This window comes from Streptomyces sp. NPDC006516 (assembly GCF_040611875.1).
Lineage (GTDB): Bacteria > Actinomycetota > Actinomycetes > Streptomycetales > Streptomycetaceae > Streptomyces.
Genome location: NZ_JBEXPD010000016.1, coordinates 115,344 through 159,564, shown reverse-complemented (window position 1 = coordinate 159,564; position 44,221 = coordinate 115,344). Strand labels below are relative to the sequence as shown.

Annotated in this window: 36 protein-coding genes, 1 pseudogene and 1 riboswitch (1 of these 38 running past the window's edge); of the genes and pseudogenes, 6 read left to right on the top strand and 31 right to left on the bottom strand. The window is 70.7% G+C overall.

The window, feature by feature from the left end:
• Window positions 1-93: pseudogene (locus ABZY45_RS31300) on the bottom strand (class F sortase); the annotation flags it as partial.
• 241 nt (window positions 94-334) lie between these two features.
• Here ABZY45_RS31300 and ABZY45_RS31295 point away from each other — a divergent pair.
• A complete protein-coding gene (locus tag ABZY45_RS31295; RefSeq protein ID WP_356745439.1) occupies window positions 335-1,594 on the top strand; it encodes a sulfite oxidase in 1,260 nt (419 codons plus the stop codon).
• 4 nt (window positions 1,595-1,598) lie between these two features.
• On the opposite strand, the gene ABZY45_RS31290 is transcribed toward ABZY45_RS31295, so the two are convergent.
• The gene (locus ABZY45_RS31290) at window positions 1,599-2,495 is read right to left on the bottom strand and encodes an NAD(P)-dependent oxidoreductase (RefSeq protein ID WP_356745437.1); all 897 of its coding nucleotides are present in this window, start codon (window positions 2,493-2,495) and stop codon (window positions 1,599-1,601) included.
• Window positions 2,496-2,542: 47 nt separating this feature from the next.
• Entirely contained in the window at window positions 2,543-3,265 is a 723-nt protein-coding gene (locus ABZY45_RS31285) for an adenosylcobinamide amidohydrolase (RefSeq protein WP_356745451.1), read from the bottom strand.
• A gap of 242 nt (window positions 3,266-3,507) precedes the next feature.
• Between ABZY45_RS31285 and ABZY45_RS31280 the strand changes: the two genes are divergently transcribed.
• On the top strand, window positions 3,508-4,500 hold the full coding sequence (locus tag ABZY45_RS31280; RefSeq protein ID WP_356745435.1) for a PRC and DUF2382 domain-containing protein: 993 nt from the start codon (window positions 3,508-3,510) through the stop codon (window positions 4,498-4,500).
• 170 nt (window positions 4,501-4,670) lie between these two features.
• On the opposite strand, the gene ABZY45_RS31275 is transcribed toward ABZY45_RS31280, so the two are convergent.
• The 23 genes from ABZY45_RS31275 to ABZY45_RS31165 form a co-directional block, all read right to left on the bottom strand.
• On the bottom strand, window positions 4,671-5,582 hold the full coding sequence (locus tag ABZY45_RS31275; protein ID WP_356745433.1) for an ABC transporter ATP-binding protein: 912 nt from the start codon (window positions 5,580-5,582) through the stop codon (window positions 4,671-4,673).
• Window positions 5,579-6,616, bottom strand: a complete 1,038-nt coding sequence (locus tag ABZY45_RS31270) for an iron chelate uptake ABC transporter family permease subunit (RefSeq protein ID WP_356745449.1) — start codon at window positions 6,614-6,616, stop codon at window positions 5,579-5,581. Before ABZY45_RS31270 ends, ABZY45_RS31275 begins: the two co-directional genes overlap by 4 nt.
• Window positions 6,617-6,660: 44 nt before the next feature.
• A complete protein-coding gene (locus ABZY45_RS31265; protein WP_356745431.1) occupies window positions 6,661-7,731 on the bottom strand; it encodes an ABC transporter substrate-binding protein in 1,071 nt (356 codons plus the stop codon).
• 30 nt (window positions 7,732-7,761) lie between these two features.
• Window positions 7,762-7,949: riboswitch (cobalamin riboswitch) on the bottom strand.
• 259 nt (window positions 7,950-8,208) lie between these two features.
• On the bottom strand, window positions 8,209-8,394 hold the full coding sequence (locus ABZY45_RS31260; RefSeq protein WP_356745429.1) for a hypothetical protein: 186 nt from the start codon (window positions 8,392-8,394) through the stop codon (window positions 8,209-8,211).
• Complete coding sequence (locus ABZY45_RS31255) at window positions 8,391-10,238, bottom strand: acyl-CoA dehydrogenase (RefSeq protein WP_356745427.1); 1,848 nt, start codon at window positions 10,236-10,238, stop codon at window positions 8,391-8,393. The genes ABZY45_RS31260 and ABZY45_RS31255 overlap by 4 nt, the downstream gene beginning before the upstream one ends.
• A gap of 38 nt (window positions 10,239-10,276) precedes the next feature.
• A complete protein-coding gene (locus ABZY45_RS31250; protein ID WP_356745425.1) occupies window positions 10,277-11,233 on the bottom strand; it encodes a carbohydrate kinase in 957 nt (318 codons plus the stop codon).
• Window positions 11,234-11,387: 154 nt separating this feature from the next.
• Window positions 11,388-11,651 (bottom strand): type B 50S ribosomal protein L31, encoded by a 264-nt coding sequence (locus tag ABZY45_RS31245; protein WP_145812833.1) that lies wholly within the window; start codon window positions 11,649-11,651, stop codon window positions 11,388-11,390.
• Between the two features lie 103 nt (window positions 11,652-11,754).
• Window positions 11,755-13,062 carry an MFS transporter gene (locus ABZY45_RS31240; RefSeq protein ID WP_356745447.1) on the bottom strand — a complete coding sequence of 436 codons (1,308 nt, stop codon included), beginning with the start codon at window positions 13,060-13,062 and terminating at the stop codon, window positions 11,755-11,757.
• 56 nt (window positions 13,063-13,118) lie between these two features.
• A complete protein-coding gene (locus ABZY45_RS31235) occupies window positions 13,119-13,754 on the bottom strand; it encodes a helix-turn-helix domain-containing protein (RefSeq protein WP_356745423.1) in 636 nt (211 codons plus the stop codon).
• Window positions 13,755-13,836: 82 nt separating this feature from the next.
• Window positions 13,837-14,718 carry an ABC transporter substrate-binding protein gene (locus tag ABZY45_RS31230; RefSeq protein WP_356745421.1) on the bottom strand — a complete coding sequence of 294 codons (882 nt, stop codon included), beginning with the start codon at window positions 14,716-14,718 and terminating at the stop codon, window positions 13,837-13,839.
• 5 nt (window positions 14,719-14,723) lie between these two features.
• Entirely contained in the window at window positions 14,724-15,416 is a 693-nt protein-coding gene (locus tag ABZY45_RS31225) for a GNAT family N-acetyltransferase (protein ID WP_356745419.1), read from the bottom strand.
• Window positions 15,417-15,465: 49 nt separating this feature from the next.
• Window positions 15,466-16,377 (bottom strand): YihY/virulence factor BrkB family protein, encoded by a 912-nt coding sequence (locus ABZY45_RS31220; RefSeq protein ID WP_356745417.1) that lies wholly within the window; start codon window positions 16,375-16,377, stop codon window positions 15,466-15,468.
• 120 nt (window positions 16,378-16,497) lie between these two features.
• Window positions 16,498-16,815, bottom strand: a complete 318-nt coding sequence (locus ABZY45_RS31215) for a cupin (RefSeq protein WP_356745415.1) — start codon at window positions 16,813-16,815, stop codon at window positions 16,498-16,500.
• Between the two features lie 32 nt (window positions 16,816-16,847).
• On the bottom strand, window positions 16,848-18,482 hold the full coding sequence (locus tag ABZY45_RS31210) for a glycoside hydrolase family 13 protein (RefSeq protein WP_356745413.1): 1,635 nt from the start codon (window positions 18,480-18,482) through the stop codon (window positions 16,848-16,850).
• Between the two features lie 109 nt (window positions 18,483-18,591).
• On the bottom strand, window positions 18,592-19,542 hold the full coding sequence (locus tag ABZY45_RS31205; RefSeq protein WP_356745411.1) for a carbohydrate ABC transporter permease: 951 nt from the start codon (window positions 19,540-19,542) through the stop codon (window positions 18,592-18,594).
• A gap of 15 nt (window positions 19,543-19,557) precedes the next feature.
• Window positions 19,558-20,520 carry a sugar ABC transporter permease gene (locus tag ABZY45_RS31200; RefSeq protein WP_356745409.1) on the bottom strand — a complete coding sequence of 321 codons (963 nt, stop codon included), beginning with the start codon at window positions 20,518-20,520 and terminating at the stop codon, window positions 19,558-19,560.
• A gap of 86 nt (window positions 20,521-20,606) precedes the next feature.
• A complete protein-coding gene (locus ABZY45_RS31195; RefSeq protein WP_356745407.1) occupies window positions 20,607-22,019 on the bottom strand; it encodes an extracellular solute-binding protein in 1,413 nt (470 codons plus the stop codon).
• Between the two features lie 426 nt (window positions 22,020-22,445).
• Window positions 22,446-26,732, bottom strand: coding sequence for a discoidin domain-containing protein (locus tag ABZY45_RS31190; protein WP_356745405.1), 4,287 nt, complete (start codon window positions 26,730-26,732; stop codon window positions 22,446-22,448).
• A 367-nt stretch (window positions 26,733-27,099) separates the two neighbouring features.
• Complete coding sequence (locus ABZY45_RS31185; RefSeq protein ID WP_356745403.1) at window positions 27,100-28,290, bottom strand: S8 family serine peptidase; 1,191 nt, start codon at window positions 28,288-28,290, stop codon at window positions 27,100-27,102.
• 273 nt (window positions 28,291-28,563) lie between these two features.
• On the bottom strand, window positions 28,564-30,657 hold the full coding sequence (locus tag ABZY45_RS31180) for a beta-galactosidase (RefSeq protein WP_356745401.1): 2,094 nt from the start codon (window positions 30,655-30,657) through the stop codon (window positions 28,564-28,566).
• A gap of 96 nt (window positions 30,658-30,753) precedes the next feature.
• Window positions 30,754-32,094, bottom strand: coding sequence for an extracellular solute-binding protein (locus ABZY45_RS31175; protein ID WP_356745399.1), 1,341 nt, complete (start codon window positions 32,092-32,094; stop codon window positions 30,754-30,756).
• Between the two features lie 158 nt (window positions 32,095-32,252).
• Window positions 32,253-33,194 (bottom strand): carbohydrate ABC transporter permease, encoded by a 942-nt coding sequence (locus ABZY45_RS31170; protein WP_356745397.1) that lies wholly within the window; start codon window positions 33,192-33,194, stop codon window positions 32,253-32,255.
• 3 nt (window positions 33,195-33,197) lie between these two features.
• Window positions 33,198-34,118: a sugar ABC transporter permease gene (locus ABZY45_RS31165; protein ID WP_356745395.1), complete on the bottom strand. Its 921-nt coding sequence runs from the start codon at window positions 34,116-34,118 to the stop codon at window positions 33,198-33,200.
• 481 nt (window positions 34,119-34,599) lie between these two features.
• Between ABZY45_RS31165 and ABZY45_RS31160 the strand changes: the two genes are divergently transcribed.
• Complete coding sequence (locus ABZY45_RS31160; protein ID WP_356745393.1) at window positions 34,600-35,616, top strand: LacI family DNA-binding transcriptional regulator; 1,017 nt, start codon at window positions 34,600-34,602, stop codon at window positions 35,614-35,616.
• A gap of 208 nt (window positions 35,617-35,824) precedes the next feature.
• Window positions 35,825-36,457: a YdeI/OmpD-associated family protein gene (locus ABZY45_RS31155; RefSeq protein ID WP_356745391.1), complete on the top strand. Its 633-nt coding sequence runs from the start codon at window positions 35,825-35,827 to the stop codon at window positions 36,455-36,457.
• A gap of 89 nt (window positions 36,458-36,546) precedes the next feature.
• On the opposite strand, the gene ABZY45_RS31150 is transcribed toward ABZY45_RS31155, so the two are convergent.
• Entirely contained in the window at window positions 36,547-37,059 is a 513-nt protein-coding gene (locus tag ABZY45_RS31150; protein ID WP_356745389.1) for a PadR family transcriptional regulator, read from the bottom strand.
• Window positions 37,060-37,115: 56 nt separating this feature from the next.
• Between ABZY45_RS31150 and ABZY45_RS31145 the strand changes: the two genes are divergently transcribed.
• Window positions 37,116-37,808, top strand: a complete 693-nt coding sequence (locus ABZY45_RS31145; protein ID WP_356745387.1) for an isochorismatase family cysteine hydrolase — start codon at window positions 37,116-37,118, stop codon at window positions 37,806-37,808.
• A 115-nt stretch (window positions 37,809-37,923) separates the two neighbouring features.
• Here the strand turns inward: ABZY45_RS31145 and ABZY45_RS31140 are convergent, their stop codons facing one another.
• Entirely contained in the window at window positions 37,924-38,349 is a 426-nt protein-coding gene (locus tag ABZY45_RS31140; RefSeq protein WP_356745385.1) for an acyl-CoA thioesterase, read from the bottom strand.
• Window positions 38,350-38,617: 268 nt separating this feature from the next.
• Here ABZY45_RS31140 and ABZY45_RS31135 point away from each other — a divergent pair, with 268 nt between their 5' ends.
• Window positions 38,618-41,626: a carbohydrate binding domain-containing protein gene (locus tag ABZY45_RS31135; RefSeq protein ID WP_356745383.1), complete on the top strand. Its 3,009-nt coding sequence runs from the start codon at window positions 38,618-38,620 to the stop codon at window positions 41,624-41,626.
• Between the two features lie 227 nt (window positions 41,627-41,853).
• Here ABZY45_RS31135 and ABZY45_RS31130 read toward each other — a convergent pair whose 3' ends face one another.
• From ABZY45_RS31130 to ABZY45_RS31120, 3 genes are all read right to left on the bottom strand, one after another.
• Window positions 41,854-42,918 carry an aldose epimerase family protein gene (locus tag ABZY45_RS31130; RefSeq protein ID WP_356745381.1) on the bottom strand — a complete coding sequence of 355 codons (1,065 nt, stop codon included), beginning with the start codon at window positions 42,916-42,918 and terminating at the stop codon, window positions 41,854-41,856.
• Window positions 42,918-43,955, bottom strand: coding sequence for a LacI family DNA-binding transcriptional regulator (locus ABZY45_RS31125; RefSeq protein WP_356745379.1), 1,038 nt, complete (start codon window positions 43,953-43,955; stop codon window positions 42,918-42,920). The genes ABZY45_RS31130 and ABZY45_RS31125 overlap by 1 nt, the downstream gene beginning before the upstream one ends.
• A 65-nt stretch (window positions 43,956-44,020) precedes the next feature.
• Window positions 44,021-44,221 carry the end of an ABC transporter permease gene (locus tag ABZY45_RS31120; RefSeq protein WP_356745377.1) on the bottom strand. The gene runs 849 nt beyond the window's last position, so 201 of the gene's 1,050 nt are visible here — the last part of the coding sequence; its start codon lies beyond the right edge, outside the window; it ends in the stop codon at window positions 44,021-44,023.

Genomic DNA, 44,221 nt, shown 5'->3' with positions numbered 1-44,221 from the left:
CGTGGCGACGACGCCGTCCTCACGGGTGATGTCCACCGTGTTGCCCGCCTTGAGGGTGCTGAGCAGCAGGTACACGGCGGGACCGGTCTTGGTGCGGGACAGCGGGGCCGGTGCCACGCCCAGTGTTGCGGCGGCGTTGCAGCTTCGTGGCCACGTGCGTCCGCCGCTTCCGTACGGGCGCGGACGCCCTCTACGGTCACTGACCAGCGGCCGCCGACCGCCGGGGGCCCGCGTCAGGGGAATCCGCCCGGCCGCCGTCGCGGGCCCGCGCGGGGCGGACAACGGCCGCCCCGGTCGCGGGGCGCTTCCCCCGGCCCCCTCCCCTGGAGCGCTCATGACGTCCGTACCGCCGTCCGAAGCCGCGTACGACCGGATGCGGCTGGGGCAATGGTCCCGCGGCCGGGCGAGATCCGCCGGGATCGACCGGCGTGACCTGCTGAAGCTCGTCGCTGCGGCCTCGGTCTCCGCCCCGCTGATCCCTGCCACCGCCTCCCCCGCGCATGCGGCACAGTCCCTGGCGGGGGTGGTGAAACCGTTGCCCCCTGAGCTGTTCACCATCCGCGGCACCAACGCGGAGACGAACTTCGCGGCCCTGCGGGACACCGGGCTGCTCACTCCGGCCGACCGCTTCTTCGTCCGCAACCACACCTCGACCCCGGTCATCGATCCGGCCGCCTGGAAGCTGACCGTCTGGGGCAGCGGACTGACGGGCGCCCCGGTCGACTTCACCTACGAGACGCTCCGCGCCCTGCCGTCCGTCACCCGTACGGCCTTCGTCGAGTGCGCGGGCAACGGCCGGAGCTTCTTCAGCACGCAGCAGAACCAGACGGTCAGCGGAACGGCGTGGACCCTCGGTGCGATCGGGACCGCACGCTGGCGTGGGGTCCGGCTGGCCGATGTGCTGCGCCGGGCGGGCATCGGCAAGCACGCGGTCGACGTGCTGCCGCGCGGCCTGGACGCCGAGGTGATCAGCGACGGCACGAATCTGGGCCGGGTCCGCAGGCCTCTTCCGGTGGCGAAGGCGCTCGACGACGTGCTCCTCGCCTACGAGATGAACGGCGAGCCCCTGCCTCCCGACCACGGCGCTCCGGTCCGGCTGATCGTGCCGTCCTGGGTGGGCATCGCCAACATCAAGTGGGTGGGTGACATCGAGGTGAGCGCGGAGCCTCTGCTGAGCCCGTGGAACACCGGCCTGTACCGGCTGTTCGGCCCCGGCTACCCACCAGAGGGCAGTGAGCCGCTCAGCCGTCAGACGCTCAAGAGCGCGTTCGAGCTGACCCCGGGTGCCGCCTTCGCCGCCCACCGCAGGCATCTGCTCACCGGCCGGTCCTGGTCGGGTGGCGCGCCGGTCCGCCAGGTCGAGATCAGCACCGACGGCGGCAGCACCTGGCGCACCGCCCGGCTGCGGGACGAGCCCAGGGCCGGGAGCTGGGTCCGCTGGACGGCGGACTGGGTCCCGGCGGAGACGGGTCCTGCCGTGCTGCTCGCACGGGCGACGGACCGGTCGGGCCGCACGCAGCCGACGACGACCGCCCACAACACCCAGGGCTATCTCTTCGACGCGGTGGTGCGGCACCCGGTGACCGTGGTCTGAGCGGCTACTCGGGGCGGCCGGCGTAGTACGTGGCGATCATGTCCTGGTCTCCGTGGCCGGCCGCCTCCGCCCGGGCGAACCGCTCGGCGGAAGCGGCGACCAGGTCGAGCCGCACACCGGCCGACTCGGCGGCGTCGAGGATGAGCCTCGCGTCCTTGAGGGCGGTGGAGAGCGCGAAACTGGGGCTCAGGTCACCCGAGAGCACGGCCGCGGACTTGCCGTGGAGATACGGCGTGTCCAGCGGCCCGCCCTTCATCGAGTCCAGGAACAACTGCGGGTCGAGCCCGAGCCCTTCGGCGAGATTGAGACACTCGGCCACACCGTTGACCATGTTGATCACCCACGTGTTGGCGACGAGCTTGAGCCTGGTGGCGGCTCCGGGGTCCTCCCCCACCCACACGGTGCGCCGGCCGATCGCGTCGAGGACGGGGAGCGCCGCGGGGCGTCCGCTCGACGGGCCGGAGACGAACACGGTGAGCGTCCCCTGCTCCGCCGGCTGCTTCGTGCCGGAGACCGGGGCGTCGAGGTAGACCAGCCCCATCCCCGCGGCCCGGTGGACCAGGTCGGTCGTGGCGTCCAGTCCTACGGTGCTGCTCTGCAGCCAGATCTGCCCCGGGCGCAGACCAGGGGTCGCGGCGGTGAGCGTCTCGGCCACGGAGCGGCCGTCGTTCAGCGCGGTGAGGACCACGTCGGCTCCCCGCACCGCTTCCTCGGCCGTGTCCGTCACGGTGGCACCGTGGGCCGCCAGAGGCTCTGCCTTGGCCCGCGTACGGTTCCAGACGCGGACCGGGAGCTGCGCCCTGAGCAGGCTGCGGGCCATGCCGGATCCCATGATCCCGGTGCCGAGGACCGCGACGGTCGGCGTGCCGGGCGCGGAGTCCGCGGAGGATGCGGTGGTCATGGGAGGTTCCCTTCGTCGATGCGGGGCGGTCTCAGGACCGGTGGGTCTCAAGACTGCCGCAGCGCACCCTCCAGGACGGCGGCGTGCACGGCTCTGGCGAGTCGCGCGCCCCATCGCGAGCGCGGGCCCGCGAACGGTTCACCGGGCCCGTCCCCCGGGTCGGGCGCGGCGACGCACACCGCGTCCGTCGGGGTCCCCGAGCAGTCCAGTCCGGCCTCCACCAGGGCCTGCACCTTGGCCTCGGTCGCTGTCGCCACCGCGTTGACCAGCGCGGCGTCGGAGAGGGCCACCGGGAGGACCACCACGATGTTGACGGTGCCGGGCGGCAGAGGGCCTTCGGTACCTTCGGCGGGAACGGCGGCCCAGCCCCGTACCCCGAGGCCGCTCGTGACGGTCGCGGTCGCACCACCGTCGTCCGCGACGGTGTACGCGGTGACGTCGGCGGCCGTCATCAAACCGGCTCCCGGACCTTCGAGCGCCTGTGCCGCAGCGATCTCCGCGAGGTGGCGCTCCGGGTCGAGCCGGGGGTATCCGCCCGGTACCTGGGCGTTGAGGATCCAGGCGCGCGGGCCGATCCCACCGCCAAGGACGGCGCTGCTGCACACCCGCCAGCCCGGCCCCAGCCGCCAGACCAGGTGGTGCAGCCCGAGACCGTCCTCCTGCCGGGCCAGAAGTTCGCCGCGCTGCGCGGGCAGGCGGATGCCTGGGGATGCGATGGCGTACTCCCGGGTGACGAGCCTGCCGACGGTCGGCAAGGGCGCGTCGATCATACGGGCGGCCCGAAGCCGCGCCTCCGGCCCACCCGGCAGCGCGCTCACCCGAATGGCGTAACGCGCACGGAGGGCCGACAGCCGCGTGGAGCGGGGCCACCGCCCTTCCCCGGTCCCCTGGGGCGCTCGCCGCCCCGGCCGGGAAGTTGCACCGACCATCCGGGTGAGGCGCGATGGAATCCGGACGCGCCACCCCAGGTGGATCCAACCACAGGACGCGCCCGGGCGAGGAGGAATCGGCCATGGGAGCCGCTGACGGTTTCACGGATTCCGGAGAACTCGACGGTCTGACCGTCTACGACAGTGACGGCGAGAAGGTCGGCACGGTGGGCCGGGTGTACGTCGACGACGACACCGGCAAGCCCGACTGGATCACGGTCAAGACCGGCATGTTCGGCATGAAGGAGAGCTTCGTACCGCTTGCCGGAGCCCGCCGCGTGGGCTCCGACCTGCACGTGTCGCATCCGAAGGACCGCGTCAAGGAAGCCCCTCGGGTGGACGCCGACGCACATCTCTCCGTGTCCGAGGAGGAGGAGCTCTACCGGCACTACGGGATGACCAGGAAGACCACCGGTCGCGCCGGAGCGGGCGGCGACGCGCGCACGACGTCCGGGACCGGAACCGGAGCCATGGGAGCAGCCGGGGCCGCCGGCGCTGCCGGCGCCGCGGGTAAGGCTCGCACCACCTCGCCGGGCCAGGCGAAGGGCTCGGGCACGACCGCCGGCATGGGCAAACACCGCGACATGGACACCTCTGCCACGTCCCGCCCGCTCGCCGGGGCCGGAGCCGAGCGGTCCGCCGCGGGAGCCGGAGGCCGCGAGGAGATGATCCGGTCCGAGGAGCAGCTCCAGGTCGGTACGGAGGAGTACGAGAGCGGACGCGCGCGCCTGCACAAGTACGTCGTGACCGAGAACGTCACGCGGACGGTGCCCGTGTCCCACGAGGAGGTACGCGTGGTGCGCGAACCTCTGCAGCCGGGCGAACGGGCCACGGGTGTGAAGGGCACGAGCGAACTCGGCGAACAGGACGTCGAGGTCACCCTGCACGCCGAACGAGCCACCGTCCGCAAGGAGGCGGTCCCGGTGGAGCGGGTCCGTCTCGAAACCAGCAAGGTCACCGAGCAGAAGGAAGTCTCCGCCGAGATCCGCAAGGAGAAGATCGACTACGCGGACGGCAAGGACATGGGCAGCGGCAAGGACATGGGCGGCGAGTTCGGCCAGGGACGCCGCCGCTGACCCCTCACCCAGCGGCGACAGGCCGCGCGACAGCAGCGAGGGGCGGTCCCGGTGGGTCACGGGCCCGCCCTCTCGTGCGCCCTTCCTGGGCGTTTTCCTGGGCGTTCCCCCCTCCTCTGCGGCCCTCCCGGGTGTGCCGGCCCTCGGTACGGTTCCTCCCGAGTGCCGGCTCAGAACCGGCCGGGGCCGGCCTCCCCCGGGAGGAACCGTACCGAGGGCCTGCCCTCCGGTCCCTCCGGTGTCACCACCGCGCGTACCCGGTAGACATCGGCGATGAGTTCCTCGGTGATCACTTCCGAGGGCGTCCCGCCGGCCACCACACGGCCGTCCTTCATCACCGTGACCCGGTCGCAGAACATCGCGGCCAGGTTGAGGTCGTGCAACGCGATCACCGCGGTGACGGGCAGGGCGGCCACCAGGGAGAGCAGCTCCAGCTGGTGCTGGATGTCCAGGTGGTTCGTCGGCTCGTCCAGCAGGAGTTCACGCGGCTGCTGGGCCAGGGCCCGGGCGATCTGCACGCGCTGCCGCTCGCCGCCGGACAGGGTGTGCCAGGACTGCCCGGCCCGGTCGGCGAGGCCGGTCCGCTCCAGCGCCTCGCGTACGGCGTCCTCGTCCTCGGGGCCCGCAGCGGCCCAGGCGCGGCGGTGCGGGACGCGGCCGAGACGTACGACGTCCGCCACGTTCAACTCGACCTGGGTCACGGCGTGCTGGTCGACGACCGCCACCCGGCGGGCGACATCCCTGCGGCCGGTCTCCGCGAGTGTGCGGCCGTCGAGGGTGACGACGCCGTGGCCGGGGGCGAGGACGCCCGCCATCACCCTGAGCAGCGTGGTCTTGCCGGATCCGTTCGGGCCGAGGAGCCCGACCGTGGACCCGGGCGGCGGGGCGAGGCTCACCCCGTCCAGGACGATCCGTCCGCCGGTTTGCCTCCCGACCCGGGACGCCCGCAGGCCCTCGTCGGATACGGCCGTGACGGGTGGCTGCGGGGCCGGGTGCTCCCGCCGGTTCACGTCTTCCTGCCCCCTCGGGCGCTCATGCCGGGCCAGGCGCCCCGTCGCTCCCTTGCGCTCCCACCGGTTCATGCGCTCCTCCGGGTACGGTGGAGGACCAGCACGAAGGCGGGCACCCCGATGAGCGAGGTGACCACACCGACCGGCACCTCCTGCGGGTCGAGGACGGTCCTGGCCAGGGTGTCGACCCAGACCAGGAACACGGCTCCGGCAAGGGCGGTCAGGGGCAGCAGCCGCCGGTGCCCCGAACCGGCCAGTGCCCGGGCGGCGTGCGGCAGGACGAGACCGACGAACCCGATGGCGCCGGCCGAGCTGACCAGGGCGGCCGTCAGCAGCGCGGTCGTGCAGAGCAGCACGATCCGGGTGCGGGCCACGTGCACCCCGAGGGCCGCCGCCGCTTCCTGACCGAAGGCGAAGGCGTCGAGGGTTCGGGCGTGGCCCAGGCAGATCGACAGCGTCACGGCCAGGACGGCCGAGCACATCCACACGTCCCCCCAGCCCACCCCGCTCAGGGAGCCGAGCAGCCAGAACAGCACGCCCCGGGTCTGCTCGGCGTCGGCCGCGGTCATCACGACGAAGGAGGTGAGTGCGGAGAAGAGCTGCATGGCCGCGACTCCGGAGAGGACGACGCGGTCGGTGGAACCGCCGAGGGTGTGACTGAGCAGCAGGACGAGGGCGAAGGAGCACAGCGCCCCGGCGAAGGCCCCCGCCGAGATCGACACCGCTCCCCCACCGATGCCGAGCACGACGACCACGACCGCGCCGGTGGACGCCCCGGAGGAGACACCGAGGACGAACGGATCGGCGAGCGGGTTGCGCAGCAGCGACTGCATGACCGTGCCGCAGACCGCGAGCCCGGCCCCGCACACCGCGGCGAGCAGCGTGCGGGGCATACGCAGATTCCAGATGATGCCGTCGCGGATCGGCGTCAGCCGCGCGTCGGTGAGACCGAGGTGCGAGCCGACCGCCGACCAGACGTCGGGGACGGAGATGCGGGCGGGGCCGATCGTCACGGCGACCGCCACGGAGAGGAGCAGGAGGGCCACGCCCGCGGCCCACACGAAGCCCTGCCGCAGGGCGCGGGCACCGGCCGCCCTGCCCGCCAAGGGCGCCTGACCGACGCGTACCTCCGGGGCCTGTGCGGTGCCGGTCACCCCGCGAGCCCGAAGGAGCGCAGCCCGGCCGCGACACGCTCCACGCCCTCCACGGTCCGGATGGCGGGATTCATGGCCTGCCCGCTGAGCAGGACGTACCGCTTCTTCCGGACGGCGTCCATGTTCCTCGTCGCGGGGTTGGACTCCAGGAAGGCGATCTTCTTGGCGGCGCTCTCCGCCGTCTGCGACTTCCGGGTCAGGTCACCGATGACCAGGACGTCGGGATTGCGGTCGGCGACGGTCTCCCAGTTGATCTGGGGCCACTCCTCGTGGGTGTCGTCGAAGGCGTTCTCCGCGCCCAGCTCGCGCGTGATGATGCCTGGCGCACCGCAGCAGCCCGCCAGGTAGGGGGCCTCGGAGTTGGCGAACCAGTAGAGGAGCGAGGTGCCGGAGGCGTCGATGCCGTCCGTCGCCTCGGTGATCCGGGCCTCGAGGCCGGCGACGAGGGCGTCACCTCGCTCCGGTACACCGAACACCCGTGCCAGTTCTCGCACTTCGGTGTAGACGCTGTCCATGGTGAGGGGCTTCGTACGGGAGCCGTCGCCGCTGCCGCTGTTGTCCTTGGCCGCGCAGTCGGCGGGCGAGACGTAGGTCGGTACTCCGAGGTCCTCGAACTGCTCGCGAGGTGCCACGCCTCCCTTGCCCAGGGTCGATTCGAACGAGGCGCTCACGAAGTCGGGCTCCTGGGCGAGGACCTTCTCCGACGAGGGGCGGTTCTCCGCGATGCGGGGGATCTTCGCCTCGGCCTTCTCGAGCCCCTTCATCACGGGGTCGGTCCAGGTCGAGGTGCCGGCGATCCGGTCGGCGAGCCCGAGGGAGAGCAGGATCTCGGTCGATCCCTGGTCGAGGGAGACCGCGTGGCGCGGAGCGGCCTCGACGGTGACGGTACGTCCGCAGTTCTTCAGCGTCACCGGATAGCCGGCGCCGCTCCCGTCCGACGCGGCTTCGGTGGGGCCGCTGCCGCCGCCGCAGGCGGTCAGCAGGACGAGTCCCGTCAGGAGCACGGCTGTTCGGCGTACGGTGCTGGCTATGGGCGGCACGGAGTCCCTCGGCGTCTCTGGGCTCATGCGCGGAGCCCGTACGGAGTTCCGCTCCCGGTACGGAAGCGGCGTGCCAGCAGGTCTTCGGACTCGGGTTCGTCCGGACGGGGCGCCTTCCCAGGGCACCCGAGGGTGTCCCAGTGGCCGTGGCCCCGCCCGTCCCCCTCACCGCTGCGCGTCAGCTCCGGATTCGCACCGGATTCCCTGACTCCACGTGGAGTGTGACTGGCGTCTGCAAGCTATCACGCGGCGCGGCGGCCACCGGCGGGGCCTTGGCCGGTACGGCGGAGCGGCCGTCGCCCTCCGCCCCTCCGTACCGGCGGCCTCCGTACCGGCGGCCTCTCTACCGGCGGGTCCCCCCGTCCCGGCAGCCTTCCGTGCCGACATGCCTTTCGTGCCGACATGCCTGTCGTACCGACGTCCCCTTCGCGTCGGCAGTTCCCCGGCCGGGCCCACGGTGCTGGGCCTTGTAGGGGCTCTCAGCCCGGGCAGGTCGCGAGGCGGTCAGCCCTTGGGGCGAACCGATTCGCCTCTGTCCGGCGAAGGCGCGTTCCCCTGGGTGAGGACGGAGAGTGCGGACACCGTGCCCCAGTACGCGAGCAGGACGATGCGCAGCCCCAGGATCTCCAGACCCTCCATCACCCGGACCCCTGCGGACCACCCACCACCGGCCGGGTGCGAGGCGCTCATGGGGCGTCCGTCCGGGCGGTGTTCCACGGTCCGCTGGGGTCGTCGTAGGCGTCGGCGTAGCCGGGTCCGGCGATCGGCCAGTCGGCCAGCAGTTCGGCGGGCAGGGCGAAGGAGTCGGCCAGTTGGGGGGCGTGCTCCGCGACGGCGGTGATCAGTTCCTCGGTGATCTCGGCCAGGGCCTCGGCCTGATCGCCCCTCAGCAGGCCCGCGGCCAGCAGGTCGCCGCTGTTGCGCGCCACCCACTGGGTGGCGAACAGCCGCTCCAGCTCCCCGAGCCGCTCCTTGGCCGCACCTTCGGGCAGGGCGGCGCGAGCCTCGGCGTATGCCTGAGCGGCATGGCGGTACGCATAGGCCTCCACGCCGCGCAGGGCCGGCCCGGAAGCCGCGTTCCACTGCGCGAGGGCCTCGGCGCCGGGCACCCTCAGCGCGCGTGCCCTGGCGCGGGTGAACCAGATGTCCTCGATCGCGGCGAGGAGCCGGACCAGGAAGCGCGGGTCGGAGAGGTCGCCCGGCTCCGCTGCGGGGGCGGCGTCCACGCGGGCGGGCCGGTCCGCGAGGAGCAGGTCGGCCGCGGCCTTGGCGTAGAGGGCGATGTTGTCCCCCTCCGCCGTGATGGCGCCCTCCACGCCCGTGACGAGTTCGGTCATGCCGTTGTTCTCCAGCAGGGCCTGCGCTCCGCAGCGTTCGCGGCTCTCGACGATGACCTCGCGGGCCCGCCAGGTGATCCAGGCCTTGGCGACGTCGACGAGCCTCCCCGCCTCGGTGCGGCCTTCCCCTTCCGTACAGCTCTCCCATCGCTCCTGGGCCCTGCGGTGCAGCAGGCTCATGGCGAAGACCGTGGCCATGGCGGAGGCGAGCGGTCCGTGGTGGGTCCGGTGGGCGTTGACCGGTACCGGCGGCGTACGCCGGGAGCCGGAGATCATCCGGTGGCCGCCGTACCGCACGGCGACCGCCAGCGTCGCGCGGGCCGAGCCCGCCGCGCAGGCACTCATCGAGACCCGGCCGTGGGTGACCCGTCCGATCGAGGTCAGGAAGCGCCGCCGCCTGTCCCCGGGGCCGGTCCGGAACTCGCCCGGGGGCCCGTCGGGCTCGTCGGGTTCCAGCAGCGCGTCCCGCTCCACGAACAACTCGTCGAAGGAGGTCAGGCAGTGGTCCACAGGGCTGCCCATCCGGGCCGGCAGCCGCCGCACCCGGACGCCGGGCAGCGCGCGCTCCGCGTCGGTGAGGTGTACGAGGAAGAGGCGCACCCCGTGGTCCGAGCCGTCGGCCACCAGGCGCGCGGCGACCAGGCCGGACTTGGCTCCGCCCGCCGGGCTGGTGTTGGGCATGAACTTCTGCGCGCCGGCGTTCGGGGTGTGCAGGACGAAGCCGTCCCGCTCGCGGTCGTACGTCGCGGTGGTCTCCATGGCGGCGGCGTTGTTGCCGTGCGCCACTTCCGTGCAGAGGAAGGTGCCGATGCGCCGCATGGACAGATAGTCCGACAGGTCACGACGGCCGGCGCCGTCGTGGTCGAGGAGGCTGCCGAGGAAGAGGTTGTAGTGGATGCCGGCCACGGTGGTCAGCGCCGGGTCGACCGGGCCGAGCCAGGCGTGCAGCGCGGCCAGGGCGCGCGGGTCGGCGGCGAGGCGTGCACCGCTGTCGAGGGAGAGGTTGAGGACCCGCAACCGGTCGTAGGCGAGTTCCAGTCGCTCTTCGGGCGTTCCACCGGGGCGGCGGCGGAACGGTTCTGTGCTGATCAGCCGCTGCCAGAAGCCGTGCTCGCGACGGTGTTCCGGACCGAGGAGGACGCCGGTCAGCAGTTCGGTGGTGGACGGTGGGGCGGTGTCGGTGAGGGTCACGGTCATACGGACTGAACGACGGGGGCGGGGGCGAGGACACCCTGTCACCCCGATGGTTCGGGGAAGGGCGCGCTGGTCAGGGCATCTGCCAGCTCCTCCTCGTCCGGGGGCAGGGCACCTGCTCGCCGGACGGTCACGGCGGCGGAGGCGACTCCGTGGCGCAGTACGTCTGTCAGGGTGGCCGCGTCCATGGAGCGCAGCCGCGCGCGGCCGCGCTCGCCGAGCAGCCGGTGCGCCGCCAGGGCGTGCAGCGCGCCCGACATGAAGGCGTCGCCCGCGCCCACGGTGTCGGCGACCCGGACCGACGGCGCGCCGAGGTTCACGACCGCCCCGGGCAGGAACGCCGTGACTCCCTCGGCTCCCCTGGTGACCAGGACGAGGGCCGGCCCGGAGCGCAGCCACCCCTCGGCCGCCCGCTCCGGGGTGTCCTGCGGGTAGAGCCGCCGCAGGTCCTCGTCGCTCGCCTTGACGATGTCGCTCAGCGCGACGCAGCGCTCGGCGCGACGCACGGCTGCGGTGTGGTCCCCCATCAGTCCGGGCCGCACATTGGGGTCGTAGCTCACGGTCGTCGTGGCCCGGAGTGCCTCGACCAGGTCGAGGACCGTGCGGGCCCCCGGTTCCAGTCCGGTGGCGAGGGAGCCGGTGTGGACGTGCAGGGGCGGCCCGCCCGGCGGTTCCACCGGGCCGAGCGTCCAGGTGATCTCGAAACCGTAGGTGGCCCGGCCCTCGGCGTCCAGGTCGACGGTGGCAGCGGGGGTGGGCGCAGCGCTGCCGTCCGTCACCACCCGCACCCCGGTGGAGGCCAGATGGTCCGCGATCAGCCGGCCGTTCGCGTCCGGGCCGAGCTGGGTGATCAGGGTGGTGTCCCGGCCGAGCCTGGCCAGCCCGTAGGCGACGTTCGCGGGGCTGCCGCCGGGATGGGTCCGGTCCGGCTCACCGGGCAGGCGGACGATGTCGGCGACGCATTCACCGATGACCAGGAGGGCGGGGCTGTCGGGCACGGGGGCGGGTCTCCTGGGAAGCGCGGGCGGGAGGGACCGGTGGGAGCACCGCCCGGGGCGGGGCACACGGCCGCCGATTCTGCCCGGCACCCGACGGCCACGGCGACCCGGGGTCCGGCTCAGCCGCTGCCCGACGGCCACGGCGACCCGGGGTTCAGGAGGCGCCCTCACGCCCCTCGTCCCCGTACCGCCGTTCGAACTTGGCGACCTGGCCCTCGGTGTCGACCACACGGGCCTTGCCGGTGAAGAACGGGTGGCTCTCGGCCGAGATCTCCACATCGATGACCGGGTAGCTGTTGCCGTCGTCCCACTCGATGGTCTGCTCGCTCGACGCGGTGGACCGGGTCAGAAAGGCGTACCCGGCGGAACGGTCGCGGAAGACCACCGGGCGGTACGACGGATGCTTGTCCTGCTGCATGCCTGCTCCTGTGGGTACGGGGAACTCGCGTCCCGCTGCTCCGCCCCAGCCTCCCGAAGGGCGGGGGCGGGCGCGATCGGGGGCGTCCGTACGGAGCAGCGGATCAGGCCCCGGCAGTCCCGGGTACGGGTACGGCGGCCGTGCGCCTGATCCAGAGCAGCGCTCCGGTCAGCAGCGCGAGGGCGCCGAGCAGCCACGGAAGCGGACCGGCGGGCAGCAGGCCGACGACCAGGCCGGCCAGCGCGCCCGCCAGTTGCTGGGCCAGCGACTGCACGGACAGGGCGGTGGCCCGGCCCGAGTCGTCGACCCGGCGGTGCAGCAGGTCGTTCTCACTCGGGCCGGCGGATCCGAGACCCAGGTGGACCAGCCCGTATCCGGCGGCTGCCGCGGCCGTCGCCGGCGCACCGGTGGAGGACACGGTGGCACCGAGTATCAGCAGACCGGCGGCGCTCACGCCGAGGCTCCACAGGACGGCGCGCTCGCCGCCTCCCGCCAGCCGGGCGACGAGGGGTGCCAGATGGCTGCCGAGCGCCGAACAGGCGAACCCGGCGGCGGCGAGACCGGCGAAGAGCACGGCGCCGGACTCCGCCGTCCCCGTCAGTGCAGCGGCTCGTCCGGGAGTGAGCAGTTCGAGGGCCGCGAGGGCCGTTCCCACGGCGCCGGTCGTCATCAGTACGCGGCGGATCAACGCGTCTCCCGCACCCAGCCGCAGACCCGCGACGACGGTGCCGGGGACGCTTCGCAGCACTCCGCGCGGGGTGGCTGCGGGCCGGGGCGGCTCGGTCAGGGCGCGCAGGACGTGGAGGACGAAGACGATCTGGACGGCGGCGCCCAGGAGCGCGGGTACGGAGAGCGGCACGACGAGGCCGGAAGTGGCCCTTCGCAGCCAGTCCCCCGGGTCCGGGCCGAGGCCGAGCAGCCAGGGAAGCCCGCCGCCCAGGAGCGTGCCGAGCGCGATCGCACCGGAGGACGCGGCGCTGCCGCGTGCCAGTCCCGTGCGGAGGTCGGCTTCGGGTCCCGAGCGGGCGCGCACGGTGTCGACGTACCAGGCTTCGGCAGGCCCGCTGGACAGGGCGCGGCCGGCTCCCATGAGGGCCGTCCCCAGGGCGAGCACCCAGAAGGCCGAGCCGAGGCCTACGAGCAGGAGGGCGCAGGCGTTGAGTACACCGGCCCAGGCCAGGACGGCGCGGCGGCCGATGGCGTCGGACAGGCCGCCGGTGGGCAGTTCAAGGGCGGCCGCGGTCAGGGAGTGGGCGGCGAAGGCCGCGGCGACGGCCGCGAGGGCCAGGCCGCGTTCGGTGAGGAGCAGCACCATGGGGGCCAGGGTGAGGCCCGCGGGCAGCCAGAAGAGGAAGGACACCGTGACGAACCTGCGGCGTGCGGTTCGTTCGTCCAGGCCGGCGGTCCGCACGTCCCCGCCCTGCTGCGGATCGGCGGCCGGGTCTCTGCCGTCCCCGGGCGCCGGGGTCACGCGCCGTCCCCGGCGCCGGGGGCCGCGTCGTCGGCGGGGGTGACGGGGAGACCCGTGGCCAGTGGGAGTCCCGCGGTGAGCAGCACGACCTGCCGGGCCCGGGGGTTCTGCTCGTCACGCGCGGTCAGCTCGGCGAGCTTGGCCGCGATGGTGTCGCGGAGCTCCCGGAGGGACTCCGGGGTGAGCCGCGGCATCAGGTCGTCGATCCCCGAGGGGTCGTGCCACTCCTCGCCGAGCCGGCCCGCGTCGATGTCCGCCTCGTGCTGTTCCATCGTCTGCTGCAGGTGTTCGACCTGACGGCGCCTGCCCAGCACCAGCATGGCCCGGCCCGCCGGTGTGGCCAGCATGGCGGCGTTGCTCGCCGAGGTGACGGAGTGCACGGACTTCCAGCGCCGCTCGCGGCCGTCGCGGTGCTCCGCCTCGGCGACGAAAGCGTATTTGGCGAGCACCCGCAGGTGGTAGCTGGTCGAGGCGGACGACTCCCCCGTGCTGACGGCCAGCTCGCTCGCGGTGGCGGGACCGTGCAGCCGCAGCAGGCCGAGCAGCTTCAGACGCAGGGGGTGCGTGAGCGCCTTCAGTGCCGCCGTGTCGCGGCCGGGGTCGAGCACGCGGTGTGTCGGGTCGCTGTCCATGGCGGCAGCCTAGAGCGCGACAGCACTTTGCCAAATAGTTTTTGCAGAATTTCTTTGGGAAACGTGCTCGCGGGGAGCCTGCTCAGTCGCCTGCCGCCCCCTCGACGGCGCCCGCCACGAGGGCGAGGAAGCGCGCGTGGGCCTGCGGACTGCACACCGGTTCCGGATTCCAGGGCACGGTACGCACCCGGCGCCCCCTCTCCCGCCAGGCGGGGGCGGCGATCTCCCCGAACGGCACCGCGTTGGACCGGATGTCCGTCAGGACGATGTCCGGCTCCAGAGCCGCCGCGTCCGCCCACCCGACGGTGGCCCAGTTGACCCCGGCCCCGTCGGGCGGGGAGACCAGGCGAACTCCCAGCTCGGCCAGCACCCGCAGCTCCGGCCACATCTGAGGACGGGCGACATGGGCCTGCTCCTGGTCCGCGGGCGAGAGGGCCACCACCCTGAGCCCCTCGGGCACGGCACCGGCGACCGCGCGGAGACGCGCGCGAGCGGCGTCCAGGTCACTCGCCGCGTCCGGCTCCCGTACGCCGCCGAGCGAGCGCGCGAGCTCGGCGAAGCGCCCGGACACCTGGTCCAGGGTGCGTGCCTGGCCCACGTCGATCACGACGACCGGGACACGCTCCTCCAGATGCTTCGCCGTGTCCGGGTCCAGCCCGTAGATCTGGCCGTGGCCGTAGCTGACGGCGACGACGAGGTCCGGTCCGCCGCGCAGCAGCGTCTCCACGTCCAGGTCACCACCGGCCCCCCGGTAGTCCACGACGTCCAGCGGGAGCGTGCCGGTCTTCGCCCGGTCCGGCTCAGCCCCGTCGTGTCCGGAACCGAAGATGCCCTCCGGGCATATCCCGTGGTCCCACAGTGTCGCTCCCGCCTGGATGTACGCGAGCACCCGGGACGGGCGGCTGTCCGCTGCCGCCAGCTGCCCCCGGTCGTCCGCGAAACTCCACGCGCTCTGGTCGGTCATTCCACTCACCCCTCCGAACCGGCGGCCCCGGCCCTCGCCCGGGCTCGCCCCTCACTACCTGCCCACCCCGTCGGCTCCACACCCCCGGTGGAGCGCCCGAGATACGTGAGCGGGCCGGGGTCGGGTACGTCGATCACCTTGAAGCCGAGCCGGTCGTAGAAAGCCCTGGCCGGGGTGTTGGCGGTGAGCATGGAGAGGTGGACGGCCGGGACGCCCCTGGTGTGCAGCGCACCCAGGAACGCACCCATCAGCTCCCTGCCGTACCCCTTGTGCTGCCACGGCGGCAGCAGATCGATGTGCAGGTGCGCCGGGTACGCGGCCAGCTCGGGCAGGATCATGCGCTCGGGGCGGTAGATGAGGGCGGCCATCGCCTCGGAGAGCGTCTCGGGCTCCCCCGCGGGCTCGGGGAAGCGGCCGGCGATCCGGGGGATCCAGATCTCCCGGAAGGCGTCCACGAACCTCGGCGTGTCCGCGGTTCCCAGGACGTAGCCCACCGCGCGCCCCGAGCCGTCGTCCAGGACGAAGGTCAGTTCGGGTTCGAGGTGGGCATAGGGCTCGGCGAACAACGCCGGCATCAGCCCCGGGTCCGGGTACAGGTGCCGGGAGTCACCGCCGTTGTCGGCCGTGCGGACACAGATGTCCGCGAGCGCCTCGTGGTCGCCGGGCCGGTAGGGACGCACGTGCGCGGTGTCTGCCATGGCCTCATCCTTGCCATTTGGGAGCGCTCCCACAAGGCCTGAGGGCCCCTCAGATCACCTCCTGGCCGGACCGGTCCGGGGTGCGCGCGAGTTCGACGTTGAACTGGGCACCGGTGAGCAGTGCCAGGTTGGTGAACCAGATCCAGATCAGGAACACCACCAGCCCCGCCAGCGAACCGTAGAGCCGGCTGTAGCTCGCGACGTGGGTGGCGTACAGCGCGAATCCGGCCGAGGCGATCAGCCACAGGAACGCGGCGAGCACCCCTCCCGGGAGCGCCCGCCGCACGCTCCGCGCGGAGCGCGGACCCGTGCTGAAGAGGACCATGATCAGGCAGGCCACCAGGCAGAGCATCACGGGCCATTTGAGCGCCTCCCACAACGTCTCCCCGGCCTGCGCCAGGCCCACCCTGCGGCCCAGCCAGCGCGCGAGGGGCCCCGTGAGCACGAGGGCGAACGCGCTGGCCATCAGCAGGACGAGCAGGCCCACGGCCGAGGCCACGATGATGTGCGCCTGGCGCAGCGGGGGCCGGGTGTCCTTGACCTGGTGCATGGCGTGCATCGCCCGGCGGAAGACGGCGAGGTAGCTGGAGGCCGACCACACGGCGCTCACGCTCCCGGTGCCGACGAGCAGCCAGACAGCGGTGCGCTCCTGGGTGGCCGCCTCCAGGGGCCGGCGCAGCGCGGCCCCGGACTCGGCCGGCGCGAAGGCGGTGATGTCGGCGATCAGGGCACCGGTCGCGTCGGGGTTGGCCAGGCCGATGACCGAGACGGTGACCAGGAGTGCCGGGAGCAGCGCCAGGATGGCGTAGTAGGTGAGTGCGGCCGCCCAGTCGGAGAGGTCGTCGTTCCACAGGGAGACGGGTGTACGGCGCAGTGCGGCGCGCCAGCGCCCCTTCGCGCTGCTCGGCCCGTCACTGGGCGGAGTTCGTTCCGCGGCGGGGGTGTCGGTACTGCTGGGCACGCGGGATCTCCGGGGGACGAAGGACGGGCGGGGAGGCGGGACGCCGTCGGTGAGGACACGGCGTCCCGGTCGCCTCCCTTTCTCTCATGCCTCGAACCCGCGGCTGTACTCCAGGTGGGCTCAGTCGTTCACGGCGGTGAGCAGCACCACCGCGTCCTCGAGGGCGAGCAGCCCGTGCCGCTCCTGGGGGATGGGGTGGAGCACGCCCGCCGTCAGGTCCACGTCCCCGGACTCCGCGGTGAGCCGGACCGCACCGCGCAGCACCTGGAGCGAGGCGGCGGGCGGGGCGTTGTGCTCGTCGAGGGCGGATCCCGCGGTGAGCGCGATCACCGTCTGCCGCAGTGGCTCCTGGCGCAGCAGGAGATGGGCGCTGCGCCCGTGCTCGTGGGCGCGGGCCGCGGCCAGGTGCTCGTCGGCGAGGGCGTTGAGATCATCCATACGACCACTCTGCCGCAGCCTCCCCTCCCCCGCTATCGCGTGCCGCGGAGCCAGGCCGCTGTGTCGTCGGGCAGCAGACCGGATGCGTCCAGCGGGCCGCTGGTCAGCAGCATGCCGACGTGGTCCGGAAGCGCTACCGGGCCTCCCGAGAGGTTGACGACGCAGATCAGGCCGTGGGACCGCGTGAAGGTGAGGACGCCCGGCGGCGACGGCAGCCAGTGCAGCCGCCCGCCGCCCGTCCCGCCGGCGGGCTCGGCGAAGCCCGGCTCCTCACGGCGCAGCCGCAGCGCCGTGCGGTACAGGCTGAGCATGGAGCCGGGATCGGCGGCCTGCGCGTCCGCGGCGTACGAGGGCCAGGAGGCCGGCTGCGGGAGCCAGGGTTCGGCCTCGGAGCCGAAACCCGCGTGCGGCAGGTCGGCGGACCACGGCAGCGGCACCCGGCAGCCGTCGCGCCCGGGGTCGATGCCACCGGAGCGCTGGTGCATGGGGTCCTGGATCCGGTCGAGCGGGATGTCGGCCTCGGGCAGGCCCAGCTCCTCGCCCTGGTAGAGGTAGACGGCGCCCGGCAGGGCCAGCGAGAGCAGCGCCGCCGCGCGGGCCCTGCGGGTGCCCAGCTCCAGGTCGGTGGGGGTGCCGAAGACCTTGGCCGCGAAGTCGAAGCCGGTGTCCTCACGCCCGTAGCGGGTGACCGTGCGCGTCACGTCGTGGTTGCACAGCACCCAGGTGGCGGGGGCCCCGACGGGCGCGTGCTCGGCGAGCGTGCTGTCGATCGCCGAGCGCAGGAGTCCGGCGTCCCAGGGACAGGCGAGGAAGGTGAAGTTGAAGGCGGTGTGCAGTTCGTCGGGGCGCAGGTAGCGGGCGAAGCGTTCGGAGTCGGGGAGCCACACCTCACCGACGAAGATCCCGTCGTACTGATCGGCGATGGCCCGCCAGGAGCGGTAGATGTCGTGGAGTTCGTCGCGGTCGACGTAGGGATGGGGGTCCGTGCCCTCGGTGAAGTCGGGGAGGGCCGGGTCCTTGGCGAGCAGGGCCGCCGAGTCGATCCGTACGCCCGCCACTCCGCGTTCGAACCAGAACCGCAGGACGTCCTCGTGTTCCTGGCGGACCGCCGGGTGCGCCCAGTTCAGGTCGGGCTGGCCCGGGGCGAACAGGTGGAGGTACCACTGGCCGTCGGGCAGTCTCGTCCACGGGGTGCCACCGAATTCGGAGACCCAGTCGTTGGGCGGGATCTCGCCGCTCGCGCCGCGCCCGTCCCGGAAGTGGAAGAGTTCGCGCTCGGGGCTGCCCGGTGCGGCGGCCAGGGCCGCCCGGAACCAGCTGTGCCGGTCGGAGACGTGGTTGGGGACGATGTCGACGATGGTGCGGATGCCCAGCTGCCCGGCTTCCGCGATGAGCTTCTCGGCCTCGGCGAGGTGGCCGAAGGCGGGGTCGATGACCCGGTAGTCGGCGACGTCGTAGCCGCCGTCGGCCAGCGGGGAGAGGTACCAGGGGGTGAACCACAGGGCATCGACGCCCAGTTCGACCAGGTAGGGCAGCTTGGCCCGCACTCCCGCGAGGTCGCCGGTGCCGTCTCCGTCGCCGTCGGCGAAGCTGCGTACGTAGATCTGGTAGATGGCGGCGTCGCGCCACCAGGTTGCGGTGGCCTCGGTCGGACGGATGGCTGCCACGTGGCGTTCCTTTCGGGCAGGAGGTACTCCGCCCCCGGCCCTGACGCGGGGCGTTCGATGGGTGGGCCGGCGGCGGAGTGCTGGTGGGGAGGCGGTGGTCGGGGAGAGGTCAGCCCTTCAGGCCGCCCGCGGTGAGACCGCTCATGATGTTGCGCTGGAAGAGCAGGAAGATCAGCAGCGTCGGGACGGACGCGATGGTGAGCGCGGCGATGAGGACGTTCTGCGGTACCCCGTTGGACAGCGAGTAGATGCCGACGTTGAGGGTCTGCTTCGCCGGGTCCGGCAGGGTCAGCATGGGCCAGAGGAAGTCCTTCCAGACCCCGACGACCGCGAAGATGGAGACCACTCCGAGGATCGGGCGGGAGATCGGCAGGACGACGGAGCGCAGGGTGCGCAGGGGCGAGGCTCCGTCGATGGCCGCCGCGTCGAGCAGCTCGCCCGGGATGGAGTCGAAGAAGCGCTTCAGCAGGAAGATGTTGAAGGCGTTGGTGACCGAGGGCAGCCAGATCGCCCAGGGCGAGTTGAGCAGGTTGCGCTCGAAGATCGGCACGTCGAGCACGGTGAGGTACTGCGGTACGACGAGCACGGTCGCCGGGATCATGAGCGTGGCGAGCATCATGCCGAGGATGGCCTTGCCGAGGACCGGCCGCAGCTTGGAGAGCGAGTAGGCGGCGGCCACGTCGAGGACGAGCTGGAAGACGAGTGCCCCCAGCGCGTAGTAGAGGGTGTTGAACAGGAGCCGCGCCAGATCCATCACGTTCCACGCCTGGGAGTAGTTCTCCGTGTGGACGGAGGACGGGAAGGCGGTGGGCGGGCTCTGGACGACTTCCTGGGTGGTCTTGAGGCCGCCGGTGACCATCCAGTACAGGGGGCCGAGGAAGACCAGGGTGAAGGCGGCCGTCACCAGGGCGAAGACGATCCAGTAGACCGCCTTCCCCCGGGGTCTGCCGAGCTGGGCCGGTGAGATCAGGGTCCGCTGGCGGCCCTGTTGCTCCTCCCGGCGGCGGGTCCCGCGTCCGCTGCCGGTCCCCCGGCGGGAGACAAGGGTGCTCGATGCCATCGTTGTGCTCCCGTCCTAGTCTTCGCTGCTGCGGCTGAGACGTACGTACACCGCGGAGAAGCCCGCGAGGACGACCAGCAGGAGGAGACCGAGGGCCGCCGCTCCGCCGTAGTTGTTGAAGTTGAAGGCGTACTGGTAGATGAGGTAGACGACGGTCGTGGTGGAGCCCTCGGGGCCGGCGCCGTTGGTGAGCAGGAACGGCTCGGTGAAGACCTGCATCGTCGCGATGATCTGCATGAGCAGCAGCAGCGACAGGATGAGCCGGGTCTGGGGGACGGTCACGTGCCAGATCTTGCGCAGGAGCCCCGCGCCGTCGAGTTCGGCCGCCTCGTACAGCTCGCCCGGGATGCCCTGGAGTGCGGCGAGGTAGATCAGTGTGGCGCCGCCCATGTTCATCCAGGTGGAGGCGATGACCACGGAGAGCATGGACGTGCCGGGGTCCTGGAGCCACTGCTGGGCGGGCAGATGGAGGAATTCCAGGATGCGGTTGAAGAGGCCGTAGCCGGGGTCGTAGAAGTACTTGAACAGCAGCACGGAGGCGACGGGCGGCAGCATGACCGGCAGGTAGACCAGCAGCCGCAGATATCCCTGCGCGTGCCGGAACTCGTTGAGTACGACGGCGACGACGAAGGGGACCGCGAAGCCCAGCAGGAGGGCCAGGACGGTGAAGAGCAGGGTGTTGCGCCAGGCCTGCCCGAACGCCGGATCGTTGAGGACGTAGCTCAGGTTGGACCAGCCGGCCCACGTCGTCCTGCCGTCCTCGGTCTTCTGGAACGCCAGGAGGAACTCGCGGACCATCGGATACCAGGAGAAGAACGAGAAGCAGAGCACCGCTCCGATCAGGAAGCCGTGTGCCGAGATGTTGCGGCGTACGGCGCGCGTGAACTCCTCACGGGCGGAGTCCGGTCCGGGTGCGGGCCGGGGGCCGCCGGGCGGCGCTGCGCCCGCCTTTCCGGTGGACAGGGTGGGGGCCGACATGGTCTCTCCTCGGTGCCGGTGCGGTCGCTCGCGTGCGGACGGTCCGGACGCGGGGGCCGGGCCGCGCGCCCCGGCCCCCGCGCCTGTCACTGGTTGGCCAGTACCTGGTCGACCTGCTGTGCGGCGGTCTCGAGCAGCTTGTCGATGTCGGCGTCCTTGTTGGTCAGGACGGCGGACATCGCGTTGTCGAGGATCTTGTAGATCTCCTGGGCCTTCGGCGGCTCGGCCTTGCCCTGCACGGGGTTGTCCATGAACGCCTTGAAGTTCTCGACGGGCATCGTGGCGTTGGCGACCCGCTCGGCGTCGTCCACCGCCTTGCTCGCGCCGAGGAAGAAGTTGGGCTGCGGCAGCCCGACGGGGAGGTTGTCGGCCTTCCGGCGGCCCCAGTCGAACTGGCCCTTCTTCGGGGTGAGGTTCTGGAAGTTCAGCCAGGCGACGGCCGCCTTGATCTTGTCGGGCGAACTGCCCTTCTTGATCATGTAGTTGTTGCCACCGAACAGGGTGGCCTCGCCTCCGGGGATCGGCCCCATCCCGAAGTTCTCGTACTTCGCGCCGAGCTGCTGCACCATGTAGGTGATGTCGTCGGGCGCGGCGAGGAACATGCCGAGCTTGTCGGTGGCGATCTGCTTCTGGAGGTCGCCCCACTTCAGCAGCTGGGTCTTCCCCATGCTGTCGTCCTCCCAGCGCATGTCGTGCAGCTGCTGGAGGACCTGCTTGCCCTTCTCGTCGTCGAAGGCGGCCTTCTTGCCGCTCGCGTCGACGACGTCGCCGCCCAGACCGTACTGCGTGGCGGTGAAGTGCCAGCCGCCGTTGTTGCCCGCGCTGTACTCACCGAAGCCCGCGATGCCCTTGCCGAGTGCCGCGATCTTCTTGCTCGCCGCGCGGACCTCCTCCCAGGTCGCCGGCGGGGTGTCGGGGTCCAGACCGGCCTGGGTGAACAGCTTCCGGTTGATCATGAGGCCCATGGTGTAGTTGCTGGTCGGCAGCGCGTAGAGCTTGCCGTCCTTGCGGGCGACGTCGAGGACCTGGGGCTGGATGTCCTTCAGCGCGGGCACGGACGTCTCGTCGACGTAGGCGGAGATGTCCTCGGCGCCGTCGTTGTCCAGCACCTGCTGGAGGTCGGTGAAGTACGCGTAGAACACGTCCGGCTGCGACTTGCCCTTGAGCATCGCCGTGAAGCGCGGAGGCTCGAGACACTGGCCCGGCGTCGACTTCCCGTCGATCTTGACGTTCGGGTACTTCTTGTTGAACGTCTTGACGTCCTCGTTCCACTCGCGCAGTTCCGCGGCCTTCGCGGCCGGCGGCATGCAGTCGATCGTCAGCGTCACCTTGGTCTTCGGGTCGAGCGGCGCCGACGGATCGGACGAGCCTCCACCGGAGTTGTCCTCCCCTCCGCCGCTGCTGCTCGTGCCGCAGGAGGCGAGGGCGGTCAGGGCGAGCGCGGTGACGACAGCGGCGGCGGAGGCACGGCGGGTACGACGGAACCCAGCACTTCTCATCGGTGATCCCCTTCGGGCATGAGCACGGAAGACCTCGGCCGACTCTCTGCCGGGGCGCGGCACACTCAACCATCGCCAACATCTGAACGCAATATCTCGCGCAGTTTTCGTAAATGTTTGACAGCGCTCCGCATGAGCGGAAGCGCCGGCCAGGAGCATCACCGCACCTCGGCAACACGCCCTTGGGGCACTCCCGATGCGGGTCCGACGTGCACGCAGGACGCGACCCGACGCCCGGTACCGGCCGCCGACGAGGCGCCTGGGAGCACCCGCCAGGCAGCGGCGACCGCAAGAGACGGACTTCCGCCCGCAAAGGGCACGCGAACCCTGCACGCGTCGACGGACGGTCTCCGCGGGGCGCACCGTGGCCCCGCTCCGGTCGTTCCGGGTGCGGGGCCACGGCTCGTACGGGTGCGGGGCGATGCCCTACGGGTTGATGTTGATCTTGAACGTGGAGGTGGTGTTCCGGACGTCCTGGGCGTTGCCGCTGAGCTTCAGCCCGTTGAACGTGACCTCTCCGACGGCAGGACCCTGCCCCGCCTCCGGCATCTCGTTGGCCCACAGCCCGAAACCGGACTTGGCGTCGAAGGCGTCACCGCTCTTGCGCGCCCCGGACACCGAGATGTCGGTGAGCACCGTGTCCTTGATCGGGAACTGCGGTTGTCCTCCCACGTAGTTGGTCTGGAACATGATCCCGCTGTACGTCGGGTCGACGATGTCGACGTGCGAGATCCGGATGCCCTGGAAGACCTTGGAGGCCGAGAACAGCCAGATCCCGGGGAAGGTCTGTGTCCCCCAGAAGTGCCCTCCCGCCCGCACGACCGAGACGTTCTCGATCGCTGTGGGTCCGGTACCGAAGCCGTTCATCGGATAGCCGAAGTCCAGCGAGCTGACCGTGATCCCGGAGTACACCAGGGTGTCGGCGATGAGGATGTTGCGGAAGGTGTTGTCGTAGCCGCCGTAGACGGCCACACCCGCGGCCCGCCAGGTGAGGATGGACGTGAGGTTCTCGTAGACGTTGTTCTTCATGTCGGCGCCACCGGCGTCGATCGCCGAGAACAACGCGAAACTGTCGTCGCCCGTCGCCCGGGCCTCGTTGTTGGTGACGTGGTTGTCCGTGGACCCGTTGGTCATGTTGATGCCGTCGGCGAACATGTTGCGGATCCGGGAGTTCTTGATCGTGACGTTGTCGGTGTTGGCGCCCCAGTAGAGGCACACCATGTGCTCGTTCCAGATGTTGTCGATCACGATGTCCGAGACGTTCGAGAAGTCGAACACCTTGCCCGGTCCGTCGATACGGGACGAGTAGTTGCCGAAGTACGCGAAGTTCGAGAACGACGAACCCTTCGCACTGGCCTCCGCACGGAACCCGATGTCGGTGTTGTCCTGCGTGGACGGGGCGCGGAACCGGGTGAACCAGGGCCCGGCGCCGACTACCTGCACGGCCTTGCCGTAGACCTGGAACTTGCCGGCCGTGGAGTAGTCACCGGCGGGCAGATAGACGCCCTTGAGAGCGCCAGTGGTGTCCATCCGGACCTTGTCCAGGGCGTTCTGGACGTCCTGGTGGGTGAAGCCGGCAGGCACGGTGTAGGTGGCCGGGTCCGGGTTCGCGACCGGGGAGACCTGCTCCAGACTGACGAAGTCGATCGCGTAGGTGCTGGTGTTGGCCGCGTCCTTCTGCAGGCGGATCCTGCTGCCCGCCGGGACGGTTCTGCCCAGCATGACGTTCGCCTCGTCGTAGATGTGCCGGGGCGCTCCGGAACCGGGGTCGTTGCCGGGCCCGGTCTCGTTCCCGTACAGCCAGGCGTACTTCGAGGTCAGGTCGACGGCCTTGAGGAAGGTGCCGTCGACATAGATGTTCAGCTTCGACTCGATGCCGCCGCCACCCGCGGAGTCCGGGATGGAGAACCGGGTGACCAGGGTGTTGGTGGTCGCCCTGGTCGTGAACTCCACGTAGTTGCCGGTACCGTCCAGCGTGACGGCCTTGCGGCCGGAAGCCTCGCCCGCTGTGTCGCCGACGGTCCTGTTGGGGCCGACGACCTTCGCGCCACCACCTGTGACGCCGTCCTCGGCCTCGTACATGTCGTACGGCATGTTGGCGCCGCGCCCGACGAAGAGGGATTCGGTGCTGGTGTTGTTCGTGCGCTTCACCGGCAGTTCGTTGGCGTCGTCGGCGAGGACCACCTTCACGGTGTACGAGCCGTTGGCGGCCGTCCAGGTGCCCAGGGAGACCGGTGCGGTCGTGGAACCCGCGGCGATGGTGCCGTTGTGCGCCCCGGTGAGGGTCTTCACCGTGGCGCCCTTGGAGTCGAGCAGGCTCAGGGTGATGCCGTGGCCGCCGCTCGCCGAGGCCACGGAGCCCTGGTTCCTGATCGCGACCGAGAAGGTGACGGTGTCACCGTTCGACGGTGCCGACGGCGAGGTCGAGACCGCGCCCGCCACGAGGTCCGAGCTGGAGACCGGCTTCACCACGAGCGGGGAGGCGGCGGTGAAGCGGTTGTTCGTCTCATTCTGCTCGATGATCTCACCCGCCGGGTCGACGGCCGCCCCGAGCGTGTAACTGCCCGCGTCCCGCGCCCCTATGGAGGCGGTGACCTGGGCGGCAGCGCCCGCGGCGAGAGCGCCCACCGAGGCGGTGGCCACCTTGGAGCCACCGAGCTCGAAGTCGAGCTTGCCGGCGGGAGAGGCGACGGCGCCGGAGTTGCGGACGGTGGCCGACAGGGTGATGGCGTCCGACTCCACGGGGGCCGCGGGTGAGGCGGCGACCGCCGTGACCTGGAGGTCGGGGTTCGGGGCCGGGGACCCCAGTACCTGGAACTCGGCGACCTGGCCGGCGCCGGATCCGGTGTTGGACGCGAACTTCAGCTGGACGTCGGCCACCCGCGCGGTGACCGGGATCGTCACCGTGTTGCCGCTCGCGGGGCTGAACGCGTAGTCCTTGGCGGCGGCCAGGCTCGTGAACGAGGTGGCGTCCTGCTCACGTCCGAGCACCTGGATGTTCTGGGTGCGCGCACCCCAGCTGCTGTCGGGGTTGAGCTTGACGACGACACGCTCGGTGTCGGCGTTGGCACCCAGCTTGACGGTCAGGGTGTTGGGGTAGCTGCCACCGGCCCCTTCCCAGTAGGTGGTGAGGGAGTTGTCGTTGGCGTTGGCCGCGACGAAGGTGTGGACCACCGAGGAGGCGGTGATCGGCTTGGAGACCGCGAGGTTGGAGGCGCCGCTCGTGGATCCGTTGCGCGTCACGGTGTTGCTCGCGCCGGATATGTTGCCCGCCGCGTCCTTGGCCCGCACAACATAGCTGACGGTGGTGGCCGCGGACTGGGTGTCGGTCCAGGTGGTGGCGTCGCCGGCCACGCTCTTGCGGAGCACGTTGTCGGCGTAGACGTCGTAGCCGGTGACGCCCTTGTTGTCGGACGAGGCCGTCCAGGTCAGCCTGATCTGCCCGGTCGAGGGCTCGGTGAAGGCCAGGCCGGACGGCGCGGTGGGCGCCTGCGTGTCGCCGGAGTCGCCGGTGCGGGTCACGGTGTTGCTGTTGCCCGACTGGTTGCCCGCCGCGTCCCGGGCCCGGACGTGGTAGGTCACGGTCTCGCTCGCCGGACGGGTGTCCGTGAACGTGGTGACGTCACCCGCCACGGCGGTCAGCAGCGTGTTGTCGGCGTAGATGTCGTAGCCGGTGACGCCTGTGTCGTCCGACGACGCCTTCCAGGTCAGCTTGATCTGCCCGGTCGACGGCTCGGTGAAGGCCAGGCCCGAGGGGGCGGTGGGCGCCTGCGTGTCACCGGTCGCCGGACCGTAGACCTCCAGCTCGGAGAGCTGGGCCGCGGGCTGGACGGAGTTGGCGGTGACCAGCACCCGCACGTAGCGGGTGGTGGTCGCGTCGAGGGAGATCGTCGCCGACTGACCCCCCGCGGCGTCGAAGGTGTACGCCTTGGACGCGGTGAGGTCGGTGAAGTCCGAGCCGTTGGTGCTGCCCTGGATCTTCAGCGTCTGGGTTCGCTGCTCCCAACCGCCGGGCAGCCTCAGCACCACGCGGTCGACCCGGACCGAGGCGCCCAGGTCCGCCTGGATCCACTGGGGAAGGGCGTTGTTCCTGCTCTCCCAGTAGCTCGCGCTGTTGCCGTCGTTGCCGTTGCCGGCGACGTACGTCTCGGTGTGGCTGCTCGCGGTGAGCGTCCTGCCGGCAGCGAGGTTCGCCGACGACTCCCCGGCCGCACGGACCTCCAGCTCGGAGAGCTGGGCGTTCCGCCAGCCCGTGTTGGCCGTGATGTTCACCCGCATGAAGCGGGTCTGCGTGGCCGGGAACGAGATGCGCACCTCGTTCGAGGAGCCGGGGCTGAAGGTGTACGCCGCGGAGGTCTTGAGTGTCGAGAAGCTCGTGCCGTCCGCGCTGCCCTGGAGCGAGAGGGTCTGCTGTCTGCTCTCCCAGCCCGCGGGAAGCTTCAGGGTGACCTCGTCGACCCTGGCGGCGGTGCCGAGGTCGGTCTGTACCCACTGCGGCAGTGTGCCGCCCGTCCCCTCCCAGTACGTCGCCTGGTTGCCGTCCGTCACGTTGCGGGCCACGTACTCGCCCGCGCTGCTCGCCGCGGCGGCTCGGCCTGCGGCGATGTTGGGGCCTGCGGCCGCCGTAGCGGTGAGCGACGGCCATCCGATCATCAGAAGACTGGTCGTGACCATGGCGGAAAGGACCCGCCATCTCCAGCGTTGGGCTCTCATACGTCCCCGATCTTCGGCCTCGGCGCGGGGCGCGCCGAGGGCGCGGCTCTATGTTGTCCCGCCTCAAGGCAGGCTTTTCTGCACTTACTGAGCGGTGTTTTGCGCTTAGCTGTCAGAGAGTTGCAGAGAAGGCCGAGAGCGTCCACCGTTGGGACAGAAACCGGAACGCCGGGTGGCGACGTCGGAGACTCATCAAGTGCGTCGACGTGGCCTGTTCTGTACGAGGGCTCGTCGCGACGAAGGGTCCGGAAGGGTACGCAAGCCTTTTGCGTAGACTTGCAAGGTTCCGGAAAGTGCCTGCTCCATGACATGGAGAAGCGGGGCCCGCATGGTGCGGGCCCCGCTTCCGTACGGCTCGTACAAGGAGTCAGATGCCGCCGGTGTACAGCAGAAGGTCGGGCGACCCGGCACCCAGACCCGTCAGGACGTCAGGGGTGGCCTCTGCGGCGAGCCAGTCGGCGACCTCCTGCGGGGAGGCGGACGGGTTCTGCTCCTTGTAGAGGGCCGCGGCGCCGGCGACGTGCGGACTGGCCATGGAGGTACCGCTCAGCGTCGTGGAACCGCCGCCGAGATTCGCGCTCACGATGTCCACGCCCGGGGCGTACTGCCACACGCACGTGCCCCAGTTGCTGAACGTCGCCTGCCGGTCCTGGTCGTCGCTGGCGCCGATGGCGATCACGCCCTCCGCGCGTGCCGGGGAGACGTCACAGGCGTCCTGGTCTTCGTTGCCCGCCGCCACGACGGGCAGGGTGCCGTCGGCCGCCAGGGCGTCGAAGGCGTCGTCCACCGCCGAGGACGCCGGCCCACCGAGGGAGGCGTTGACGACGGCGGGCTGCTGGGCGTTCTGCGCGATCCAGTCGAGGCCGGCGATGATGCCCGCCCAGGTGCCCGAGCCCTCGCAGTTGAGGACCCGTACCGGCACCAGGGAGGCCTCCCGGGCGACGCCGTACGTCTCACCGGCCACGGTCCCGGCCACGTGCGTGCCGTGGCCGTTGCAGTCCTCGCCGTCGCGGCCGTCGCCGACCGCGTCGTAACCCGCGCCCACCCGGCCCCCGAACTCGGCGTGCGCGGACTCGATTCCGGTGTCGAGGATGTACGCGGTCACGCCCTGGCCGGTGCCCGTCACGTCGTACGCGCTGTCCAGCGGCAGAGCGCGCTGGTCGATACGGTCCTGCCCCCAGCTCCCCGCGACGGCGCGGTTGCTCGCACCCTTCCCGGCCGCCGCCGCGGGCGGCGACACGGAGGCCTCGCTGTTCTCCTCGACCGTCTGGACACCCGCCGCGCCGCGCACCTTCTCGAGCTGGGCGGACGTGAGGGAGGCCGCGAAGCCGTGCAGGACCTTGCTGTAGGTGAAGAGGGTCTTGACCCCGAGCTGCTCGGCCGCCGCCGACGGCGTCTGATCGGGCGAGAGGGTGACGATGTACTGCCCGGGCACGGCCCGGGCCGACTTCTGGACCGGCACGAGAGTCTCGCCGGTGTCGGCCGTGGCCGGGGTGGTGCCGATCAGGGGGGCGATCAGCAGTAGAGCGGCTGGTGCCCAGCGGGCGCGCAGGCGCATGCGTTCTCCCTTGAGACGGAGGAGCGGGTCACGGACCGCGTCAGGCCCACGACGTGCGAACACCTGACCCTTCGTCCACATCCGGGGCGGGCCTTGAGCAGCGTCAGCCGGACAGCGCAACGATCGGTACACGGCCACGCCCATTCGGCCCGGCTCGGCATGCCCCGCCCCGCCCCGGTACGCCAAGGCCTGGCCCGGCACGCCTGGGCATACCGGGCCGCCGAGGCGGCTCAGGCCTCACACCGCCCGGGCCTCTCGGATCACGCGGGCCGGTCAGGCCACATGGACCGTTTCGGCGAAGGGGGTCCTCCCGGCTGCCACGCCGAGCACCGCGACGCCTCGTGGCGGCAGGACCAGACCGTCGCCGGCGGACGGCGAGGGCCCCGTCAGCACCTCCGCGTCCACCGCCCCGCACGCGACGTCCTCGTCCGTGCGGTTGACGAGGAACCAGTACGCGTGGGAGCCGTCGGTCCGTACGGTCGCCTCCACCCGGCCCCGCGCCTCGGCGGGCAGTTCCCCGGTCACACCCGCTGCGGACAGCAGGGACCGCAGCACATCGGTGAGTCCGGGGCCGTCCAGCCGGGTGGAGACGTACGCCGCGGAGCCGCCCTCGGGCAGCGCACGACGGGTCAGCGCGGGGCGCCCTGCCTGGTCCCCCGTCGCATACCGGGCCAGCACCTCGGTCGCGGGGTCGGTCAGGTCGATCCGGTCGGTCCACCGGGTGCCGGTCAGACCGTTGTCGAGTCGCACGTCGTCGCCCTCGCACAGCGGGCCGAACTCCTCGATGCGGATGCCCAGCAGACTGCGCAGCGCTCCCGGGTATCCGCCGAGGTGGACGTGGTCGTTCTCGTCGACGATGCCCGAGTAGTAGGTGGTGGCGAGATGGCCTCCGCCGCGCACGTACGCCCCCAGCCGGTCGGCGAGTGTCTGCGGGACGACGTGCAGCAGGGGAGCCGCCACGAAGTCGTAGCCGCCCAGGTCGGTCGTGGTCGTGACGACGTCCACCCTGACTCCCAGCGTCAGGAAGGCGGAGTACCAGTCCAGCGCCTCCTGCCGGTAGTCCAGCAGGGATGACGGCTGCGAGTCGCGTTCCACCGCCCACCAGGACTCCCAGTCGAACACGAGCGCCGCACGCGCCGGCTCGCGTACGGAGCCGGCGACCGGGGCGAGTGCCTCCAGGGTCCTGCCGAGTGCGGTCACCGCGCGGAACACCGCGCTGTCCGCTCCCGCGTGGGGCACCATCGCGGAGTGGTACTTCTCGGCACCGGCGGCGGACTGGCGCCACTGGAAGAAGCAGACCGCGTCGGCTCCGTGGGCGACGTGGAGCAGGGAGTCCCGGGCGAGCTCGCCCTCGCCCTTGGCGACGTTGACCGTCTGCCAGTTGACGGCACTGGTCGAGTGCTCCATGAGGAACCAGGGCCTGCCATGGGCGATGGAGTGCGTGAGGCCGGCGGAGAAGGAGAGTTCGTCCAGCCGCTGCGGGCCCGGCCGGGTGTAGTGGTCGTTGGAGACGAAGTCGATCTCCCCCGCCCAGCCGGGGTAGTTCATGCCCTTGGTCCCGCTCATCACCATGAAGTTGGTGGTGGCGGGGATCTCGGGGGTGACGCGGCGCAGGATCTCGCGCTCCGCCCGCAGGTAGTCCTTCAGCGCGTCGGACGAGAACCGTTTGAAGTCGAGCTGCTGGGTCGGGTTGACGTGGCTCGCGGCGAGTCTCGGCGGCTGGATCTGCTCCCAGTCCCCGTAGTACTGCGACCAGAAGGAGGTCGCCCAGGCCCGGTTGAGCTCGTCGAGGGTGCCGTACCGGGCGCGCAGCCAGTCGCGGAAGGCCCGGGCTGCGTCGTCGGAGTAGTCGTAGATGTTGTGGCAGCCGAGCTCGTTGGAGATGTGCCAGGCAACCAGGGCGGGATGGTCCGCGTACCGGGTCGCCATGGCTTCCACCAGCCGCAGGGCGTGCCGGCGGAAGACGGGTGAGGTGGGCCGCCAGTGCTGCCGCGCGCCCTGGGAGAGGGTCTCACCGGTGCGGGTGACCGGCAGGATCTCCGGGTGCAGGGTGGTGAGCCAGGGAGGCGGTGAGGCCGTGGCGGTGGCGAGGTCCACCGCGATGCCGTTGTCGTGGAGCAGGTCGAGCACCTCGTCCAGCCAGTCGAAGTCCCAGCGGTCCTCGGCCGGCTGCAGACGGGCCCAGGAGAAGATCGCGACGGAGACGACGGTGACTCCGGCCTCGCGCATCAGCCGGACGTCCTCCTTCCAGACCTCGCGCGGCCACTGCTCCGGGTTGTAGTCGGCGCCGTAGGCGATGTGCGCCGGGCTGTCACCGGAGAGCGGGCGCAGCCATGGGCGCTCGGAGGAGTCGGAGGAGGAGGTCATGGTGATCCTTTGGATGCGGAGGTGCGTGTACACACAGGGGCGGTCACCCGTCGGACGGACGGGCGACCGCCCCTGTGCCGGGTCAGCGGCGGAGCGTCACTTGTTGACGTTGAAGCCCTGGTCCGTGCCGTAGGTGACGGCTGCCTTCTGCCACTGCTTCAGGCCGTCGGCCAAGGTGGTGGAGGAGACGTACGCCTTGCCCACGGAGTCGTTGAAGACGGAGTTCGCGTACACCTGGTACGGCAGGTAGGACCAGGTGTCCGGCACCTGGCTCGCCGAGCGGGCGAAGATCTCGTTGGCCTTCTGCCCGCCGAAGTACGGGAAGCTGGTGTCGAGGAACGTCGGGGAGGACAGGTCCGCGGTGGTGGCGGGGAAGGCGCCGCCCTTGATGCGCGCCTGGACGCCGTCCGAGTGGTTGGCGTACTCGTTGAACGCGTAGGCGAGGTCCTTGTTCTTGCCGTCCTTCATCACGGCGAGGGAGCTGCCGCCGTTCTCGGAGCTGACCTCGCCGCCCTTCTCCCACTGCGGGAGGGGCGCCGCGCGCCAGTCACCGGCGGCCGACTCCACACCCGTGACGAAGTTGGCGGGCATCCACGCGCCGGTGGCGAGGGTCGCGATGGTGCCGTCCGCGAGGCCCTTGTACCACTCGTCGCTCCAGTTGGTGATGGGAGCGAGGAGCTTCTCGTCGAGGAGCTTCTGCCAGACCTCGGTGAAGGCGACGACACCCTTGTCAGAAGTGAGGTCGACGGTCACGTCGGTGTCGCGGGACTTGAACGGGGTCCCGCCGGCCTGCCAGATCATGCTGGTCGTGAAGCCGGCGTCACCCGTGTCGTTGGCTATGTACGCCTTCGGGTCCGCGGCGTGCAGGGCGCGCGCCGCCTCGAGGTATTCGTCCCACGTGGTGGGCGTGGCGATCTGGTGCTTGTCCAGGACCTTCTTGTTGTAGAAGAGCGCCATCGGGCCCGAGTCCATGGGCAGGGCGTACACGCCGTCGTCCAGGGCGACCGAGTTCCACGGTCCCGGGGAGTAGTCGTTCTTGAAGTCCTTCGCGCCGTAGCGGCCGAGGTCCTCCAGGGACTTGCCGAGGGCGAACTGCCCGAGGGCGTAGTACTCGATCTGTGCGACGTCGGGTACACCGGACCCGGCCTGCACGGCGTTCTGCAGGGCGGTGTACTGGTCGTTGCCGGTACCGGCGTTGACCAGCTTGACCTTGACCTTCGGGTACTCCTTCTCGAAGTCGCTGACGACCTGCTTCAGGGTCGGCTCCCACGCCCACACCGTGATCGATCCGCCCTTCTTGAGGGCCGCACGGAGTTCACCGCCCGTCACCGCCTTGTCCGAGGCGGGCTCGTCGGAGGACCCGCACGCGGTCAGGCTCAGCGCAGCCGCGCACAGCAGGCCCACGCCGCGCATCGCGCGTCTGGTCATGGTTCTCATATCGCTTCACTCCGTTGTGGTGAGGGTGGTTCACGAACCGTCGAGCGTCCGCACCGCGTGGTGCGGGGGTAATGAGGGGTGGAACACCGTGCGCACCGGTGGCCGGGGGGATCCGGTCGGAGGGCACGGGGGCCGGAGGGCCGGGGGGTGCGTGTGTGTCACCCCTTGACGCTGCCCGCCGCCAGGCCGGACTGCCAGTAGCGCTGGAGCAGCAGGAAGGCGATGATCAGCGGCACGATGGTCAGCAGGGAGCCGGTGATGACCAGGTTGAATACCGGCTGGCCGCCCGCGGTGGAGGCCTGCTCGTTCCAGGCGTCCAGGCCGAGCGTCAGGGGGTACCAGTCGGGATTCTTGATCATGATCAGAGGCAGGAAGTAGTTGTTCCAGGTCTGCACCATGGTGAAGAGCAGCACCGTGACGATGCCCGGCGTCAGCAGCGGCAGTGCGACCTTGAAGAATGTCCGCAGTTCCCCGGAGCCGTCCACCCGCGCCGCTTCCAGGAGTTCGGTGGGTACCGCCTCCGCGGCGAACACCCACATGAGATAGAGCCCGAACGGGGAGATCAGGGACGGGATGATCACGGCCCACGGGGTGTCGGTGAGACCCATCTTGCTGAACATGAGGAAGGTGGGAACGGCCAGCGCGGTCGCGGGCACGGCCACCGCGCCGATGACGGTGGCGAAGACGGCGCGCTTGCCGGTGAAGTCGAACTTGGCCAGTCCGTATCCGCCGAGCACGGCGAGGAAGGTGGCGCCGCCGGCGCCGACGACCACGTAGAGCAGGGTGTTGAGGAGCCACCGGACGAAGATGCCGTCGTCGTAGGTGAGTGTCTGCGTGATGTTGTCCCAGAGCGCGAAGTCCCCGCTGAACCAGAGCCCGAAGGAGTCCAGCAGGCTCTTCTGGGTCTTGGTCGCGTTGATGAGGAGCCAGGCGAGGGGCAGCAGCGCGTAGACGGTGGTGAGACCCATCAGCGCCGTGAGCAGCACGCTGCGGCGCGGGCGGTCGGGCGAGTGGCGCCTGCGCGTGGCGCGCAGGGGCGCCGGGGCACGGTGCGTGGATCGCCGGGACGTCTGATCGGCGGTGAAGGAAGGGGCGGTCATCGCTCACGCCTCCTTTCGCATGCCGCGCAGCTGGACCGCGTACGCGATGATCATCGTGACCACACCCATGACGAGGGAGACCGTGGCCGCGTAGTTCTGCTGCCGGCCGGAGAAGGACAGCGAGAAGGTGTAGAGGTTCGGCGTGAAGTACGTCGTGATGGCGTTGGGAGCCAGGTTCTGCAGGATGCTCGGCTCGTTGAAGAGCTGGAAGCTGCCGATCACCGAGAAGATCGTCGCGATCACCAGCGCCCCCCTGATGGCGGGGATCTTGACCGCGGTGACGATCCGCCACTGGCCGGCTCCGTCGATCTCGGCCGCCTCGTAGAGGGACTTGGGGATGACGCGCAGGGCCGAGTAGAAGATCAGCATGTTGTAGCCGATGAACTCCCAGGTGACGATGTTGCCGATGCTGGCCAGCACCAGGGAGGGCGAGAGCGGGTCGGGCAGCGTCACGCCGAGGGCGTCGTTGATGTTCGCGACCAGCCCGAACCGCGTGCCGTAGATGAAGCCCCACATCAGCGTGGCGACGACGGCGGGTACGGCGTAGGGCAGGAAGATCGATATGCGGAAGAAGCTCTTGCCGTACAGCCTGCCACTGTCGAGCGCCAGGGCTATGAGCAGCGCCAGGCCGAGCATGACGGGCACCTGCACCACGAGGAAGAGGGCCACACGGCCTACGGCGTCCCAGAACTGGTCGTCCTGGAAGGCCCGCTGGAAGTTGTCCAGGCCGACGAAGGACGTGCCGCCGATCAACTGGTCCCGGAAGAAGCTCAGATACAGCGAGTAGGCGATCGGGGCGAGGAAAACCAGGGCGAAGACCGCCATGAAGGGTCCCACGAAGAGCCACCCGACCCGCCCTCGCCCGGAGCGTGATCTTCCGGCTGGTGGGCGGCGTCCGGTCGTGAGCGGCGTAACGGCCGTCATGGGTACTCCTGTTGGTCCGGCGGTGAGCATGGCCCCGGCCGGATGGAGACACCGGACATCGTGGAGGCGCTGTGCTGGAGGGTGCCGATGCCCACGTGAACGTGCTGATGTTTACGTAAACATTTATCGGTGAGGTGATGTCTACACGCCTCCTCCTCCCCGGTCAAGGCTCGGATCCCCTGTCACTGCGACGAGTTGGACCCCGCTCCCCCGCCGAGCCCGCGGCGACCGCGACGCGCGGCCGACCATGTGTCGGCGGCACCTCTCCGGGGTGGTAGAAATGCCCGTGACCCGAGCCCACGGTCCGCACGCGACACGAGCCACACGCGCGGTGGGGACAGCGTGGGTACCGACAGGGAATCCACCGAAGGACGCTCGCGGGTGGAACACGGCCCGGCGCGGCCGGAACAGCGCCCCCATACGGCGAAAGGCTCACGCGACCACGACGGAGGCTGAGGAAGTGCACGGACAGGAACAGGCCATGGAGCGCCCTCCTCGCAAGGAGGCATCGATGGCCGATGTCGCACGCCTGGCCGGCGTCTCCTCGCAGACGGTCTCCCGTGTCTCCAACGGTCACTCGGTGGTCTCCGAGGAGACCCGAGAACGCGTCCTGACCGCCATGAAGGAGCTGAACTACCGGCCCAACAGCGCCGCCCGCGCTCTCAAGAGCGGGAAGTTCCGCACCCTGGGCGTCATCCTGTTCACCCTGGCGACGACGGGCAACGTCCGCACCCTGGAGGCCATTTCCGCCTCCGCGGCGGACGAGGGTTACGCCATCACCCTGCTGCCCGTGGCGACGCCCACCAGCACGGGGGTCAGGGGGGCCGTGACCGTGCTCGGCGAGCAGGTCGTGGACGGCATCATCGTGATCATGGAAGTCCGCCTGCTCGACGCCGCGATCTCCCTGCCGCCCCACACACACGTGGTGGTGGCCGACTCCGACGCGGGCGACCGCTACAGCGTCGTGGACACCGACCAGTCGGGCGGCGCCCGGGCGGCGGTGCGGCATCTGCTCGACCTCGGTCACCGCACCGTGGTGCATGTCGCCGGCCCGGCGGAATCGTTCGCCGCCCAGCGCCGCGCACATGCCTGGCGGCAGACCCTCGAGGAGGCGGGGTGTCCGGTCCCGCCGCCGGTGGGGGGCGACTGGTCGGCGGCTTCTGGATACCGCGCGGGGCTCGCCCTGGCGGCCGATCCCTCCTGCACGGCGGTCTTCGCGGCCAACGACCAGATGGCGCTGGGCGTCCTGCGGGCGCTGCAGGAGCAGGGCAGGCGCGTACCCGAGGACGTCAGTGTCGTCGGTTTCGACGACATCGCCGACTCCGCCTCGTTCCTCCCGCCCCTGACGACGGTCCACCAGGACTTCGCCGAGATCGGCCGGCTGTGCGTGGACGGCGTCCTGCGGCAGATCCGCAACGAGACGACGGAACGGGGCACCACCCTGGTCCCCACGCGGCTGATCGTCCGGTCCAGCACGGCCCCACCGCCCCCGGCGTGACGTACACCCACGGGTGAGCGCGTCCGGGATTCGGGCGCGCCCGGCGGGTGCCGTGCGCCTGCGGGGTGAGGCGGGGCCGCCGTGCGGCCGGGCCACCGGTCAGCAGTCAGCGGTCAGCAGTCAGCGGTCAGCAGTCAGCGGTCCGTGGTCGGCGGGTCAGCGGCGATACAGGACGGAAACTGTCCTCTTGACCTCCTAGCGTGGAGGCATGACCTCAACGGCGACAAGGACGGGCACCGCGATGGCACGCATCCGGGAGGCGGACGACGGCGGCGCGGGGCCGCAGGCGCGGCTCTTCGAGCGGGCAGCCCTGCTGGATGCCTGGCTGGAGAGACATCACGCGGAGCGCACCGAACTCTGGCTGAAGATCGCGAAGAAGGGGTCGGGCATCTCGTCCGTCACCGCGTCCGAGGTCATCGACGTGGCGCTCTGCCACGGGTGGATCGACGGTCAGCGCAGATCGCTGGACGAGACGTACTACCTGCAGAGGATCTCGCCGCGCCGCCGCGGCAGCAACTGGTCCCTCGTCAACGTGGGCAAGGTCGAGGCGCTGACGGCGGACGGCAGGATGCGGGAGTCCGGTCTCGCCGAGGTGCGGGCGGCGCAGGAGGACGGCCGCTGGGCGGCGGCGTACCCCTCGCAGAGCCAGGCCACCGTGCCCGACGACCTGGCGGCAGCCCTGGCCGCCGATCCTGGAGCCGCCGAACACTTCGGACAGCTCAGCAGGTCGGACCGGTACCTCGTGCTCCTCCAGCTGCTGACGGCGCGCACCCCGGAGGTGAGAGCCACCCGCCTCGCGCGGGTGACGGCGAGGCTGGCAGCGGGAGAGCCGGTGCGCTGACCGGGCGCGCGGCCCCGTCGGCACGGTCCGGGCCTGGCGGACCCGAGCGGCCGGTCCAGGACGCAGACCGACAGGGCTCGTCGGTGCCGTCAGCCCAGGACCTCCCGTAGCCAGGCCCGTTCCGCGCTGCTGGTGGCGCGGGCGATGGTGAGCATGCCGCGACGGTAGGGGTCGTCGGTGTCCTCGGCACGCAGAGGGCCCTCGCCGTCGTGGAAGAAGCTTGCGGGCTGTTGCAGGAATTCGAGGCGGCGGCGCAGTACCGCGTGCTGATCCGCGGTGTCGGGGAGTTGGGAGAGGAAGGCCAGGACGGTGAAATACCGGGTGCTGTCGCTGATGTCGAGGCCGTCGGCATCCCGCAGCCGCCGCAGGAGTTCGGCGCGGCCGGCGGCGGTCAGGCTCAGCGTGTGCCGCTGCGCCGCCGAGGCACCCGGCTCGGCTCTGCGATCCAGTAGCCCGGAGGCGACCAGCCGGTTGATCGCCGGGTAGAGGCTGCCGTCGCTCACCGGTCGGGCGTGGCCGGACAAGTGGGCTGTCCGGCGGCGCAGTTGGTAGCCGTGCAGCGGCCCCTCGGCCAGGAATCCCAGGATCGCAAGTTCCAGCATGCTGCTACTCTCGCACATCGAAACGAGGTACCTCGAATCGATGTAAGGAGTTGGGGATGACGTACACCGAGGAATGGGTGACCGCGCGGGCGCGCGACGCCTACGAGCACGGCCGGGCATCCTTCGATGTACACCCGGAGCGGACGGCGTTACTGGTCATCGACATGCAGGATGAATTCGTCCGGCCCGGCTGGAGCCCCTACTGGGTGCCGGCGGCGACCCGGATGGCGCCAAGACTGCGCCGGCTGGTCACGGCGTGCCGGGCCGCGTCTGTCCCGGTGATCTGGACCATCTTCGACGACACGCATCTCGGACTGGACCGCCCCAAGGCCCTGCGTCACCTTCCGCACACCGACACCGACTGGCGTCGGCCGGGCCCAGCGGAGGTGTGGGACCGGATGGGCCGGCGCCCCGACGAGGTCCTGATCCGGAAACCGTCCTACGGCGCGTTCTACGACACCCCGCTCGACACGGTGCTCCGCAACCTCGGCCGCGACACGGTCGTCGTCACGGGGACGCTCACCAACTACTGCTGCGGCACCACAGCCCGGCAGGCATACGAGCGCGGCTACAAGGTCGTGTTCGGGGCAGACGTCACGGCCACCGACGACGAAACCCGGCAGGAACCAGAACTCGCCGTCCTGCGCAAGGGCTTCGCGCTCGTCCAGACCGCCGAGGAGATCACGAACCAACTGGTCACAGCCGACGCCGGCCTACGGGAGGTGGCCGACACGGCGAACGCCGACTGATGCGGCGCTCGCCGCTCGCACCAGACGCAGGCCCGCCACCGGCTGACGTGTGGACGGCTCGCCTCGTGTACTTCTTCCACGCCGGTCGACGATGCGGGCGAACGGAGGCGTTCCGTCAGCCGGCCCCGACGCCCAGCAGCTCCGGCTTGTCCGCCAGCGAGGCGAACCGCCCGGCAGGGTCGGCGATCAGCCGGCGGGCCGTCAGGTCGAGGATGCCGCCCACGCCCTGGATCTTCGCGGCCACGGTGCCGTCCTCCTTGACGATCTGCTGCCGCACCTCGAAGGTCTTCCCTGAACCGTGCAGGAGTTCGCAGCTGACGCGCACCCTGTCTCCGCCGCGCAGCTCACGCAGGTAGGTGACCGTCACCTCCAGCTGTACGGGGCCGATTCCATGGACCAGCAGCGTCTCCTGCGGCAGCCCCGCCTCGCGCAGCAGCTCCCACCGGGCGTGCTCCGCGTACTGGAGGTAGACGGCCTGGTTGAGATGGCCCTGGGTGTCGAGCTCGTAGCCCCGGACGGTGACATCGACGGAAAAGGTCATGAACGTCCGAACGTTCCGGCGCCGTACCGCATTCCTCACCGACGACAGTGTGCGCAGGCTCTTTACGGAGCTGTCATGCCCAGGTAACTTCCGATCTGCAAGAGATTGCAGCAAGGTTCTGACAGGATTTTCTGTCAGGGCGCACTGCTCGCCCGAACCCTGAGGCGCGTCCGGGTTCCCCGGCGGGATCCTCGCAGCCGCTCCCGGAACGGCTGCGCTGTCGGCAGCCGCGGCCCCCCGCCCGCGGCCCTCCCCTGGAGACACACCCATGAGACGCATGCCTTTCCGGCTGCTCGGACGCCTGACAGCGGCGGCTGTGGCAGCCCTGGTCCTGACGGGACTCCTGACTCCGGCGGCCGACCCCCCAGGCACGGGGTCCGCAGTCCCCGCCGCCGCCTCGGAGTCCACCGCCACGATCTTCTACTACACGAAGACCAAGAACTGGTCCGCGTACCGGCTGCACTACGCTCCGGACGGCGGCTCATGGACAGCCGTGCCCGGCGTGGCCATGGAGGCCGCCTGTACGGACTGGGTGAAGCGGACCGTCAGCCTGGGCAGTGCCTCCGGCCTGGCCGCGACCTTCAACAACGGCTCAGGCGTCTGGGACAACAACGCCGGCAACAACTACGGCCTGGGCACCGGCACCATCACCGTCAAGGACGGGGTGGTGGCCCACAGCGACCCCTGCGCGGACTCGGGCACGGAGCCCGGCGAGGCGCACACCGCGTCGGTCTACTACTCGACCGCGACCGTCGGCTGGACGACCACCAACCTGCACTACCAGCCGGCCGGCGGGGCCTGGACCACCGTGCCCGGCGTGGGCATGGAGCCCGCCTGCACCGGCTGGGTGAAGAAGTCCGTGGACCTGGGGACCGCCGCCTCCATGCTGGCTACCTTCAACAACGGCAACGGCGTCTGGGACAACAACGGCGGCAGCAACTACACGGTCCCTGACGGGCTGTCCACGGTGAAGGGCGGGAAGGTCACCACTCGCGCCGAGGATCCGTGCGAGGCCGCCGCGCCGGACACCCAGGCGCCCAGCGCTCCCACGAAGGTCGCCGCGGGTGCCGACGGCGTCTCCGTCGTCCTGACCTGGGAGCCCTCCACCGATGACCGTGGCGTGACGAAGTACCAGGTCACGCGTACGGGCGGCACCAAGGGCACGGTGGTGACCGACATCGGCTCCACCGTCTTCTCTGACACCGGCCTGGAGGCGAAGACGGCGTACAGCTACACCGTCAAGGCCGTGGACGCCGCCGGGAACGTGTCGGCCGCCTCGGCCGCCGCTACCGCGACCACCGGAGAGAAGCCCACCGCCCCCGCCTCCGGCAAGCCGCTGGGCACCGACCCCCGCAAGGACCCGATCTACTTCGTGCTCACCGCCCGCTTCAACGACGGTGACACCACGAACAACCGGGGCGGCAGCCAGCACACGAAGTCAGGCAACGCGGCCAACGACGACCCCATGTTCCGGGGCGACTTCAAGGGCCTGGTCGGCAAACTCGACTACATCAAGGGCCTCGGGATGTCGGCGATCTGGATCACGCCGGTCGTGCTCAACCGGTCGGACTACGACTACCACGGCTACCACGGCTACGACTTCTACGAGGTCGACTCCCGGCTGGAGTCCGCCGGTGCCTCCTACCAGGACCTCATCGACGCGGCCCACGCCAAGGGCATGAAGATCTACCAGGACGTCGTCTACAACCACTCCTCGCGCTGGGGCGCCAAGGGCCTGTTCACGCCCAAGGTCTACGGGGTCCGCGACGCGCAGTGGAGCTGGTACTACGACGAGAAGAACGAGGGCTTCGAGTACGACGGCCTGACCGTCGAGACCAAGTCCGGGAAGTCGTACTACAACGGCGACCTCTGGTCCACGGCTGAGCCGTCGGGCAACACCTGCGTCAACTGGGGGACTCCCACCGGGGCCACCTCCCCGGAGGGCTACCGCATCTACAACTGCCAGTGGCCGAACCCCACTTCGGGCATGTTCCCGAAGGCGTACTACCACAAGTGCTGGATCGGCAACTGGGAGGGCGAGGATTCGCGCAGCTGCTGGCTGCACGAGGACCTCGCCGATTTCAACACCGAGAGCACGCCCGTGCAGAACTACCTGATCGGCGCCTACGACAAGTACATCGACATGGGCGTCGACGGCTTCCGGGTCGACACCGCCGTGCACATCCCCCGAACCACCTGGAACCGCCGTTTCCTGCCGGCCATCCAGGAACGGGTCACCCAGCAGTTCGGAGCCGAGGCCGCGAAGAACTTCTTCGTGTTCGGCGAGGTGGCGGCCTTCGTCAACGACAAGTGGAACCGTGGCTCGGTGAACCACTCGGCGCAGTTCTACACCTGGAAGGAGCGAAAGGAGTACAGCGCGGACGACGAGAAGGCCGCGCTGGAGATGTACGACTACGAGCAGCAGCAGGGCACCGGCTCCCAGCCGACGTCCACCAACGCCTTCCTGAACGGGAACGCCTACCACACCCCGGACCACAGCAGGTTCTCCGGAATGAACGTCATCGACATGCGCATGCACATGAACTTCGGTGACGCCGGCAACGCGTACAGCAACGGCAAGGACTCCGACGACAGTTACAACGACGCCACGTACAACGTGGTGTACGTCGACAGTCACGACTACGGCCCCAACAAGAGCAGCGAGCGTTACGCGGGCGGGACCGATGCCTGGGCCGAGAACATGTCGCTGATGTGGACCTTCCGGGGCATCCCCACGCTCTACTACGGCTCCGAGATCGAGTTCCAGGCCGGGAAGAAGATCGACTGCGGGCCCAGCTGTCCGCTGGCAACGACAGGACGGGCGTACTACGGGGCCCATCTCACCGGTGACGTCAAGGCGTCCGGCTTCGGCACGGTCGAGTCCGCGACCGGCGCGGTGGCCGACACCCTGGCGAAGCCGCTGGTCAAGCACGTGCAGCGGCTCAACCAGATCCGACGTGCTGTCCCGGCCCTCCAGATGGGGCAGTACTCCACCGAGGGCATCTCCGGCTCGATGGCGTACAAACGCCGCTACACCGATGCGGCGAGCGGCACCGACAGCTTCGCGCTGGTGACGGTCACGGGCAGCGCCACGTACACGGGTATCCCCAACGGCACCTACAAGGACGCCGTCACCGGGGACCCCCGGGTGGTGACGGGCGGCACCCTCGCCGTCCCGGCCCCGGGCAAGGGCAATCTGCGGGTCTACGTCCTCGACCTCGGCGGCAGGAACGCGGCCCCGGGGAAGATCGGGACGGCAGGTCCGTATCTGAAGTGAGCCAGGGGTGTGACGGACGCGCCGCGCGCGGGTCCGTCACACCGAGGGTCTCGCGCCCGGATCAGGCCCTGCCCGATCCGTGCGCGAGGCCCTGTCCCCCGCTTCAGGTCCTCGAGATAGGTGTGAATTCCTGTCCGGGTGGACTCAGAAGCTCGGCGCATGGACATCTCCCTGGTGGTCAGCGGGTCGAGGAATTACAGCGGCCGGCCGTGAGGGGCGGCAATCGATTAGTTCTTCAGGTGCGGGAAGCGCAGTTCGGTGCGGCTGTGGGCGCTTTCGCCGGGGCGCAGCACGGCGCTGGGCAGTTCGGGCCGGTTGGGCGAGTCGGGCAGGCGCTGGGTCTCCAGGCAGACCGAGCCGTGCCGTTGGTGACGGCGGCCGGTGGCGTCGGTGAAGGAGCCGTCGAGCTGGTTGGCGGTGTAGACCTGGATGCCGGGCTCCGTCGTCCACACCTCCATGACCCGGGCGGAGTCCGGAGCGGTGAGCCGTGCGGCGCGGCGGAGACCGCCGCCGGAGTCCCGCAGGACCCAGCAGTGGTCGAAGCCGCCCGCGTCACGCAGCTGTCCGTCGTCGTGGCCGAGGCGTTCGCCCAGGACGCGGGGGGTCGTGAGATCGAAGGGGGTGCCCCGGACCTCGTCCTGGGGCCCCAGGGGTATGCCCTCCCCGTCGACCGGCAGATAGGTCTCGGCGTCGACCTCCAGGCTGTGCCCGAGGACGTCGCCGTGGCCGGCCAGGTCGAAGTAGGCGTGGTTGGTGAGGTTGACGACCGTGGGCCGGTCGGTGAGGCAGGTGTAGTCGATGGCCAGGGTGCCGGCGGTGTCGAGAGTGTAGGTGACGGTGCTGTCCAGCGCCCCGGGGAAGCCCATGTCACCGTCGGGGCTGTGCAGGGTGAGCCGGACGGAGACGCTGTCGTCGGCGTGTTCCGGGGTGGCGTCCCAGATCTTGGTGTGGAAACCCTCGGGGCCGCCGTGCAGGGCGTGGCCGCGGTCGTTGGCGGGGATGTGGTGCTCGGTCCCGTCGAGGGTGAAGCGGCCGTGCGCGATGCGGTTGGCGTAGCGGCCCACGATCGCGCCGAAGTACGGGTGCTTGGCCGTGTAGTCGTCGAGGGTCGCGAGCGAACGGACGACGGAGGCGGTGGTGCCCGTGGTGTCGGGGACGTCGAGGCGGTGCAGGGAGGCCCCGTAGGTGAGTACGTCGGCCTGGACTCCCGTACCGCTGTCGAGGGTCCACAGGTGGGTCGGTGACCCCTGCACGGAGCCGAAGGGGGTGCTGTGCACGGTGGGGCGCGGCATCAGAGATCCTCTGTGGGGCCGGAGTGGGGCCCGGGCGTGGTGGATTCGCGGACGACGAGGCGGTAGCCCGGGCGTGGCCTGCGGGGTTCCTTCACGGCTTCGCCCGAGAGCCGTGCGACGAGGCTGTCGACGGCGAGGCGGGCGATGGCCTCCTTGTCCGGGGCGATGGTGGTGAGTGTGGTGGAGGTGTAGCGGCACTCCTCGATGTCGTCGAAGCCGACCACGGCGATGTCCTCGGGGATGCGCAGTCCGCGTTCGCCGATGGTCCGCATCGCGCCGATCGCGATGAGGTCGTTGTAGGCGAAGACGGCGTCGGGGCGCTCTCCCCGGTCCAGGAGTTCGGCCATCGCGGTGGCGCCGTCCTCCCGGCCGTAGCCGTCGGTGACGACGACGAGGGATTCGTCCGGTTCGATGCCGGCGGCGGTGAGTTCCTCGCGCCAGCCGCGCAGCCGCAGGTGCGCGGGCTGGCGTTCGCGGCCGGTGCGTGAACCGAGGAAGGCGATACGGCGGTTGCCCTGTCCGACGAGGTGACGCACCGCCGCCCGGGCCGCCGCCACGTTGTCGATGGCGATGTGGTCGTACGGCGCCTCGTACTCCCGCTCGCCCAGCAGGACCAGGGGCGCCGTCTCGGTGCGCGCCATGAGGTCCTCGGTCTCCAGATGGATGGGGCTGAGGATGAGGCCGTCGATCACGTGCGAGCGGAATCCCTGGCTGACCAGGAGCTCCTTCTCCCGGAGGCCGGCGGTGTGGTCGACCAGGACGGTGTAGTCGTGTCGGGCCGCGGCGTCGATGACGGCTCCGGCGAGTTCGGCGAAGTACGGGTTGCCGAATTCGGGGACGGCGAGGGCGATGATGCCGGTGCGGCCCTTGCGCAGGTGACGGGCGGTGAGGTTCGGCCGGTAGCCGAGTTCGTCGATCGCCTGTTGCACCTTGGCGCGCATGGCTGGTGTGACGTGCTGATAGTTGTTCACCACGTTCGACACGGTCTTGATGGACACGCCCGCCCGTTGTGCAACGTCCTTGAGGCTGACGCCCACGGCACTCCTTGGTTCGGCTCGGCTCGGCTTGGTCTGTGGTCCGGCCCTCGGCGGGCGGCTCGTCGTCAGGTGCTTCTGCGACTGCGCGCCAGATAGCGCTGGGCCACCACCACAACGATAAGGAAACCTCCGCTGACCACCGACTGGTAGGAGGAGTTGAGCGAGCCGATCTGGTTGATCAGGTTCTGGATGACGGCCAGCAGCAGGACACCCCAGAGCGTGCCGCTGATCGACCCGGCCCCGCCGATGAGCAGGGTGCCGCCGAT

Bases quoted from the DNA above. Each gene is read 5' to 3' on its own strand.
- ABZY45_RS31295 (WP_356745439.1), top strand. From the start codon at position 335: ATGACGTCCGTACCGCCGTCCGAAGCCGCGTACGACCGGATGCGGCTG.
- ABZY45_RS31290 (WP_356745437.1), bottom strand. From the start codon at position 2,495: ATGACCACCGCATCCTCCGCGGACTCCGCGCCCGGCACGCCGACCGTC.
- ABZY45_RS31285 (WP_356745451.1), bottom strand. From the start codon at position 3,265: ATGATCGACGCGCCCTTGCCGACCGTCGGCAGGCTCGTCACCCGGGAG.
- ABZY45_RS31280 (WP_356745435.1), top strand. From the start codon at position 3,508: ATGGGAGCCGCTGACGGTTTCACGGATTCCGGAGAACTCGACGGTCTG.
- ABZY45_RS31275 (WP_356745433.1), bottom strand. From the start codon at position 5,582: ATGAACCGGTGGGAGCGCAAGGGAGCGACGGGGCGCCTGGCCCGGCAT.
- ABZY45_RS31265 (WP_356745431.1), bottom strand. From the start codon at position 7,731: ATGAGCCCAGAGACGCCGAGGGACTCCGTGCCGCCCATAGCCAGCACC.
- ABZY45_RS31260 (WP_356745429.1), bottom strand. From the start codon at position 8,394: ATGAGCGCCTCGCACCCGGCCGGTGGTGGGTGGTCCGCAGGGGTCCGG.
- ABZY45_RS31255 (WP_356745427.1), bottom strand. From the start codon at position 10,238: ATGACCGTGACCCTCACCGACACCGCCCCACCGTCCACCACCGAACTG.
- ABZY45_RS31245 (WP_145812833.1), bottom strand. From the start codon at position 11,651: ATGCAGCAGGACAAGCATCCGTCGTACCGCCCGGTGGTCTTCCGCGAC.
- ABZY45_RS31235 (WP_356745423.1), bottom strand. From the start codon at position 13,754: ATGGACAGCGACCCGACACACCGCGTGCTCGACCCCGGCCGCGACACG.
- ABZY45_RS31230 (WP_356745421.1), bottom strand. From the start codon at position 14,718: ATGACCGACCAGAGCGCGTGGAGTTTCGCGGACGACCGGGGGCAGCTG.
- ABZY45_RS31225 (WP_356745419.1), bottom strand. From the start codon at position 15,416: ATGGCAGACACCGCGCACGTGCGTCCCTACCGGCCCGGCGACCACGAG.
- ABZY45_RS31215 (WP_356745415.1), bottom strand. From the start codon at position 16,815: ATGGATGATCTCAACGCCCTCGCCGACGAGCACCTGGCCGCGGCCCGC.
- ABZY45_RS31205 (WP_356745411.1), bottom strand. From the start codon at position 19,542: ATGGCATCGAGCACCCTTGTCTCCCGCCGGGGGACCGGCAGCGGACGC.
- ABZY45_RS31200 (WP_356745409.1), bottom strand. From the start codon at position 20,520: ATGTCGGCCCCCACCCTGTCCACCGGAAAGGCGGGCGCAGCGCCGCCC.
- ABZY45_RS31195 (WP_356745407.1), bottom strand. From the start codon at position 22,019: ATGAGAAGTGCTGGGTTCCGTCGTACCCGCCGTGCCTCCGCCGCCGCT.
- ABZY45_RS31190 (WP_356745405.1), bottom strand. From the start codon at position 26,732: ATGAGAGCCCAACGCTGGAGATGGCGGGTCCTTTCCGCCATGGTCACG.
- ABZY45_RS31185 (WP_356745403.1), bottom strand. From the start codon at position 28,290: ATGCGCCTGCGCGCCCGCTGGGCACCAGCCGCTCTACTGCTGATCGCC.
- ABZY45_RS31180 (WP_356745401.1), bottom strand. From the start codon at position 30,657: ATGACCTCCTCCTCCGACTCCTCCGAGCGCCCATGGCTGCGCCCGCTC.
- ABZY45_RS31175 (WP_356745399.1), bottom strand. From the start codon at position 32,094: ATGAGAACCATGACCAGACGCGCGATGCGCGGCGTGGGCCTGCTGTGC.
- ABZY45_RS31170 (WP_356745397.1), bottom strand. From the start codon at position 33,194: ATGACCGCCCCTTCCTTCACCGCCGATCAGACGTCCCGGCGATCCACG.
- ABZY45_RS31165 (WP_356745395.1), bottom strand. From the start codon at position 34,118: ATGACGGCCGTTACGCCGCTCACGACCGGACGCCGCCCACCAGCCGGA.
- ABZY45_RS31160 (WP_356745393.1), top strand. From the start codon at position 34,600: ATGGAGCGCCCTCCTCGCAAGGAGGCATCGATGGCCGATGTCGCACGC.
- ABZY45_RS31155 (WP_356745391.1), top strand. From the start codon at position 35,825: ATGACCTCAACGGCGACAAGGACGGGCACCGCGATGGCACGCATCCGG.
- ABZY45_RS31150 (WP_356745389.1), bottom strand. From the start codon at position 37,059: ATGCTGGAACTTGCGATCCTGGGATTCCTGGCCGAGGGGCCGCTGCAC.
- ABZY45_RS31145 (WP_356745387.1), top strand. From the start codon at position 37,116: ATGACGTACACCGAGGAATGGGTGACCGCGCGGGCGCGCGACGCCTAC.
- ABZY45_RS31140 (WP_356745385.1), bottom strand. From the start codon at position 38,349: ATGACCTTTTCCGTCGATGTCACCGTCCGGGGCTACGAGCTCGACACC.
- ABZY45_RS31135 (WP_356745383.1), top strand. From the start codon at position 38,618: ATGAGACGCATGCCTTTCCGGCTGCTCGGACGCCTGACAGCGGCGGCT.
- ABZY45_RS31130 (WP_356745381.1), bottom strand. From the start codon at position 42,918: ATGCCGCGCCCCACCGTGCACAGCACCCCCTTCGGCTCCGTGCAGGGG.